The sequence below is a fragment of the Meridianimarinicoccus aquatilis genome, assembly GCF_004358675.1.
GTDB lineage: Bacteria > Pseudomonadota > Alphaproteobacteria > Rhodobacterales > Rhodobacteraceae > Meridianimarinicoccus > Meridianimarinicoccus aquatilis.
Map to the genome: position 1 here is coordinate 1 of NZ_SMZO01000031.1, position 42721 is coordinate 42721.

Below are 42721 nucleotides of genomic sequence, written 5' to 3' on the forward strand. Positions count from 1 at the left end.
AGATGTGTTGCTTGATCTGGACTTCGCGTCCGGTGACAAGCTGCGCGTCATGACGTCGGACGGGTCGGTCTGGCTGGCAAGCGATGAGGATATTCAAAGCGCAGTTGAAAGTGGAATGCTGCAAGCTGGGGTATCCGATTATGGCAACACGCTGCTGAGTGTCGTTGGCATTGAGGATCGCACGCTGGAACTTGTTTTCTACGAAGATCCTTTCGGGCTGGCATGACAATGAGGGGGGCGAACCGTGTTGTCAGCCGACAAGCGTTTTGCCCCCCATTGCTTTGTCCATGAGTTTATCCACCGTTCGCACAACGGCCCGTCGGCGCAATGCGCGGGCGGGATCGGCTATCTTGCCCATTCTGGCCGCCTTGATACGGCGCTGTGTGAATGGGAAAGCAATTATGGTCATGCTTATTGGACTCGGGCTTGGAATGCAGGTTCAGGTTGCGGATGCGGTCACATCGCCGACCGGAACCGAAGTCTCCACCGTGAACGACCTGGCCATAGCGAATGCGATTTTCGACAGCGGCGCAGCGCGCGGGGCCAATGCCGCGGATATTCCCCTGACCGGGACGACTGACGCAGCCGACGGTGCACAGATCGAAGCGCGGATCGTGCGCGCGGATACCGGCGCCGAAGTGCACCCTTGGGCTGTTATCGCCACAGCGGCGGGCGGCGCGTGGTCTGGCAGCTTTCCAGCGGTGCAGCGCAGCGCATATCGGCTCAAGGCCGAGGTGCGAGTGCAGGGCAGTGCGGCGGCAGCGGGCACGATGGCGTCCGATTTCATGGTCGGCCATGTGGTCGTGCTGATCGGCCAGTCGGAAGATGCGCGCATGTTCGCGGATAAATATGACGCCCGCACAGGCGGCGGCGCACCATTGAAGGGCGATTGGCAAAGCGTTCCTGCTTTTGCAGATGATACCGCGCGGGACAGTTTTTTCATCGCCACGTTCGGGGACGCTGGCGAGGGTGAGACGGGCAGCGGAACCTATGAGGGCAACGGCATCCGGGCTGTCAGCGACATGGCCCCCTTCACCGCCTCTGTCGCGCATATGGCAAATGTGGTGACGCGCAACGCGCCCGGTGAGAAAGTATTGCTTATCAATGCGACGCAATCCGGGTCGTCTTATGTTGATCTGGCCGATGACGATGATCTTGACCGGAACTGGAACACAAGCTTTGCCGATGGTGTGGCGCTGGTTCGGTCCTATGGTGCCGATGTCGGGGTCATGATGTCGTCATGGACTGCCGCGCCCAGTGCAAGCGGAGATGGTTATCGGCTGCGCCATTATCCGCTGTTCACAGGCATGTTCGCTGCTGACGATCCTTCCAACCCGGCCGGCGGAACCTATGTGCTTGATACGGACACTGCCACTGGCGAGAACTTCGACAACTTGTTCTGGGACTTGTCCGGTCAAAACCGCGCAGAGGCGATCTTTGATGCAGCGGTCACCCGGATGGCGTTCCACGGCCCGCACCGCTTTGAAGACAATTCAGGCGGCACTGGTGGGCTGATCCAGCAAAAGCAAGACACCCGTATTTCGATCCGCGACTGGACACGCGATGCAGCAGTTGCTTCCATCATGTTGCCGAAGGGGCCAGAGATCATCACTTACCAGAATGGCAGTGCCGCCAACGTAAACGGTGAAAAGGTCGGTGTCGGTGATGTTGCTGCTGTGGATTGGACGGATTGGTCACACCCATCGGATTACAGCGACGATGGGCTGACCGCACGCGCACGCCACACGGGCGTTGCAGCGCTTTACGCGCTGGGTATCGGGCCGTCTGCCGCCGTGAACCACGAAGTTCCCAAATTCAACCGCGCGGATTGGGACGCTTCCGGAGCCTATGTGGACCTGTGGTATGAGGCTTCGGATGGCAGCACACCTGCGATCACCACAACCCGGCTTGCCCGCAGTGAACCGCCGATCCCTGTTACGTACAATCACCGGACCGAAGTGGCTGGCTTTTATATCAATTCGGAACCGGCCCAGCGTGTGGAAATCGTGGCAGGGCGTGTGCGCGTCTACCCTGACGGAATTGCTGGGGCCTTCGACTGGTCGCATACGATCTTTTATGGGCTGGGCGGCGCATCTGGCATTGTGCAATGGCCGGACGACGAGTTGGATGAAATCTGGAAAAACCTTCCTATTGCGGATGTGGGTTTTGTTGGGGAGCGGCTGGACGGGGTTGCCGTTGAACCGATGCCCTTGGCCTCTGACATTGCCAATACCCTGCCTGCGCCGATTCAGTTCGTCACCGTTGCCGGATCAGGTCCAAGTTTTGCCGACCCTGCCGGTCTGGGCCCGAATGATGGCAAGCTGACATTCCGGGTGCAGGTGACCCCAGAGGCCTTCGGCGGCGGGGGGCAGGAAATACTTGGTCAGGCCGGGCGGGTCAGTTTGCAACGCCTGAACGATGGCACGATGCGTGTCACGCTCAAGGACAGTACAAACACCTCGCTTGTCGGTGGCACGTTGTCCCTTGCCGGGATCATGCCCGACAATGTTTTCGTGGATGTGGTTCTGGCTCTGGATCTGGCGGGGCGACGTCTGCGCCTTTTCATTGATGGGGTCATGACAGATGATATCCAGATCAGTGCATCGGCTTCGGGAACGCTTGCAAGCAACCGTTCACTCAATTTCTTTGGAAGCGACAGTTTCGGGGGTGCGGTTGGAATGCTTGAGGTCTGGAAGGGGTATGCCCCCGACGGGGACACGGCCGCCCTTGGAGCGCCTTACCGCAGGATCGCGCCAGACGGGGCGGGCGGCTTTGTTCAGACGCCCGGCACGTCGATCTGGAATTGATCCCCGGTGCCATTGCACGGTTGGCAGCGCGGCGCGCGATAATCCAGAATTGGGATCATCGCTCGGGCGCCCGCCTCAACGTTTTGCGAGCCTGCCCGATGAGCGGCTTAACAGGCGCGCTGGGGCGGGACCGATGCAGCGCGCTTCCGTCTCAGTCAGGCCCAGCTTTCCCAAGGCGTGTCGAACTCATAAGACAGCAACAAGATGTCGGTCGTTCCACCGGGCAAGCTAAGGCGCAGGGCGCCATCTTGCGCGGTGATATCCAGCGCCCCCTGTTCCAAAGCGGTCACTATGTCGGCTTCGTTGCGCAGCCATAGGGATTGGGCGGAGTCCAGGATCCGCAGGCTGTCGCCTTCGGCGAAACTCAGGTCCAGCACAACGTTGCCCCCTGCTGAGGTGCCATTGCGAAGGTCAAAGATGAACTGGTCCGCGCCGTCGCCGCCCTGCAGGACGTCATTGCCCGACCCGGCACGCAGGCGGTCATTCCCGGCATCGCCCAAAAGAAACGCGCCCGTATCTGCCGCGCGCAATACGGAGCCGCTTTCCTCACCCGTTGTCACGGTGCGCCCCGCGTCCAGATAGGCCGCCGCGAAAGCGTCGGTGGACGTGTCGTCATCGAGTAACGTATCCAGCGCCAGCATCGTTTTCAGAATTTGCGCGGCGCCCGGTGTGCTGTCGAGGGGCAGAACTTCGCCCTGATCGGTGTCCGGTAGCGTTGATGCCGGGTTCAGAACCTGAATTTCGGGCACAGAGGAAAAAGCATAACTGTCCTGGCTTGTGCGCAGATCGAACACCGACACCCAGGCATCGAACGCCTCACGGCCAAATGCCCCGCCCAAGGTCAGATCACGTGTGGTGACAGCCATGTTGCCAATATCGGTTGCAGAGGCTTGCAGCGTGCCGTCCACCCAAAGGCCCAGCGTTCCCGCATGTGCATCGTGGCGCAGGATCACGTCGTGCCACCAACCATCCCCAAGCAGGCCTCCCTGACTGGTCAGAACCGTGGTCTTGCCATCCGTATCGGTCAAAGAGAATTCCAAAGTTCCGTCCTGCATCCGCACGTTGAATGCGCCGTGCAACCGCATGATTTCGCCATCTGCGGCACGTCCCGGCTGGGCGGCAAAGCGCAAGGCGATTTCCATCTGGCCATTCTGATAGATCGGGTCCAGCAGATCGCCGGAAAGCGACAGAGCGCTGTCCAGCATGCTCAGATCAAGCAGGTTTTCTTGGGATGTGGCTTGGGATGTCGAAGGTGCGGCAGTTGTAGACTGAGGTGCCTGGGCCGATCCGAGCAGAGAGCCGGTAAGAGCCTCGTCCAGCCCATAGGCATGGGCAACGATCTGCCCGGTTTCGGGATCGAAGCCCAGAATATCCGGCCCGTTCACTTGAATCGCGGTCGTACTCACGGCGACCTGCCCGTTGGCGTGGGTCACGGTGAGCGTGGCGGTATAGATTCCCGGTTCTGTGAAGACGCGCAGAATTTTCTGGCCCTCCGCGCTCACACCGTCGCTGAACACCCATGAGAACTGCGCGCTATCAAGGCCCACCAGGCCGTCCGGCCCGGCCGTCATGCCCGCGTCCAGCACCCACGAAGCCCTGTTGCCGGGTTGGCTTTCCGTCTGGACAATGGGGGTCAGGGTGCCGGGCGTTTCCATATAGATCATGGACGCCGCGCCCGCGCCGCTCAGTGCGAGCGGGCTGTCTGGCAGCAACATCAGTTTGCTGGGATTGCCCCCCAGATGCCCGGTTGGGTCGATGAACAGATCCCCATAGTAGTTTTCCAGCGCGGGAGAGTCGTTCTGGACAATCACGTTACCGGTCACCATCCAGTCGGCCTGACCCTCAGGGCCGCGCAACCCGCCCGTCACGTTATCGGCAATGACCACGTTGGTTGAGTCTTCGCTGATCTTGATCACGGGGGCCGTGGTGGTGTCGCCGTCCAATGGGGAGGCGTGCAAGACGGTATTGTTGCGCACGATCAGGCCATCGGTCGCCCCGATCACAATGCCGTTCACCTGGCCATTGATGATGACATTATCCTCGATCAGGAAATCGCGGTAAAACATGTCTTCTCCCGCGCCGTTTTGCACCGCGCGGTTGTTCAGGAACAGGGACTGGGATTTCCCGCCATCCCCGATATCGAACAGGTTGCCGCGCACGACCAATCCAGAACTGGCAATGTCGGCATTCTTGCTCATGAGTTGAATGAAATCCGCATGATCTTCCGTATCCGGGGCGGGGTTGCGATCATGGAAGTAATTGTTTTCGATCAGGACATTGGTGATCGACCCCATGCTGAGGGCATCAGACCGCATGCTGTGAAATTCGTTGCCACTGAGCACGACATTGTTGCTGCTGCCAAGCTTGAGCCCCTTCATGAAGCCTGTGATCTCGCTGTCGATCACCGCGATATCGCTGCTGTTGAGGATGGCAAGACCGGTGCCGGTGCCGTACCCATCCGCGCTGGTTCCGGTTCCGAAGGCGTTGTCGCCATCGAACAGAGCGTTGCGGATGACGATGTTTTCGCTGGCGTCGATGGAAAATGGCTGCGCATGAGCCTTTAATCCTTCGGTCTGCACGAAGTCGAACACGATCCCGTCCAGTTCCAGCCCCGATACCCGTTTCAGATCAAGCCCGTTCAGCACTGCGGGCGCATCGGGATCTGCCACCAGTCGCAGGTCTGTAGACATGTTTTGCAACGACAGCGTGCCGTAATTGCCTGCCAAAAGATGGATGGTGCTGCCCGGTGAAGAGGTTTCGAGGGCGGCCTGAAGGTCTGTGCTGTTGGAAACAGTCAGTGTGGCGCCATGGGTTGCCCCCGGCGCATCTGCGGTCGAAATGGACACTGAAAAACATCCTTGGCTATCACGGCACTCGGTTTCCCAAGTGCGCTCAAGCCCCCACAGATGCGGGGTATAAGAGGCAGATGTATCCAAAACGTTAAAGCGCGCGTCGGCAGGTGCGGGCAAAAACCACAAGGGGGCGCACAGGGCGACCAACCCTGCGTGCAGCAGGCGGCGGTAGGGCGCGTTGCGGATGGCAGACAGCATGGCAACTCCTTGGGGCGCGTGCCCCGGCGGGCGGGCGGAAGCCGACCCGGCCCCAGTCTACTGCGGCATGGGCCGGGTGCAAAACCTTCTGCCGGGGACGCGGATCAGAAGTCGGCCAGAACCTCTGGATGGCGGGCGCGCAACAGGGCGATATCTTCGTCATACCGTGCGCGGAACCGGTCGATCTCGTCCTGCTCAAGTGGGGCGTATACGCCGTATTCCTCGCCTGCGGGATACCGCGCGTAAAGATCCAGAACCGTGGCGATCCGGTCTTTCATGGGCAGGGACCGATCCACCGCTTCGGCTTTTTCGATTGCCAGCGGTGAGGGCGAAACAGTCAGTTGCGGTGGCGGCAGTTCGGGGAATTCGCCGACATCGCGGCCAACATACAGCGCCAGAATCTCGCGCCAATGTGCCCGGTAATTTTCGTACCGCCAAACGGTCAGGGGCGAGTCCGGCAAGGCGGCGCGCAGCCGTTCGACCAGTTCCACCCAGCTTGGCGGATTGTCCGCCAACGCCTTGCGCGCGCGTCCCATCATGTCCGGCTCGGGCGCCAGCGCCTTGAGGGTCTGCGCATAGGCCGATGGCACCAGACCGTCCAGCGACCGAATTCCCAGGAACAGCCGCACCCGTCCGCCACGGGCCAGCGCCTGAACCAGATGCAGGCATTTGGGATTGGAATACAGCGGCGTGGTCAGCTGATCGAACGTGTATCCAAGCAGATCCTCATCCGAAAGAAGGACCGTGTCCGGCCCTGCGCGCAACTGCTGCAATTCGCGCCCGAACTGCCATTCCAGCGGGCGCGAGCGCAACATCTTTCGCCAGCCTTTGGGGCGCGAGTACTTGCGTCCAAGCGGGCCGAAATCCTCGCGCGGTATGTAGTCCACCCCATGCGGGAGCATGGAAGAACGATATTGGCGCAGAGTATCCTGCAGGTGGGTGGTTGCGGTCTTGTGGGCGCCGAGATGGATACGCCATTCACGCACGGGAGGGTGAGACATCGTCAGATCGGGCTCCGGTCAGGATGAAAGGGAAGCGGAGGGGCTGGGGGCGGCATATTCGGCCAGTTCAGGCAGCACTTCGGTGGCGCGTGCCAAATCGGGTGCGGGCCAGTTCCAGCGCAATTTCTGAAACGGGACGGCCCCACCTGTCAGCGCGGCGCGCACGCGGTCCGGGTCGCGGCCGTTTTGTACGTGATCATGCACCAAGTGCGGGCCGAAACAGCCAATCTGCGGCAGCGCCGCGGCCCCGCGCCGGAATTTCCAATTGGTCAGAGTCATGAAATCCCACATCAGGTGGGGCCAGTAATAGACATGTGGCACGCGCCGGCCCTTCCAATAGGCAAGACTGCGCGCCTCCCAGGCGGTGATGACCGCGCCACCCGGTTCGGATGCGAGAAACCAGTTGGTGATTTTCCGCGGTACGTTGGGCCAGATGAACCAGCGGTCCGCCGCTGTCCATGTGAAGGCAAAGAACCCACTCTGCGCCAGCATCGGCAACCAGTGATCAAGCGGACGCAGGCAGAAGGTCGTGGCATCGACCCAGACGCCGCCGAATCGCGTCAGAAGCCGCAGTCGCAGTAGGTCCGCATAGGATTGCACGGCGATGTCACCGGGGGCCATGGGCAGTTCGGACAGGCCCGGCGCGCTGTCGCGGTCAAGCACGGTAACCGTCCAGCCGGGGTTCTTTTCCCGCCATGAAGCAATGCAGGCCTGCACCAAAGGCGGGGCAGATGCCTCGCCGGTGTCCCAATAAATCCAGATTGTGTGCGGAATCGCGCGCGGAACCGACCCTTCGAACCCGTCAAGGCGGCGACCGGTCAGCTTTCGCCGCGCCCGCTGGACATAGCTCAGCGCCTGCCTGGTGCGTACGAAACCTGCAAAGGCACTGGTCCACAGGGAGAAAGACGGCACAATAACACTCCAGAAACAGGTAATGAACCTGCTCAAACTATCGCGCGTCAAAAGAATTGTCACCGGCTCATTGCCCCTTGCGCAAGCCCGTCCTGTCGCAGGCGACGCAAACTCCGGCCGGCGGGGCGTCATACCCTCTTAACAGTATGGGCCTAATGCAGTATTCCGCTATGCGTGCGTAAATGTTTGTTGAAAGGCTGTTTCGTGATCCATCCTGTTATCCTGTGCGGCGGATCTGGCACCCGCCTTTGGCCGCTCTCTCGTAAAGATTTCCCCAAGCAATTCACACGGTTGCTGGGCGAAGACAGCCTTTTTCAAGCCTGTGCCCAACGGTTCCGGGGGGCAGGTTTCGCGCCGCCGCTGGTATTGTCGAACGCCGATTTCCGGTTCATGGCTCTCGAACAGCTGGGAGATCTGGGTATCGAGCAGGCCACGGTGATGCTGGAACCCTCCGCACGCAACACGGCCCCTGCCGTCCTTGCTGCCGCGCTACAGCTTGAGGCGCAGGGAGCGGGCGATGAATTGATGCTGGTGGCCCCCTCCGATCACGTGATCCGCGATGTGCCTGCCTTTTTGGCCGCGATCGCAGCCGGGGAAGCCGCCGCACAAGGCGGGGCGCTTGTGACATTCGGGATTCGCCCGGACCGGGCCGAAACCGGCTATGGCTATCTGGAACTGGCCGATGCTGCTGCCTGTGCCGCCGCTGCCGCAGCCCCGGTCACACGCTTTGTCGAAAAGCCTGATGCCACCACGGCCGAGGCGATGCTGGCCGAGGGCCGATTCTTGTGGAATGCGGGTATTTTCCTGTTCCGCGTGGCCGATATCATCGCCGCCTTTGAAACCCATGCGCCCGATATGCTTGCGCCGTGCCGCGCGGCAGTGGCGGAAGCCAAGCCCGATCTTGGGTTCCTGCGTCTGGATGCGGATGCCTGGGACAGCGTGCCTGAAGACAGCCTTGATTACGCGATCATGGAAAAGGCGGCCGAGGTCGCGGCTGTGCCGCTTGAATGCGGCTGGTCCGATCTGGGGGCCTGGGACGCGGTCTGGCGCGAAATGACCCCGGACGAGGCGGGTGTGTCGACGTCGGGCAGTGTCACGCAGATTGATTGCACGGACACGCTGTTGCGGTCCGAAGAAGACGGGCCGCGCCTTGTGGGTGTGAACCTGAAGGGCATTGCTGCCATTGCCATGCGCGATGCGGTGCTGGTTGCGGACATGACCGACCTGCAAGCCGTGAAAGCTGCCGTGACACAGATGAAGGCTGAAGGCGTGCGCGAGGCGGAAACCCTGCCGCGCACCTACCGTCCTTGGGGCTGGTACGAAACGCTGGCTTTGGCCGACCGCTTTCAGGTCAAGCAGATCATGGTGCCGCCGGGCAAGAAGCTGTCGCTGCAATCCCATGTGCACCGGTCCGAGCATTGGATCGTGGTCAAGGGCACGGCCACGGTCACCGTGGATGAAGATGTGAAACTCGTGACGGAAAACCAGTCGGTCTATATCCCGCTGGGCGCTGTGCACCGGCTGGAAAACCCCGGCAAGGTGAACCTGCACCTGATCGAGGTACAGACCGGCGCGTATTTGGGCGAAGATGACATCATCCGCTACGAGGACATCTATAACCGTGCCTGAGGCGGCCGCCGATCCGCGGGATGCAATTTTCGATACTACGGAGATGGAACAGCAACTGGGCCGCCGGGCCGGACGCGCTTCGATCTTCGTGCTGGCGATTTCGATCCTCAAGATCGCCCAGCAGATCGGGTCCATTGCGATTATCGCCCGGCTGATCCCGCCCGAAGATTACGGGATCTTTGCCATGGCGCTGCCGGGCGTGATGATCGCGTTGGCGTTGTCGAATTTCGGGTTGCCGCAGGCCATCGTCCAGCGCCGGACGATCAACCACATGCATGTCAGCGCACTGTTCTGGCTGAACCTTGCCTTCGCGTCAGTGATGATGGTCGTGCTGGCCGCGCTGGCCTGGCCTGCCGCTGCCTATTATGGCGAGCCGCGGGTGGTGCCCGTGTTTCAGGTGATCAGCCTGAGCTTGCTGTTCTCGGCCATGTCGAGCCAGTACCTGTCCATCCTGCGCCGCACCTTGCGGATCCGTGCTGCGGAATTGTCGACATTGGTGGCCGAACTTCTGGGGCTGGCGGTTGCCGTGATTGCCGCGCTCTGGGGGCTGAGTTACTGGGCGCTGGTCTTGCAGCAGCTTGTCACGCCGATCCTGAAAACCGTGTTCATGGCGGTGCAATGCCGTTGGTGGCCGTCTGCGCCGCACAATGTCCGGTTCCGCGATGCAATGGGGTCGGTCAGTTTCGGCGGTTTCGTGGCCGGGTTCGCCATCCTGCACCGGCTGACGGAATATTCGGGCACCGTGGTGGCCGGCAGCTTCTTTACCCCGGCTGCGGCAGGCCTGTTTTACCGGGCCCGCAATCTGGCGGGCATTCCGCCGCTGCGCCTGATTATCCCTTTGTCCGGGGTCTTTGTGCCAACGCTGAGCCGCCTTCAGGACACGCCCGAAGAATTCCGCCGCATGTTTGTGCGCTTGATCAGCCGGGCCAATCTGGCCTTGTTGCCAATCGCCGTGTTCGTGGCGGCAGCGTCGGATCCGTTGGTTGCGCTGTTGATGGGCCCCGACTGGTCCGAGGCGGCGCCGCTGCTGTTCTGGATGAGCCTGTTTACCCTGCGCGAAGGGGGCACATCGGGGCTGCAATTCGCCTTCATAGCTTGCGGGAAAAGCCGCGCGCTGTTTGGCTTTGCCGCCCTGCGCCTTGTTTTGGTAGCAGGCGCGCTTGCGGCAGGGGCCCAGCATGGACTTCTGGCCATGGCCGTAGCCTATACACTGTGTGAATTGTTGATCACGCTGCCGCTGATGGTGGCTGTGGCGCACCGTGTCACGCCGATCTCGCCGCGCGTGTTTCTCGCAGGCAGCGGGCTCGACATGATCTTGGCGGCAGCTTTGGCGGCGGTGCTGGCTTGGGGCGTGGCCCCGTTGGTGACAGGGTTGCCTGTTCTGGCGCAGCTTGTGGTGCTGGGCGCGGCCGTCGCAGGGGTCTATGGCGTGCGGGTGGCCATTTCAAAGGATCTGCGGGGCGATGTTCGGCGGGTCTTGGAAAGTGTCCTGCGCCGGGCCAAGGCCTAAAGGCACCCTCTCGCAAAGGCCCTCCACAGGCGCGGCACTGCTGGCATCGGGAATGTGGGGGAAGGTGATGGATCTGAACCGGGGGGCACCCGCCCCCCGGTTCAGAAAAGATCAAAGCTCGGGCACGCCGACGTAGTACATCCCGAACAGCTTGGAGCGCACGGCATTGGCCTTCTGGGCATCGCTTGCAATGTCCAGATCGCGCAAGTCATGCAGGCTTTGATACCGCATCAACTCGCTACGGGTGGTCAGGTCGACTTCGACCCCGATCCCGGCTTCTGTAAAGCTGACAAGAGCGCGGTTGCGGTCTGGCGAGATATCCAGATGCCCGGCCCGGTCAGAAAACAGCATGGGCTGAGCTGGCTCATTCGGGTTGGGAAAGACCTGCCGTTCAGGGCCGCCAGCCAGATCGACTTCAAGCAGGCGTGATCCGTTGCCTGCGCCCGATCCGCCCCAGTTGTCGAACAGCAACGCCTTGCCGCCTTCCAGGTGATGCACCGAATGCTGCTGCTGGAACGTCCCCTTGATCACGCGGGTGATCCGGTCTTCTTCGGGGCTGTAAACGAAGATCGCGCTCAGGTTCCGGCTGGAGATAACCATGTTGCCGGGGGCAAGATCGCCGCCGGGGGCAGTGCTGTCCAGAACGTCCACATAGTTGATGTGCAGCGGGTCACAGGCGTTGAACGGGCGGACCATGATGGACACCCATGGCGATTTTTCAAGCGCGCCGACGATGTCGTATGTGGCAACCACATTGCCATCGAGATCCAGTTCCTGGATGCCGTCCACCATGGGGCGGCCTGTTTCGCAGAACGCGTCAATCACCCGGCCGCGCGGGCCAACGGGAACATCCCAGTCGCCCTCTGCAAGGGTCAGGTCAGGCACCAGAACGCGGCCATCCTCGGTAACGGTCACCCAGTGGTGGCTATAGTCGAAGCGGTACCAGATCGGGTTGCCGTCGCGGTCGATCCGCGCAATGCCGCCGGTATAGGGAAACATTGGCCCGGTGGTCTGGAAGCTGACGATCAGGTCGCCCCCAGGCAGTTGCTGCATGCCGATCGGGCGTTTGATCTGGCGGGGGTCCGCAGGCTGGCCTTCGCGGTAAAAGCTTCCGCCCGTTGAATCCGCGGCAAAGATTGCGTCTGGCCGGTAGGGATACCCGTGGACGATGTTGCCGTCGCGGTCGGTTTCCACTGCGATACAGCCGTCACCCGGACACACTTCAAGATATTCGTTGAGCCCGCCGATCATCAGGATGTTGCCAGGGAACCGGGCCGCTCGTTCGCCGGTGAAGCGGGCAGCAGCGGCTTCGTCCGGGCTGTGCGCCGGGTCAACCGCCAGGAATTGGCCGCGATAGGGCGGGGCATCGAAGCCCTTTATCGCATAACGCAGGGTTTTCGCCCCGGCTGCGATGTCGCGATAGGGCGGCAGCTTGAATTCAGTAATGAAGACCCCAAGGCCAAAAGCGACGATCACGCTGGCAAATACGAAGGAGACAAAGGGAATTATCTTGGACATGGGTTCAGGGTACTCCGAACGGGAAACAAACGATCAAGGAACTTCAGAAAGGCCGGGTCAGCGGCGCATCCGCGCAAGAAGCCAGACACCTGCGATAACGATCACTGTGCTTGCGAGGATCACGTCGATCCGCAGCATGAAGCCCAGCGTGGTGTCTTGCGGCACGATCCCCAGCGCATCGGCCAGAAAAATCGGCACATAAGCAGCACCCAGAATGCCGACGATGCGCAGGACAAGCCCACCAAAGCCGATCATCAGGGTTTTCGCGGCATTCTGTACGGCGGCTTCTTTTGCGTCGTCATCAAGTGTCGTATCGCCCATCACACGCGCGGTCTGGCGCGATGTTTCGATCGCCTCACGGGCTTTGGCAACGATGCCCAAAGCCTGAAATGCGACAAGAAAGGCGAGTACCGACAGGGCGGTCACAGCAAGTGTCATATAGGTTCAGTTCCCTGTTTAGCTTCGCATCTGGCACGTGGCCGGGGTGGTGGCGGCATGCGCACTGTTCTTGCCATAGCTTAGAAGCGGCATGTGGCCTAGCTGTTTTCGCTTGCAAACCCCCAAAAATGCCGCAGCGCAGCATGGTGCGCGAAGCCTGTAGCAGATCGTGTCGCTATATGATGACCCGGCTGCCGCGAGGGGCTCACAAATCGGCCTGCGCGACCAACCGGTCATAAAGTGCGCGCGCACGGGCCACAAGATCGGTATCGGCCTGCGGGTCTGACTCTGGCGGGGTGGCCGGGCGGAACCCGGGATCTGCGGACGGGTCGACGCCTGCGAAGGCGGCCACTTTTGGCCAGGCGGCAGGGTCGGACCCCAGCCGTTCATAGATCACCGGCAAAAGCGCCTCCAGCCCTTCGGCGCGGGCTGTATCGATCATGTCGGCAAGGTAGCCATAGCAGGCGATCCATTCCGTCAGCCAGTAATCCAGCCCGTCCAAGGGGCCTTCCGGCGCAGTTTGGCCTGGCAACAGGAACGGGCGCTGATCGGCCCCGAATTCATGGTGCACAAGCCAGGTCATGTAAGACCGGGTGAAAGCGTCGCTGTCCTGAAACCGGGCGTGTTGCGACCGCAGGCTTTGCGCTTGGGCCAGCGGGTCGCGTACGGGGATCAGGAAACGTGCTTCGGGCAGCGCGCGGGCCAAAGGCAGCAGGCGCAGCATCATGTTGTTGTTTTTCGCCAGATAGCGGGGGCGGCTGTATCTGTGGCAGATCCGGGCCTGATACGTGCGATAAGCCTCAAGTGTTTCGGCATCGGGCACATGGGGCACCAACCCGTCGGGGCGGATATAGTCGCGGCCGCAATGGGTGCGCCAGAAGACTTCTTCCAGAGCTTCGGGAGCGTCGAAATCCACCATGACACCGTCGCCATGGGCGCGTTCGCGGGCCTCACCTTCCTTGCGAGAGCTGCGGCTGAGCTTGGCCCATAAATTCGGCGCCATCACCATGGGCATGTCAGCATAGGTGAGCGAGGCGAATTGGTCGGACCCGTGCAGGGCGCGCATCAGCACCGTTGTGCCGGCCCGTGCCAGACCCGTGACATAGACCGGGGCGCGGGCCGGGGCGACGGACTTGCCCGCGGCGGCACCGTCCATGTCGCCAAGCATCTCGCTCAAGGCAGGACTTCCCAACACCACACGGTGCAAAAGCTTGTCCAAGGTAGAATAGTCACTCATCACAAAGTCTCCGCCAGGCCGGGCCATTTTCGCAGCCATGCTGACAAGCGCGTGCAGGCTTTGCAAGGTGTGGTGTACCTCCGGCGGGGCGGTAAAACGCGCATCACTGCCGCGCCGCAGCATATCGCAGTTGAATAAGCGCCTCTCGCCGCGTAGGTTTTGGTCTGAATGTAAGTCAGTAATCGGTGGAGACGGCGCTCATGTCGGAGAAAACTGCGCGTTGGGATCCGGCAGCGGGCCGCACGGAAGTGATGACCGAAGCGGGCTTTGGCCCGCCGGTGAATTGGTCCAAGTTTGATGTGTATCGCAAGCAGGTTCCTGTTTTTCTGAAGAAAAACAAGGGACTGGCGGCGGATCCGGCATTCTGGAACCTGTTGCCCCGCCTCGTGGCTGAACGCCGCCGCGCGGCGGCTGACAAAGACGGGCCCCGGCTTTTCGTGTCCACGCACCACAAGGCGATGACTACGTATTTCAATGCGGTCCTGCGATTTTTCGCCTTTGCGTCGGCGGCGCGATTCGAGAAGATCAATCTTGAACAGCCGCGCCCGGACAGCCAGATCTTCCTGTCCAATCACGGCAAGTTCGACCTTGACGCAGTGCGCCCCTATCGCGGGATTCACCTGATGCGCGACCCGCGCGACATGATCGTGTCCGGTTATCATTATCACAAATGGACCTATGAAACCTGGGTGCACCGGCCTGATGAAAACGGCCAGTCCTATCAGCAAAAACTCAATGCCGCAGACCGCAGGACCGGACTGTTCATGGAAATCGACCATTTCCTGTTCTTCTACCGTGAGTTGCTGGAAAACTGGAACATGGACGACCCTGACATCCTTGAAGTCAGCTATGAATCGCTGATGGGTGAAGGGCGCGATGACCTGTATACCGAGATCTTCGAATTCCTTGGCTGCGAAGGCGAGCGGTTGCAGATCGGCATCGACCTGATGCGTCTGTTCGAAGCCAAGCGCCGCACGGGGCGTGACAAGGATGCGGCCAAGGCCAAGCACCAGCACATCCGGTCGGGCCGCAGCGAACAGTGGCGCAAGGAACTGGAGCCTGAGCATCTGGCCTATATCGAGGCGCAGCTTGGCCCGGTTCTGCGCAAATTTGGCTATGGCCCATCGCTTTAGATAGCGACGGGCGCAGGCCTTATCCTTTGCGCGATGTCTTGCGGCCTTGATTGCGGGAACGAGGGGCCGCCGCGCCTCCTTTCGGAAAACGTGTATAGACCGGTTTCAGGCCATCGCGGCTGCGGCTTGGCCCGCGCCTCTGTCCCTGTGCAGGGTCTGTGGGGGCCGTGTTCCCATCCTGTGTTATCACACGCGGCTCGTTGAATATCCAAACGCTCCCGCCTAGCAGCATCAGCAGCAGCGAATAGGTCACGTGCCAGGCGACCACTGTGCCCAGCGACAGGAAGATACCGATGAACATGAAAATAAACGCATCACGGATGGCCGCGGTTTCAGGTTCGCGTTCTTTCAACTCCGTCTTGGCAAGTTTCCGCAATATAAAGAAATATGCCGTAAGGAGCATGAGGGCACCGGGCAGACCAAAGCGCATGGCCACGAGAAGCCAGTGATTGTCGATCGAAGGTGACATCCACGGCGCGCGGATCCAGTCCTCGAACATGCCCATCCCGAAAAGTGGGTGGCGCCCAACCTCGTCGGTGCCAAATTGCCAGATCAGATACCGGTTCCACGTGGTGCTGCCACTAAAGGCAATCCAACGGGCCATCACCAATAGCGGTGGCCGTTCAGCCGTAATCTGCAGAATGATGTAGAGCGTCCCGAACAAACCGGCAAGGATTTGCCAGTGCAGGACCACTTTCCCCATGACCCACTTCCAGCCGACAAGCATTCCTTGAACCATCAAGCTGACCAGTGCCCCGGCAGAGAAAGACAACACGGTGCCGCCCACGCTGCCGATGACCCAGATCGCGCGTTTGACGAGGCCGGTCCCGCCATTGGCGCCGCGCAACCCCACAAACCCCAGTGAAAAGCCGATCGAACAGAATACCCCGTAAACGATCGGGTGGTTGATCGTGGTCTGCGCCCGCATGAAGCCCATCCGTTCCGGGTAATTCAGCGTCACCGGGTTGAACAGTTTGATGCTGGGCAAGCCCTTGAACAGGTTCTGCAAAATCATCTTGCCCTGCGTCGCTTCCAGAAAGGCGAAGGGCACGAGAAACAGCAGAAGACCGAGAAACGCCTTTGTGAAGAAATAGAAGTCCTCGCGACTGCGGATCGCGGCGCGGCCAAGCAGATAGGCCGTAAAGATGTCGAATATCTGCGCAATCCCGTATTCCGCGATACGATCCTGTTGACCATTGGCGGCCAGCGCGACCGAAATCCACAATGTGTGACCAAGCATCAAGTAGTCAGGCAGGATACGTCCGCCATATTTGCCCCGCACCCAGCCCAGGATCAAAGGCACCGACAAGATCATCAGCACCAACCGGTACGGCCCGATCAGGATCGGACCAAGCAACACCGAATAGGGCTGTGTCGCTGACAGCAAGAACAGGATCAGCATGACCCGGTGCAGCGTGCTGGTCGTGCGCGCAGAACCGGCCGTTCCAAGCCCCTGAGTTGAAAGCGAATGATCTGCCAGACTGGCCATGGGCGGCGCACCTACTGCGTTGCGGGCTATTCAAGATGGCATGATAGCCTGTATCGCCCTGTGATCCAAACCGGGCGCTGCATTTTGGCGCCCGGTTCGTCAGCTTTGGTTACCGGATCTAGTTGCGCGCCGGGTTAACGTAGTAGAGTCCATAAAGGTTGGCCCGTCCTGCGCTGCTTTCCCGGCCATCCGGGGCCCCGGTCACGCCGCGCAAGTCGTGCAGGCTGTCATAGGTCATGATGACCCGGCCTGTGTCGATCTCGAGTTCGAAGCCTTTGCCCTCGCCCGAGAAGCTGACCAGCATACGCTGCCGGTCTTGGGACAGGTCAAGATGGCTGCCGCGATAGGAATAGGGCTGATCGCTGAATTCGGCGTTGGACGGGCGCGGGAATACCCGGCGCTCCGCACCGGTCGCAAGGTCGACTTCCAGCACACGCGATCCGCCCGCCATGGCGTCGCCGCCCCAGTTGTCGAACATGATAATGCGGCTGCCTTCCAGGTGATGCACCGCATGCTGCTGGCTGAACGTGCCCCGGCGCAGGGCGGTCACTTCGTCAGTTTCAGGGTCGATCACGATGACGGCTGACAAATTGCGCAGCGACAAAACCAGATTGCCCGGCGCAAGTGCCCCGCCCGGCGCGGTGTCGTCCAGAACATCCACATAGTTGATGTGCAGCGGGTCGCAGGGATCAGTGGTTTCAACCAGAAGCGCAGCCCAGTTGCTGGCGCGGAGCGCTGCGTCCACATCGATGCGGCGTTCTACGCTGCCATCGGGGGCGATGATGTGCACCCCGTCGATCTGGGGGCGCCCCGTGGTACAGATTTGCCGTTCCAGCGGGCCGTTCGGGCCAACCATGACTTCCCAGTCGCCCTCTCCGATGGACAAGTCGGGCACCAGCGCGCGGCCATCAGGCAGCAAGGTTGGCCAATGGTGCGAATAGTCGAACCGGAACCAGACCGGGCTGCCATCGGGCGCAAGCCGGGCCACGCCGCCCGCGAAGGGGAACATCGCACCCGTGGACTGGAAAGACACCAGGATGTCACCATTGTCATAGGGCTGCACGCCCAGCGGGCGCACCACCCGGTTTGGCTCGGCTGGGACCCCTTCGCGCAAGAGACTGCCGCCCGTGATGTCGGCGGCCAGGATATCGGCAGGGCGGAACGGCCAAGAACGGAGCACGGCGCCGCTGCGGTCGAATTCCACGGCGATACAGCCAAACTCGGGGCACAATTCACGATATTCGTTCAAACCGCCGACGGCGATGACTGTTTCATCATAGCGGTCGGCATCGGCGCCAAGTGTCAGGCGGGCCTGAGCGGCCTCTTCTGCGGGAACGCCCCCGTCACGGTTGCCGAACTGGCCGAAATAGGCCGGGGCACGCAATTCCGACACGATATGTTCGATCGTTTTCGCGCCTGACGCGATCGAACGATAGGGCGGTATCTTGTATTCGGCAATGAACACCCCGGCACCAAACACGATGATCAGAAGTGATAGAACGGGCATCAGGATCGGCAGGATGCGCGACAGCATTATACGGCCTCCATCAAGGTAATGGGGTGGGTTTGAACAGATCGGGTCATCGGGAATACACTCCTTGTGGGCGAGGTCTGAAGAGCAGTGGCATTTGGCGGTGCGTACAATTCTTGCGTGCCATATGGCATGGAAAAAACATGCGGGCCAGCGTCTGGCGCGCAGGGCCAGATGGCCCGGGCGCTGCCATGCCGTTCGTCATCATCCGCTGTTACGGCCAGTCAAAGGCGCCCCGGTCAAAGCTTGGCGCAACATCCAACCCGCACGGCAAAAGCGCAGCCGCAGCAGCGTGGTTGATCCGCGCCACCGTTCTGTCGTGTCGCTCAACGCCGGCGCAGTCCAGATACGCGGCAGATGGGCAACACCTGACAAGGCCACAGCGCCGGCGCGCAGCACCCATGTCAGCCGATCAGCGGGATCCGTGCCGTGCAGCAAGAATGTTTCATCGGTGGTCCGGCGCCACTTGCGCACCAGCGCGGGCCAATCCTGCCGGGTCGGGTGCGACACTGGCAGATCGTCGTCATAAACCAGCACAAACCCCTGTGCGGTGGCGCGCCGGCACCAATCCATGTCTTCGGACAGGCCAGGCACCATATCGCCAGTGGCCAGGAAGACATCGCGCCGGGTGACCAGATTGGCGGTGACGGAAAATCCTTTACGCGCCACGTAATCGCGCTGGTGGAAGGCGAACACGGCTTCAAAAGCTTCGGCGCCGGATCGGGGCGGCGGCGTTTCCTCGAACGTGTCGACGCGCCCGCCGACCAGATCGCCGCGTGTGGCGGCATCAAAGCAACGTTCAAGCCAGTCTGGCGCAGGCACGCAATCGCAATCCAGGAATGCCAGAAGCGGGGCGGTGCTGGCATGAACCCCGCAATTGCGCGCGGCGGCGGCCCCGCGGGCAGTTTCGGTCAGACAGCGCATGCCAACCGCGCCGCCAATCCGAGCCACCATTGCGGCAGGCGATTCCGGCGAGGCATTGTCCACGACCAACGTCTCCACACCGGGCACGGCACTGAGTTGCGGTGCCAGCGCCTGCAGGCACCGTTCCAGGCGGTCCGCGTCATTATAATGCGGGATGATCACGGCCAAGCGGAAGGTTTCATCTGTCGGGGGTACGGGCGGCACTGGGCATGACTCTCTGAGGATCGCGTGGCGAAGTTGACAGATTTTTACGGGTTTGCAAAGACCGCGAATGCTGCGCCGCAGCGTGATTGCCTGTCTGCGGGCTATCTGCCGCTGTATTTGCCGCAGCGCAGCGTGTATGTTGTGCACAACGGCCAAGGTCAGCCCTAGTTACGAGGATAAAATTTACCCATGTCGCAGACGCCTACGCAAAGCCCACAGTCCCCGGCATCACAAGATAACACGGGGGCTGGGCTTGGGGTCGTCATCGTCACGTTCAATTCCGGCAGCGAAGCTGTGGACTGCGCCGAAACCCTTTTGGCGGGCGCGCGCGCGGCGGGTCTGCCTTTGCGGGTCGTTCTGGTGGACAACGCATCACAGGATGACACCGTAGATCGCCTGCGCGGCTGGGCGTCGGGCCTCAAGCCATTTGCCGCACCCGAGGATTTGCCCTTTGACTGCCCGCCCCTGCCAAAGCCACTGGATTTGATCGAGGGCGGCACCGACATGGCCGCTGATCCCGAAACCCGGCTTGCCTTGCTGCATAGCGGTGTGAATTGCGGCTTTGCCGGGGGGGTCAACCGCGGCCTTGCCTATCTGGCGCGCTTTCCCGATCTGGGGCATTTCTGGGTATTGAACCCGGACAGCGTGGTGCCGCCCGAAGCGATGACTGCGCTGGCGGCGCACTGTGCCGATGCATCGCCCTATGCGCTGCTGGGAGGGCGGGTGACGTATCTGGACAGGCCCGACGTGATTCAGATCGATGGCGGGTTGGTGAACCGGCGCACAGGAGTGACCGGCAACCTGGCGCTTGGGGCGTCGCATGCGGCAACCCCACCCCCCGATCCCGCGCAGCTTGATTTCATCATGGGGGCCAGCATGATCGCCAGCCGTGCCTTTTACGAGGCGGTTGGACCCATGCGGGAAGACTATTTTCTTTATTACGAAGAAGTTGACTGGGCCATGCGCCGGGGTGACCTGCCGCTGGCCTATTGCGCGGGTCTGCGGATCTATCACCGCGCGGGCAGTTCCATTGGCTCGCCAACCCTAAGCCGGATTGCATCGCCCTTTTCGCTGTATTTCAAGCATCGTGGCCGGATCCGGTTTCAACGCCGGTTTTTCCCGCGAAACCTGCCTTTCGCCTATGCGTACACGTTGGCCTATGCGGCCCGGTTGTTGGTCCAGCACCGGGCGCCCGCCCATGCGGCCGCCGTGTTGCGCGGGGGATTTGGGCTGTCCGCCCCGGCCAGCGTGCGCGACAGACTGAGCCCCGATGCGGCGAAATTGGCATTCTAGTCACCCTCTCCGCGCCGACCCTGCCTGCCCCATCCTATCCTGACGTGCCCCGATTTCCGGGCCAACTGTCCGCGCGTTTGCCTGCCAAATAGCAGGGGGCAGACAGACAATCCGAACGACGCAAGTTGGCGCGAACTACCGACTAAAGTCAAAGGGCTGATACCTACGGATGCCCTTATTTCGCCACCCCCCCGAAACTGATAAAATTGTATCGCACGCGCAGATGCCGTCAGCGACCAGAAACGCGCATTTCTGACAAAGGTTTTGAAGCATGGATTATTCTCTCGTAACTGGTGAAAAACACGCCATCGAGCAAGCCCCTGATGGCAGCCCGGTGATCACTGTGACCAGCCAAGAAGAATACGCCGCAGCCATGGACAGCCTGCAAAGCACAGGTGGCACGGTGCTTGTGGACACATCGGGGGGCGCCTTCCGCCTTGATACGCACAATGTGAACGCTGAAAGCCGTATCCTGGTCACGTCTGCCGACCCCGATGTCCCTGCCGAAATCCTGGGCATGAAAGTATCGCGTACGTCGAACATCACGTTTACCGGCCTTGATTTCCCCCCCGTGGAAGAACGCGACGGCCCGGTGCAAGCCGCCTATTTTCAAAACAGCATCAACATCCAGTTCGCGGATAACACAATTCGCGGCGATGCGGATGGCAAGCTTGGCATCGACACGATGGAAGAAGCCTTTGGCGGCGGCGTATTCATGCGCGGCTGTACCGACATGGTCATCACGAACAACGTGATCGACAGTGTAAAGACCGGCATTGGCACATCCAACGGGACGAACACGCTGCTGCAGGGGAACATCCTGACCGGCATGCAGGGGGATGTGTTTCGGGTCGTGTCGTCGGTGGATACCACGGTCGACAGCAACGTCGTTGACGGGCTCAACGGCTCTTCGGGGGATTTCAACCACCCCGACATGCTTCAATATTACGATAACGACCCCGATGAACCTGTGATCCGCCTCACGATCACCAACAACTATTTCAACTCGGGCGACACCAGTTATCAGGGCATCTACGGGGGGATGAACCACGACAGTGGCCCCTATGAAGACATTCGCATCGAAAACAACATGATCATCACCGGGTCCAGCAATGGGGTGAAGATCGGGTGGTTCGAAGGCGTCGTGATCAAGGACAACACGGTGCTGTATAATGCCGACGCGGTGTCGCACAAAACGATGGATGAGGAATTTCCGGATAGCTCCCCTCCCCTCATTTCCGTTTATGCCGGGGCCGATGTCGAAGTGACCGGCAATATCGGCAACGTCATGATCCGTGACGAGGAGAAAGACGGGCTCACCGGGTCCGTGGTGTTCGAAAACAACTTCGAAGTCGATTATGTGAATGCCGATGCCGAGAACCATATCGACCAGATCATGGTCAATGTTGGCATGGGCGGCGACAAGGACATCCGGGATTTCCAACTCCTTGAAAACTCCATCGCCGAAGGCTTCGGATCAAGTCTGAGTGCGCAGGGCGACCTCGGCCTGCTCAGCCTGCGGGCTGTCACCACAGCCAACATGCCCCAATGCATGACCTTTATGGTTCACGATGCCGCAGACGGGGCCGTCTATACGTGGACAACGGCGGATGGGCGCGTTTTCCAGGGTGCGCAGGTGGACATCGCCTTTACCGATCTTGGCAATCAGGAGGTCACTCTTGAAGCCGTGACAGCGGATGGTGAAAGCACATCCATCACCCGCCGCGTTCTGATCGAAGATGCATCGCTGTTCGAATTCGATGCCGAAACGGGGTTCCCGGCGAAGGGCGACAACAAGGCCGAAGATGTCTATGTGCTGAATGGCGATGCCCAGATCGAAGCATCTGACGATGGCTCGGGGCGCATGGTTCTGGATCTTGACCCAGACGATTCCTTCAGCATTGCCCGGGGCATGGATCAGTTTGTCGACCTGAGCAAATTTTCCATCATGCTTGAGTTTCGCCAGCAAGCGCCGGATGTGGGCGGGTATATCCAGTCGGCCGGGAATATCCTCACCAAGCGTGGCGGTTTTGTGCTGGACGTGGATGCAGAAGGCACGTTGACCCTTGTTGCCTGGGATTCAGACGGCGTGCGCCACGAAGTATCGACCGATCCCGGCGTGCTGCTGGATACGGATTGGCACTGCCTGACCCTGTCCTATGACGGGGCTGCTGGAGACGAAAGCGGCCTGAGCCTGCGCTTGGATGACGCCGAAGTTGCCCGCGTGGAGATGAGCGGCTCGTTTGATCTGTCGGACCGGCCAATTCAGGTTGGGGCCCTGGGCAACAACCCCGGCATTGACGCGGAAGTGGCCGGGTTGCGCGTGGTCGATATCGTCACGAGTTGCGATGCAGAAGTCATGGACCCGTTGTCGCTTTTGTCCGAGGCCGCCCTGACAGGCATCGTGATCGAGGAGGTCTCTGCACCCGCGAGCGAAATTGCGGGCATACCGCTTGACGATGCCTCCGGCCTGGAAGGGACGCTGGTGGACCAGGTCGATTTCGATGCGCTGGACAGCGAAGATGGCGCCGCTGAAGGGGTGACACTGGTGCAGGGCCGCAATGGTCTTGCCATCGATTTTGACGGCAGCGAGGGCCAGTCCTTCGCGCTTGGCGACCTCTCTGATCTGGAAGGGGCCGAGTCCTTCACCGTCGCCACGTCGCTGCGCATCGATGACATGAACGACACCGGGCGCATCCTTTTCCTGCGCGGCCTGCTTGATATGTCCGTGGGAAAGAACGGCACGCTTGATCTGCGTACGACCCTGACCAATGACGCAGGCGAACGTGTGACGGATCGCGGGCTTATCAGCGGGGATGCCGCCGCCGATCTGGGCGACGGCGCTTTCCACCGGGTGGTGGCCAGCTATTCCGGCACTGATGGCGTGATGTCGGTCTGGATCGACGGAGAGTTGACCTATGAAAGCGCGCTGGAAGGTCATGTGGGGGAAATTGCCCAAACCATGATCGGCAATTCCTGGGGGGACACGTTCGATGGCGCCGTGGAAGGCGTGTCGATCTTTGCCGAGGCGGTGGATGCAGAAACCGTCACGCTGGATCACGCGGCCTTTTCCGGGATCGCCGAGCTGGTTTCCGAAAGTGCCGCGCCGCAATACGCATCGCTTTCCGACTCTGAACTGGGCGAAAGCCTGATCGCGTCCGAAGATTTCGAGGGACTGATTGACCCTGAGGCAGATCTGGTTGCCGCCGATCTGATCGAAACCGAGACTGGGCAGGCCATTGATTTTGACGGCGGGGAAGGCCAGTCCTTCCGCCTGGAAGGGATCGATGCCCTGGAAGGGGCGCAGTCCTTCACCGTCGCGACCACCTTGCAGGTGGATGACATGAGCAATGCCGGGCAGATCCTGAAGATCCGGGGCCTGTTTGACATGGCGGTCAACGAGGATGGCACGCTGGACTGGTCCACGACGCTCAAGAATGAAGACGGTCAGAGCGTCAAGGTTCGCAGCCTGATCGCAGGGGATCACGCCGCCAATCTGGGCGATGGTCAGCAGCACCGCGTGGTCGCGAGCTATGACCAGGACGCCTCTGAAATCCAACTGTGGATAGACGGGGATCTGGCAGATAGCGCATCAATTGATGGCGAAGTCGGAGAAATCCGTCAGGCCCTTCTGGGCAATGCCTGGGGGGATGTGTTCGACGGCGCTATCGAGGATATTGCGATCTTCGATCAGGCCGCCGATGCGGACCTGATCGAAAGCGATTATTTGCAATTCGACAATACCGAGGTCGGCTGACCCGGCACAGGCGTTACAGGCCGCCCAGCAACTCGTCCATTGGCTGAAACGCCAATTCGATCTGGTAGCTGGGCAGGTCCGTAAGGGCCATCACAGTGCCGCCGGATGACGTTGCCTCCGTGGTCAGGGTTCCGTCAGTCACCAGTTCTGCCAGCCTGTCGGCACTGGTCACGACATATCCGCCATCAGGGCCAAGGATCTGCAAGAAGTCGCCTTCGTCAAAATCCAGATCATAGACGACATGCAGGGCACCGTCATCGTCCGGGCTGCGGAAGTTGAACACAAACTTGTCCGCCCCTTCTGCGCCCATCATGACCGTGTTGTCGTTACTGCCGCGCAGGATGTCGTCATAGGCACTGCCAAGCAGCACCGAATCCGCGCTGCCCGCCTTGACAACACCGCCTGCCGACGGCGCGTCTTCTTGCACCATGCCCAGATCCAGCGCGGCCTTGATCAGCGCGTCGGCATCCGTGCCCGTGGGCATGGCCGCACCCTCCAGTGTCATGCCCATCAATTCGATCTGGTGGCTTGGCAGGTCTGAGAAGGACACGATGGTGCTGCTGAACGCCGTGGCACTCGCGGTCAGGGTGCCGTCCTCCACCAACTCGACAAGCCTGTCGGCACTGGTCACGATATACCCGCCATCAGGGCCGATGATCTGCAGGAAATCGCCTTTGTCAAAATCCAGATCCACCACCACATGCAGCGCGCCTTCGTCCGGGTTGCGGAAGTTGAAGACGAATTTGTCGCTACCATTGTTGCCCTGCATCACGCTGTCGGCGTTGCTGCTGCGCAAAACGTCATCATAGGCACTGCCCAGCAGCACCGAATTTTCGAACCCGCCTGAAACAAACCCGCCGTCGGACGGGGCGTCTTTCTGGATCATGCCCAGGTCCAGCGCCGCGCCCACGACCGACTGCGCATCGATATCGGTCGGAAGGGCATCGGCCCCGCCATAGGTCCAGGTGCCCGCAGCCACCTGTTCGGCAACCGTGCGCCAGAACAACGGGCTATCGGGATCGGTAGAGAGTATCGTATTCGTACCGATCGTGATGCTGCCATCTGTCAACTGGTCGACAGGCGCCTTCACGTCCTTGCCGTTGGAATAGGCCAGAAACGTATTGCCCTCTACCCGCGCATCGGTGCTGCCCACCAATACAATCCCGGGCGTATAAATCTGAAGCGGATCGTCATCGAGATTGTCCTTGGGCAGGATGACATTGTCCTCGATCACGACCCCGTCCACGTCATAAATGGAAATGGCGTTCAGGTGTCCGTTGACGATGGTATTGCCCGTGATGGTGAAATTGCTGTGGGTGAACCCGCTTTCCCCGCTGAGGCTGCCATAGATGGTCTGGGTGTGCAGATCGTCCGGGTCTTGCCAGAACTGGTTGTTGCTGATCGTGACATCATGCACGCCAAAAACCGAATTCGCCCCGTAAAACTGGATCATATCAGGGTGATCATCCGAATTGGACTTGTCATGTTTCCACGGTTTGAAATTGTGAAATGCGCTGTCTTCTATCAGGACGCCGCGCACGTCGTGCATGTTGATGCCTTCGCGCACATCGTGAATATCGACGCCGGTAATGACGGTATCATAGGCATCTTGCAGCCCAACCGCGCTACGCAGATCGAACAATTCCAGCCCGCTCAGGGTGACAGATGAACTGTCATGGACCTGAACACCAATATCGTATCCATAGTCGCTGATGGCCTCTTTGCGATTGGTGAACTTGGAATCCGGGTTCTGCCCCTCGGTGCGGGTGGGAATATACCCTTCGATCACCATGTCCTTAAGCACCACGCGATCGCTGTTTTCGACCATTACGCGGGTGCGATCATCCTCGGGGGCGATCTGTGCTGCATCAATATCTATGTCCTGAATCGTGACCCCGGCCACATCGATCAGGTGCAAAGAGTCGGTCAGGATGGGGGGAATGTCAGGATCTACGGCGGCAATGGTGATGCCGGTCGCAAAGTCACGCCCCGCCAGGGTCACAGTTTCATACGCCCCGGATACCAGTTCGATCCGATCGCCATCCTGGGCCATCGCAAAGGCGTCCATCAGTTCTGCCGAGGTACTTACTGTAAGGGTCGTCATGGCTGTATCGTCTCCTGCCGACTCGTTTCGGAATAGCTCCGACAGCAAGGCAGACGACGCGGCAACAGCCGGGACAGGAACACACCACACAACCGAAACAAAAACGAGGTTCAAAAAAATAACGGTGGCCCACCGGGCAGCATTTAATGCTCGCGTAAGTTGCATCGCCGCGCTCCGTACAAGCAACCCACTTTTTCCAGCATGGTCAGCTTAGGTGGATTAGCGCCTGAGATAAGCCGTTTTCCGCACAAAAATACGGCGGAAATACGCAAATCTATCCAGATTGCCTCAGCCGAGACCCTCTTCGGCAAGGCGGCTTTCGGTGGCGTCCGCATCCGCAAAACGCCCATACGGGCCGACTTTGATTCCCTCGCGCAGGATCTTCGCGGGATTGCCAGCCACCACACAGCCGGCAGGAACGGATTTGGTGACCACCGATCCCGCGCCCACGACGCAGTTATCGCCGATCTCAACACCGGGCAGGATCAGGCTGCGCCCGCCGATGAAGCAATTCTCGCCCACCCGTGTATGAAGATACAGCCCGCGGGTGCGGTCATGGCACAACAGGCGGGATTCAAACGCGACATAGGACTGTTTGCCCACATGCACGCCTTTGGGAAAGGTTCTGTCGAATTTTGCCGAAAGCGAAAATTGCGCCGTCGGATGCAAGTCCATCCCCCAGACGCGCGTGTAATAGGCGCGCAGCAGGTCAATGATGATGTTGCGCAAGCCCGAAAGGCGGTTCAGCCCGGTGCGGCGCACCTTGCGATAGGGCTGGGTCTGCGGGGCGCCCTCGGTCATGCGTCTTTCTCCGGGCCAAGCGGCTGCACATATTCCACGATCACACCGCGGGTCGATACCGGGTGCAGGAAGTTGCACAGGAAGTTGCCCGCGCCCTGCACGGGTTCCGGCTCCAGCATGCGCACATCGCGGGTTGCGAATTCGGCCTGCAATCCGGCCAGATCGGGGGTTTCGAATGCATAGTGATGCAAGCCCCCTGCCCCGCGGTTGAATTTCATCAGCGGCCCGCCCGTGGGCACCACCAGTTCAACGGCGGCCTGTCCGGCAGGCGCCTTGAGAAAGATGCACCAGCATTCAAAGGCAGGGACATAGCCGCGATAATCTTCGGCATGGTTGAACAGCGCCATATAAGCTTCGGCGGCCTCCATGTCGGGCTGGATCACGCCGACATGGTGCAATTTCGGAGTGTCGGTCAAAAGGGTCATCGGGCAGGCTCCAGAGTGTCGGCAATGCGGCGCGCGAACCAGGGCGCCAAAAGGTCAATACCATGCTGCGAGGCGTGGGCCGCATCAAAATAATTCATCGGGGTTTCCCGCATGAAAGCCGCCGACCAGATCGGCGCGACGCTGCGCAGATAATCGGCATCAAGCGGTTCGTCATACCCATCATAAAAAGGCAGGAACACGAAGGCCATCTCGACCCCTTCGTCTTCCAGCAAACGGGCCATGTCCTGCAGATAGCTGCGTGACACACCAAATTCCGCCCAGGCCAGCGCGTCGGGCAGGACCGGCGGCGTGATTTCGCGGCGGCGCATGACGCTTTCTGCGGCCAGTTCGGCGGCGTGGCGCGGCGCGCTGCTCAGTTTGGCGGCTTCGATCTCTCTCCAGTTGGCATCGTTGAAATCGCGGTGATCCGGCGTCGGGCCGGGATAGGCATCTGGATCGAAGGCCGCGCGATAGCCGAACGCATCGGGCAACCGGCTGGCCAGAGCCAGTTCGATCTGCCGGAAGGGCAGCGCGGCAAGGTTCTCGGGCAAGGTGCGGTTGATGACCCAAGGCGCTGTCAGAACCTGACCGGCCGTGGCCAGATCGCCAAAGGCCTGATGTCCGTCGCGGGGCAAGGCTTCGACCATGCCCAGAACCACCAGCCTGATCTCGGGATGGGCGCGCAGGGCGTCGCGCAGCTTGGTCAGGCGAATATCCATCCCCGAAGCCGGTTCGGAAATATTGGCAACACGCAATTCAGGGCGGCCGATCTCGGCCAGCTCTGCTTCGATCGCGGCGGCATTGGCCCCCCGCGCCGTGCGCGATGATCCGATGAACAGCACATCAATCGGCGTATTGTCATGATACAAGCGATCATACACCCAGCTAAGGCGGTCGAAGATCGTGCCTTTGAAGGATTGATAGCGGATATACGGATCATGCGGCAGCGCCACGGACAGCACCATGCAGGCCGCAAAGGTCGCCGCGACCACGCCAAGGAACCGACCACGCCGCCGGGGCAGCGTGCCTGAGTGGGAAAGAGCGTCGGCGTGTGCGCCGGAATCGGATGCCATGCGACCTGCCTAGAAGTTGAAATAGATGAATTCAGTCTGCCCGCGGCTGATGAACGCAACGCCAAGGAACAAGACCACCCCTGTGATCACCGCCCAAGGCAGGCTCGGCCGCCAGCGGAACGCGATTGTCGGCAACGCCACTGCCCGCCACTTTGCCCAGCCCAGGATCGGATGATACCGCCCCATGATCTGCTGTGTGTTGGGAAAGAAGGCGATCAGCGACACGGCCACCAGAATGAAGAGCATCGGTTCGGTCAGCGCCTCGGCGGCGTTGGCAGGCAGCACCGAAGGCAGCGCGGCCAGATCGGAAAACCGCATCATCCCGGCCCAGATCCGGATCGCATCGTCCACACCCTCGGCGCGGAACACCACATTGGCCGCGGCCACGCAGACCAGCGTCAGCAGATGGTAGAACACCATGTCGCGCGGTCCGGGCTTGTTCTTCTTGCGCCGCTTGCGCCGGTAGGTGCGCCAGAATTCGTTCACGGACAAATAGATGCCATGCATCCCGCCGAACACCACAAAGGTCCACGCCGCGCCGTGCCAGAAACCGATCACGAGGAACAGCATGATTGTCGGCGCGGCCGTGGTCAGGGCGAACATCTGCCATTTGCCATAGCCACGTTCCGCCCCGAACCGGGTCAGCGGCACCACAAGCGGCTGGTGCATATAGGCGACGATGAACTGCTGCAGCGTGATATGCCAGCGCCGCCAGTATTCGATGATCGACGCGGCCCGCAGCGGGGAATGAAAGTTCGGCGGCAGCTTGATCCCGAACATCCGTGCCAGCCCAAGCGCCATATCCGAATAGCCTGAAAAGTCGAAATACAGCTGGATCGTATAACAGATCGCTGCCCGCCACGCCGCCAGCAGGCCGATCGTCTCGCCCCCTGCCGCCATGTCATAGACCGGCGTTGCAAAGGCCGCCGCGCTATCGGCAATCACGGTTTTCTTGAACAGCCCGATGGCAAAGATCGCCAACCCCACGGTCAGGTTCGCTGTCGCAAAGCGCCCCAGCCGCCGGCCAAAGAACTGCGGCATCATTTCCTTGTAATGGACGATTGGCCCGGCGATCAGTTGGGGGAAGAAGATCACGAACGTGGCATAGCGCCAGACGCCGGTGGGCCGCACTTCGCCGCGCGCCACATCGACCAGAAAGGCGATTTGCTGAAGCGTATAGAACGAAATCGCCAACGGCAGCAGAATCCGTTCCAGCGTATAGTTGGCCCCGGACACCGCATTCAGGTTGTCGACAAAGAAGTTGGCGTACTTGAAATAGAACAGCACCGCCACGTTGAGCACGATCCCCAACGCCATCAGGCTGGCTTGCCCGCGCCCGCGCAACCGTTCCAACCCCAGCCCGACCGCATAGTTGGCCAGCATGGACGCAATCAGCAGCAGCACATAGGGCGGGTTCCAAACCGCGTAGAACACCAAAGATGCACTGACGAGGAACAGAAAGATCCAGTCGCGCAACCCGGCCCGGATCAGCAGATAATAGCCTGCCAGAGTGAAGGGCAGGAACAGAAAAACAAACTCAAGTGAATTGAACAGCACCGCCCGCCCTCGCTCAACGCGTCATGCGGGCACGGTGTCGTGCACGGTCACGGACATCGGCAAATCCGGCGCGTCAATATCTGACAGTTCCAGCGCCCACCGGGTGCCGCCTTCCCCAATGGATCCAACCTCTGTGAAACCCAGTTTGGCAAAATGTTCGGACACCATCGCGTTTTTCGGGCTGGGCAGGTAGTCGCCCACAAGGCGTTTGGCCCCTGCGGCGCGGGCCGCTTCCGCCACAACCGCCAGCGCGGCTTCTTCCACGCGGCGCTTCAGCACCCGGCAAGACATCAGCCACGTATCACAGACCCATTCTTCGGGGCCCTTGCGGAAGATCACCACGGAAATCATCCCGTTATCGCCGAACTTGTCCGTCAGCCGGACCTGCAGCGTGAAAATGTCCGGGTCGGTTTCCATCGCGGCCACATCCGCTTCGGTATAGCGCCGGGTGGTCAGGTTGAACTGGTTGGACTTGTTGATCAACTGCGCGATGCGGGTGCGCCCGGTACGATCGAACGGCGCCAGCGTGCAGACCATATCCAACGAGGCGAGATAGGAATCGTAATCGCCAATCGTTTCCATGGCCACGGCGCGTTGCGCGTTGGCGCGGTACTGTTCGGCGCGCTGTGCGTCATCCGCCGACAGGCCCACGGTTTCGAAATATCCGCCCTGCGCGATGGCCGCCGGATACCCGGCCGGATCGGCGCTCACCTCGGGGACATTCACCTGCGGCAGCATCTGCCGGACGCGTTCGCGTTCCGCCGGGTTGTCATCCAGGAAAACCAGGGCGTCGATGCCGATATTGAGCACCTTCGCGATATGGGCAAGGTTGGAAGCCTTGTCAGTCCAGTTGGCCACGAAAACGGCGATATCGTCGAGCCGCAGCGCCATATCCGGGTGCTTTTCGAAGGGCAGCTTTGCGGCCGCTTCTTCGTTCTTGGAACACACCGCAAGCACAACACCGCGTGCCTTCAGGCTCAGGGCGTACTGTTGCAGCGCAAGATACGCCTCTCCCGTGGCAGACCCCTGCCCGATGGCGATGCCTTCAACCCCATCATCGCCAATGATCCCGCCCCAGCAGGTATTGTCGAGATCAAGCACAAGGCACTTCGCCGACCGTCCCCGGATCGCGCGCAGCACTTGGGCCAGCTTGTCGCCGTAAAGCGGCACGAATTCCAATGCGAAAGGTTGCTTGGCGCGCTGCCACAGGGCCGCGTCGAACCAGCCCGACCGACCAGCCAGGGCCGCCAATGCATCGGCATCGAACAGCACTGCGGCATGCGTGTCGCACAGATCGGCCATGGCGGCATTGACCGCAGCCACTTGCGCGGCCAAGGCCCCTGGTGCGCGGCGGTCCATCTGCCCCGCCCATGGATCGGCAGGCAGGGGAATGGTCTGCAAGATCACGGTTGCCCCGCGCGGGGCCCCTTCGACCAGGGCGCGCACGGTTGCCATCGCCCGGTCCACCGCGGCGCGGCCATCGTCCGGCGCGATGAACGATTGCGTCAGTCCCAGACTTTGCGCAGTTTCGGCCACCAGAACAATGTCGGCCGCAAAGGCATGCAGATCGCTGCTTGGGTCCATAACTTCGGCCATGGCTTGCCCGTAGGGCGGCACATAAGTGTCCACCAGAACACCGTGGCGCAGGGCGCTGGCCCGGATGGCCGGAGCAATATAATCGGTCGTGGCTTGCGACAAAAGCGCCATCCGCACCCGGCTCAGCCCAGAGGCGGCGGTGGCTTGCGGGGCCGCTGCCGTCAGAACGCGGTCGGCCGCCGTCAGCTTGTCGATGTCGAGATCGTAAAGCAACAGGGCTGCCAGATCGGCCAAGGTGGCATCAGCACCAACCTCGGAGGCAGATGCCCTGATCGCCTTAAGACGGGCGCGAAAATCGGATGGCACAGGCCGCAGCCAAGGCAGCTTGCCCAAAGACAGGTCAGACATAACGGGAACCTCTTGCGAACGGAAAGCGGCCGCTCAGGCCGCCTTTGTCAGAACCAACGCGACAATATCCCCAAACTGCTTGAGGCTTTCGATCTCGGCGTTGGAAAACTTGATGCCATAATGCCGCTCAATGGCGATAATAAGGCGCACATGGCTCAGGCTGTCCCATTCTTCGATGTCGTTGGCTGTGGTGCCATCTTCGAGTGTGACCTCATCGAGGTCCATTACGTCCTCGAAAATTTCAGTCAATTCCTGCGTGACGCTTGCTTTATCCATGGTACGAAGGTTCGCTCGTAAAAAAAGTGGAGACGGGCACATTGCCCGCCTTTAAGCTGTTGTGGCGGCAAATATTGCACACGGCAAGGGCTGCTGTTGTCGCGCAAGGGGGCCTGACGGCACCCTGCAACGGCAAAGGCATCACTCGCCGGGCTTGGTTTCACCGGGTGCGGGCGTGTTTGCAGCCTTGCGTTTACGCAGCAGGCGCTTGACCGGGTACCAAACAAATCCAACGATTGCGAAGAACACGGCAGCCAACAAGGCCAAGGCGGCACCGATGGCAGATATCCCTGCGCCGGGGCCGATATAGGCCTGCGCCAAGCTTGGGGCGAGAATCGCCAAGGCAACGACCGGAAGGGCGTGGCGAGTTTTCATGAACAGACCTCTCATGCTCTATACTTAGGACAGGCGCCCCGCGGGCGGGACGATCAATTTATAGGCTCATGTGCCCAGAATTGCACCCGGTTATTCCGGCCCTTCTCGACATCCATGATACAATCGCGGCATGTAGGGCACAGGCCAGCCCTTTCGGGTACGGCGCAGACCTGCGTCAGAACGCTTTCGCTGGCAAGGGTCTATGAGTATTTATAGTTGCGCGGGTCCACCTGATACGGTGGCGAAGCAGAAGTAACGCGGAGGTTTCACGCCATGCCCATTTTCCGGGCGAACGACAAACTTGCCCTTTATGCCCATGTGCCAAAATGTGGCGGGTCAGCGGTGTCTTGGTATCTGACGGAACGCTTCGGGCTGCTTGCTTTTCATGACAACCAGTTCACACGGCATGATCCCCGCGGCGTCTGGTCACGCACATCGCCCCAGCATATCGACCGCGTCAGCCTTGGCCGATTGTTTCCAGAAGGTTTTTTCGATGCCTGCTTCACCATTGTGCGCCACCCTGTGGATCGCATCGTGAGCGCGTATCACTTCCAGTTGGAAGTCGAAAACTGCATCCCCGGAAACCTGCCCTTCACCGAATGGCTGGAAGACCTTCCTGAACGGTCCGCGGAAAACCTGTTCGCCTTCGATAACCATGTTCGCCCCATGGATGACATCGTACCCGAAGGCGCCGCCGTCTTTCACATGGAACACGGGCTTGATCCGTTGGTGCCCTGGTTCGATGCACTGACCGGCGACTGTTCCGGGCCGCGCGCCTTCCCGCGAATCAACGAGCGCGGGAATTATGCCAAGGTCAGCGGTGAACGCACCCGGCCAAGCGAATGGGACATCGCGCGGATCGCAGAAATCTATGCCCGCGATTTTGACAGGTTCGGGTATGCGCCAGATCGCAAGGCGCCGATCGCGCCTGCGCCCACGCTGACGGCAACGCAAATATCGGAACGGGACGCAGAATTGCAGAAATTCAACAGTCCCATGGCCCGGCTGAGTCGCAAGCTGCGCCGCAAACTGGGCGCCTGAGGCCGTAGCAACGCCTCCTTCCGACACCAGCGCATTCGGTTGACGCCACTAGCGAGAGTTGATGATTACATGCAGTATCGCCCCGAGATTGACGGCCTTCGAACGGTGGCTGTTGTTCCCGTCATACTTTTTCACGCCGGTTTGTCCGTCTTTTCGGGCGGCTATGTCGGTGTCGATATTTTCTTTGTCATCAGTGGCTATCTGATCACCGGCATCCTGATCCGGGAACTGGAGCAGGGACGATTCAGCATCTTGCGTTTTTACGAGCGCCGGGCGCGGCGGATCTTGCCCGCACTTTTCACGGTCATGCTGGCCTGCCTGCCCTTCGCCTGGATCTGGATGCTGCCCGAACAGCTTGCCTTGTTCGGCCGCAGCGTGGTTTCGGTCATGTTTTTCGTGTCGAACATGTTGTTCTGGCGGGAAAGCGACTATTTCGCAGCCGATTCGGAACTGAACCCGCTGCTGCATACCTGGAGCCTGGCCGTGGAAGAGCAGTATTACATGCTCTTTCCATTGATGCTGGCGGTGATGTGGCGCTTTGGCCGGAACAAGACGTTCTGGTTGATCTGCGCGCTGTCCCTGCTCAGCCTTGCGCTGAGCGAATATGGCTGGCGCAACCACGCCAACCTGAACTTCTATTTCGCCGCAACGCGGGCGTGGGAGCTGTTTGCAGGCTCGATCTGCGCCTTCCTGCTCTCCCGGCGTGGCGGGCCGTGGCGCCATGACCTGCTGTCCGGGGCCGGGCTGGCAATGATCGTGGTGGCAATCTTCGCCTATGATGACAGCGTGCCGTTCCCCAGCGTCTGGGCGCTGCTGCCGGTTGTGGGCACGGCGCTGATCGTGACCTGCGCGGCCCCCGGCACATGGGTTGCACGCCTGTTGTCCCTGCGCGGGGTCGTGGCCATCGGGCTGGTCAGCTACAGCGCCTATCTGTGGCACCAGCCACTGTTCGCCTTTGCCCGGCTGCGCAGTATCGGCGAGCCATCAATGGCCCTGATGATGGTGCTTGCCGTGGTCACCTTCGGGCTTGCATGGCTGTCCTGGCGGTTCATCGAGCAGCCTTTTCGGGTGCGCGGGGGTGACGGCGCGCCGCTGGTCTCGCAGCGCAGTATCTTCACCTATTCGGCCGTGGGCATGGTCGCCTTCATCGCGATTGGGCTGATCGGTGCCTTGAACCAGGGTTTCCCCAACCGCTTTGCGCCCGGCATCCATGCCGTTCTGGCCGCAACTCAAGACACCAACCCGTACCGCGACACCTGTCAGTTCCGCGCCCAGACACGGGGCAGCCTGCCCGCCCTGCCCAACCCTGACTGCGTGTTCCCGCCCGATCCGTCGATACCGTCGCGCGGCACCGTCACCATCATCGGCGACAGCCATGCCGGGGCCATGGCCTATGCCATGATCAAAGCGCTTAACGAAGCGGGCTACACGGCCGAGCAGGTCACCCTTACCGGCTGTCAGCCCCTGCCCGGTTACACCAAGACGGTCCGGCTGTGCCGCGAAGCGGTGGAACGGGTGATGCACTATCTGGAAACGACCGATGCAGACCGGGATCATCTGGTTGTCGCCATGCGCCCACAACGGCTGTTCCTGCCTGGTTTCGACAATGGCGAAGGCGGCCATGAACACGGCCACGAACCAATCGTGTTCGACCGCGCCGGTCTTGGCCTGCCCGGAACCGCCAGCGATTTCGAAGCCTTCAAGGCCGCCTTTGAACAAGGCGTCGCCCGCTGGAGCAGCTTCGACAGTGACCTGACGGTGATCTACCCCGTGCCCGAAGCGGGATGGAGCGTGCCGCAGACCATGGCCAAGCGCATGGCGTTCGAAGGGGCGGAGGCGACACTTGATACGGCCCTGTCCGCCTATGAGCAGCGCAACAGCGCGATCATCGATCTTTATGATGCAACCCTGCCCCCCGGCACGCGGGCCGTGCGCCCCGACAAGCTGCTGTGTGATGCTGGAACAAAGCGTTGCCTGAACGCCCTGGACGGCAAGCCCCTGTATTACGACGACGATCACCTGACCAACTTCGGGGCGTCGATCATCGCCAGGGAACTGGTCACCGCATTGAACCGTAATGACCGGTCATAAACCGCCCGAAACAACATCCATATGCCGTGGCTCAACGGTCACTGTTAACGTACCAACCCATTTGTCGCTTTGCCAGTGCCTGCCCGCTTTGGTAGAGCGCACTTGAAGCCTATCAGTTGAAAGTTATCCCATGACAAAGTTGCCTCACACCCCCATTCCCGAACTCTACATCTCACCGGAGAGCGCGCAAAAGCTGAAGCTTGACGCAGGCAATATGCCTTCCTGGGATCTGACCGCGCGCCAAATGTGCGATCTGGAATTGTTGATGAACGGCGGCTTCAACCCACTGACCGGTTTCCTGAGCAAGGCCGATTATGACGGTGTTGTCGACAACATGCGCCTGGCTGACGGCACGCTCTGGCCAATGCCCATCACGCTCGACGTGTCCGAGAAATTCGCCGAATCCATCGAACCCGGTCAGGACATCGCCCTGCGCGACCCCGAAGGTGTGATCCTTGCCGTGATGAACGTCACGGATAACTGGGCTCCCGACAAAGCGCTCGAAGCCGAAAAGGTCTTTGGCGCCGATGACAAGGCCCACCCTGCCGTGGCCTATCTGCACGACACAGCCGGCAAGATCTATCTGGGCGGCCCGGTGACCGGCCTGCAATCGCCGATGCACTATGACTTCCGCGCCCGCCGCGACACGCCCAACGAATTGCGCGCCTATTTCCGCAAACTCGGCTGGCGCAAGGTCGTGGCCTTCCAGACCCGCAACCCGCTGCACCGTGCGCACCAGGAACTGACTTTCCGCGCCGCCAAGGAATGCCAGGCCAACCTGTTGATCCACCCGATCGTGGGCCTGACCAAGCCGGGCGATGTGGACCACTTCACCCGCGTGCGTTGCTATGAAGCGGTGCTGGACCAGTACCCCGCCGCCACCACCACCATGTCGCTGCTGAACCTTGCCATGCGCATGGCCGGCCCGCGCGAAGCCGTCTGGCACGGCCTGATCCGCCGCAACCACGGTGTGACGCACTTCATCGTTGGCCGCGACCACGCCGGCCCCGGCAAGAACTCTGCCGGTGAAGATTTCTACGGCCCCTATGACGCGCAAGAACTGTTCCGCGAACACGAAGCAGAGATCGGCGTCGAAATGGTTCCGTTCAAGCACATGGTCTATGTGCAGGAACGCGCCCAGTACGAACCGGCAGACGAGATCGAAGAAGGCGTGACCGTTCTGAACATTTCGGGCACCGAACTGCGCCGCCGTCTGCGCGAAGGTCTGGAAATCCCTGAATGGTTCTCGTTCCCCGATGTGGTCAAGGAACTGCGCCGCACATCGCCGCCCCGTGACAAGCAGGGCTTTACCGTCTTCTTCACCGGCTTCTCCGGCTCGGGCAAATCCACCATCGCCAACGCGATGATGGTCAAGTTGATGGAAATGGGCGGTCGCCCCGTGACGCTTCTGGATGGCGATCTGGTCCGCAAGCACCTGTCGTCGGAACTTGGCTTCTCCAAGGAACACCGGGACATCAACATCCGCCGGATCGGCTATGTCGCCTCCGAGATCACCAAGAACGGTGGCATCGCGATCTGTGCGCCAATCGCCCCCTATGCCTCCACTCGCCGCGCCGTGCGCGAAGACATCGAAGCGTTCGGCGCCTTTGTCGAAGTCCATGTCGCCACCACGATCGAGGAATGCGAACGGCGCGACCGCAAGGGCCTCTACAAACTGGCCCGCGAAGGCAAGATCAAGGAATTCACAGGAATCTCCGATCCCTATGACGTCCCTGAAAACCCTGAGCTGCGCCTGGAAACCGAAGGCACCGATGTCGATTACTGCGCGCAGCAGGTGCTTTTGAAACTTGAAAGCATGGGCCTGATCGGGTCCGGGTCGTAAGATCAAAAGCTGGGGCGCTCTTGCGCCCCGGCTCCCTTTTTACGGGACTGTTGCTGTAACCGCTCTGGCCGCAACCGTCATCTACCGGCTATGAAACGAGAACGAGGCCTGACCCTGGCTCGCCGCTCCAGTCAACAACTTGGGTATCCTGCCGGGCAGCCTCAGCGCCTGTAATAGTCGCGAAACCAGTCTACGAAGCGCGCCACACCCGTCGCTATATCCGTCTGCGGGCGATATCCAGTCAGGGCTTCCAGCAGCGCGGCATCGGCCCAGGTCGCTGGTACGTCACCTTGCTGCATGGGCATGAAGTTGCGCTGCGCGGTCTTTCCAGTCGCGGCCTCAATTTCTGTGATAAAATCGTCCAGCAATACCCGGCTTGAATTTCCGATATTCACAATTCTGTACGGCGCAACCGGCGACAGGCTGTCACCGGGGATGGCAATGTACTTCGCCCCAGCACCTGCCCGGGCATCGGGTGTTGGCGGGGGCACGTTGATCAACCCGCGAATGCCGCGCACCAAATCATCCACATAGGTGAAGTCGCGATACATCCGGCCATGATTGTAAACATCGATGGGCCGTTCCGCCAGTATCGCGTCGGTAAACTTGAACAATGCCATGTCGGGCCGCCCCCACGGACCATAAACGGTAAAGAACCGGAACATGGTGATCGGCATGCCGTGGATATGCGCCCAGGAATGACACATCGCCTCGGCGGCCTTCTTGGTAGCAGCGTAGAAGGACATCTGGGTGTCTGCCTTCTGGGTTTCGCGATAGGGCATCTCGTCATTTGCACCATAGACCGAACTCGTCGATGCCATCAGCAGATGCCCTGCACGCTGGTCTAGTGCAGCCTGCAGGACGTTGAAGCTGCCGACGATATTGGCATCCAAATAGGCGCGGGGGTTCTCGATACTATACCGCACCCCAGCCTGCGCGGCCAAGTGCACCACCACGTCGGGCGCAGAGGAGGCCATAGCCGTCTCCAGGGTGACGGCATCTTCGAGGAGGCCCTCGGTCGCGGTGAACCCAGGGTGCCGGGCCAGCTTGTCATGGCGCGCGCGTTTCAGCGCAACGTCGTAATAATCAGTCATGCCGTCATAGCCATGGACCACAGCACCCGAGCGCAGCAAACTGTCAGCCAAATGGTAGCCGATGAACCCGGCTGTGCCCGTGATGAAGACCCGCATCAGTGTTCCTCCCCCTCGCACCTGGAGAAGCCAACCGCCAGAACGTCGGCGGGGTGATAAACATTGCGCAAATCGGCCGTGTGGCAGTCCATCACGTTCTTGAGGCCGAATTCATAGACTGGCTCCATATCCATCTGCATTCGGGCCCACCTTTCTGGTATGACTGCCTTCCTACGGTTCCATGGACTAACATGAAAGTGCCAAGTCCTGATCCCGGTCACAAGTCCACCTGAACGAGTGAAGCGTAGGAAAAAAGCTGGGCCAAACCGGCCATCAAAATCACAAACAGCTTTCGGGGCACCTCGATTTTTGACCGTTTTCGCGGGCCCGCACCATGCCAGTCGTGCGCACCAGCGTGCCGCCCATGTCGGGTCCATCGCAACACGGTACGAGAAAGCGTCACGCACGTTCTTGTCGATGATCAAACTGGCGTCCATCAAGCTGTGGATCGAGTTTCATGAGCCCGGTGCCTAAGTTCGAATACAAATTGCCACTCACCGCAATAGCGTCATATTCTGCTGTTTCCCACGGGCGCCAAGTACCAAAGCAAAAGGAACAAACATGAAAATTGCAATGATCGGCGCGGGATATGTGGGGCTTGTCTCTGGGGCCTGCCTGTCAGATTTTGGCCATGACATTGTCTGTGTCGACACGTCAGCCGAAAAGATTGCCGGTCTGAATGTCGGCCGTTTGCCAATTTATGAACCTGGTCTCGAGGCGCTCATCACCCAGAACGTCGCCGCGGGGCATCTGTCTTTCACCACCGATCTGGCCGCGGCAATGGATGGCGCGGATGCCATTTTTATCGCTGTCGGCACGCCCAGCCGCCGCGGCGACGGTCATGCGGACCTGACATATGTCTATGCGGCCGCGCGCGACATCGCCCGCGCGCTGACCGGCCCGGCCGTCATCTGTACCAAGTCCACCGTTCCTGTGGGCACCAATCGCGAGGTGGGCCGGATCATCGCAGAGACCAACCCGCAGGCTGATTTCGACATCGCCTCCAACCCTGAATTCCTGCGCGAAGGCGCGGCAATCGGTGACTTCATGCGCCCGGACCGGGTCGTGGTCGGTGCAGAAAGCGACCGGGCCCGCCGCGTGATGGCAGACATCTACCGCCCGCTTTCGCTGCGCGACACACCGATCCTGTATACCGGGCTCGAATCCGCCGAGATGATCAAATACGCCGCCAATGCGTTTCTCGCCACGAAGATCACTTTCATCAACGAAATCGCCGCCCTGTGTGAAAAGGTCGGCGCAGATGTGAAAGAGGTGGCCAATGGCATGGGCCGCGATGGCCGGATCGGGTCGAAATTCCTGCATGCGGGGCCGGGCTATGGCGGATCGTGCTTTCCCAAAGATACCCGCGCGCTGGCACGGATCGGGCAGGAACACAGCAGCCCCATGGCGATCACCGAAACCGTCATCGCAGTGAACGAGGCCGTGAAACGGCGCATGGTGGAAAAAATCCGCGACCTGCTGGGCGGCTCGTTCAACGGGCGCCGGGTGGCGGTGCTGGGCGTGACCTTCAAGCCCGAAACCGACGATATGCGCGAAGCGCCAAGCCTGACCGTGGTGCCTGCCCTTGTGGGCGGCGGGGCCGAAGTGCGGGTGGCCGATCCGTTGGGTCGCCGCGAGGGTGCAGAGCTTCTGCCCGGCGTAAGCTGGCACGACGATGCCTATGACGCAGCACAGGGCGCCGATGCCGTGGTCGTCCTGACCGAATGGAACGCCTTCCGCGCGCTGGACCTGACCCAGCTTGCGTCGGTCATGCGGACCCCGGCAATGGCGGATCTGCGCAATGTCTATTCTCCGGACTCGCTGAAAGCGGCCGGGTTCCGCTCCGTTGGGGTGGGCCGCTTTCACCCAGATTTGAAAAGCTGAAACAAGAGCTTAGACCGGCGGCCCGCAGCTTTGCCCCATGGCCTGGCCAATCAGGCCGGTCAGGGCCGGTGTCACCACGACCTGCGTGGCGGCGCCTGTCGGATGCAGCCCGTCGGGCGCATGGCGCAGGTCCTGCGGCGCCACGTTCCAGCGCGGCGTCAGATCGGCAAGACCCACATCCGCGTCGCGGGCCAGCTTGCGATACATGGCGTGATAGGCGCCAAGGCGCAGGCGCTTGACCCGCTGCCACCCCGAGACCGGATTCATTGTCATCAGGACCAGCCGGGCTTCGGGCAGATCCCGGCGCAACTCGGCGAGGATCTGGGCATGCTGTGCGCGGCTGCGCGCCACGCTCACACCATCCAGCAGATCCGCATCATTGGCGGTAAACTCGATCAGAACAATATCGGGCCGCAGCGCCACCACTTGCGACACCTGCGCCAGACCCCATTGCGACCCCTGCCCCACACCGGCCACCCGGTCCACCTGAACCTGCTGCATCAGGCAGGCGCGCAACGCGGCCTGTAGCCCATCGGGCCAGGCGTTGCGCGCGGTCAGGCTGGTGCCAAAAGCTGCGATCTGCAACGTGGCGGGCGGGCTGGCCAGGGGGGGAATGGCCCTGTCTCCCGGTGCCGGTCCGGTGCCGCGCAGCACCAGACCCGCCCCAAGAACAAGCACCAGACCCGCGGCCAGACCTTGTGCGCGCGGGCCCCATGCCATGTGTCAGCCCCGCGACGGGACGATCAGCGCCTCAAGCTGTGCGACCTGCCGGGCCAGAAGATCCCGGTCGCCGCGCGTTTCAACATTAAGCCGCAGTACAGGTTCGGTGTTCGACGAACGCAGGTTGAACCGCCAATCGCCAAAATCGCAGCTCAGCCCGTCAAGCCGGTCCACGCCCTGCGCCTTGTCCAGAAACACCGCCTCGACCCGCGCAACAGCCGCCGCCGGATCATCGGGGCGGAAATTGATCTCGCCCGAGGATGGGAACGCGCTGCGCATGTCCGCCACAAGATCCGACAGCGCCCGGCCCGTATCGGACATATGCGCGACGATCAGCAGCCAGGGGATCATACCCGTGTCGCAATACATGAATTCGCGAAAATAGTGATGCGCCGACATCTCGCCGCCATAGGCCGCGTCGGCCTCGCGCATCTTCGCCTTGATCAGCGCATGACCGGTGCGTGACATGACAGCCTCGCCGCCACCCTTGGCGACCACATCCAGCGTGTTCCACATCACCCGCGGGTCATGGACAATCTTCGCGCCCGGCTCACGCACAAGGAAGGCGGCGGCCAGAAGCCCGACGATGTATTCGCCATCGATAAACGCACCGGTTTCGTCAAACAGGAAACAACGGTCGAAATCCCCATCCCAGGCGATACCGATATCGGCCCCATGGCGGCGCACCGCATCCCCGGTGACAGGCTGGTTTTCGGCCAGCAGCGGGTTGGGAATGCCGTTGGGAAAGCTGGAGTCCGGGTCATGATGCATCCGGACAAAGCGCAGCGGGCTGCCCTCCAGCCGTGCAGCGATGGCATCAAAGGTCGGCCCTGCCACGCCATTGCCCGCATTGACCAGAACCGTCAGGGGGCGGAACGTGGCCGGATCGACCAGCGACAGCACCCGGTCCACATAGGCCGGGCGCGGGTCCTCGCGGCGCTGCGTGCCGGGCGCAGCGACCGGT

General features: G+C 61.0%; 34 protein-coding genes. 13 read left to right on the forward strand and 21 right to left on the reverse strand.

The annotated features are described in order from the left end of the window. Positions 1-226 (forward strand): hypothetical protein (locus E2L05_RS20790; protein ID WP_165971758.1); only part of this gene is annotated, 226 nt, incomplete at its 5' end. A 181-nt stretch (positions 227-407) separates the two neighbouring features. Beyond that, positions 408-2807, forward strand: coding sequence for a hypothetical protein (locus E2L05_RS13235; protein ID WP_165971759.1), 2400 nt, complete (start codon positions 408-410; stop codon positions 2805-2807). Positions 2808-2962: 155 nt separating this feature from the next. On the opposite strand, the gene E2L05_RS13240 is transcribed toward E2L05_RS13235, so the two are convergent. The 3 genes from E2L05_RS13240 to E2L05_RS13250 all read right to left on the reverse strand — a co-directional run bounded on the left by E2L05_RS13240 (position 2963) and on the right by E2L05_RS13250 (position 7770). Continuing rightward, positions 2963-5857 (reverse strand): right-handed parallel beta-helix repeat-containing protein, encoded by a 2895-nt coding sequence (locus tag E2L05_RS13240; protein WP_133343381.1) that lies wholly within the window; start codon positions 5855-5857, stop codon positions 2963-2965. Positions 5858-5961: 104 nt separating this feature from the next. Continuing rightward, a complete protein-coding gene (locus E2L05_RS13245) occupies positions 5962-6858 on the reverse strand; it encodes a hypothetical protein (RefSeq protein ID WP_133343382.1) in 897 nt (298 codons plus the stop codon). An 18-nt stretch (positions 6859-6876) separates the two neighbouring features. Continuing rightward, positions 6877-7770 (reverse strand): capsular polysaccharide synthesis protein, encoded by an 894-nt coding sequence (locus tag E2L05_RS13250; protein ID WP_165971760.1) that lies wholly within the window; start codon positions 7768-7770, stop codon positions 6877-6879. 204 nt (positions 7771-7974) lie between these two features. Between E2L05_RS13250 and E2L05_RS13255 the strand changes: the two genes are divergently transcribed. Further along, positions 7975-9399, forward strand: a complete 1425-nt coding sequence (locus E2L05_RS13255; RefSeq protein WP_133343384.1) for a mannose-1-phosphate guanylyltransferase/mannose-6-phosphate isomerase — start codon at positions 7975-7977, stop codon at positions 9397-9399. After that, positions 9392-10909, forward strand: coding sequence for a lipopolysaccharide biosynthesis protein (locus tag E2L05_RS13260; RefSeq protein WP_165971761.1), 1518 nt, complete (start codon positions 9392-9394; stop codon positions 10907-10909). The genes E2L05_RS13255 and E2L05_RS13260 overlap by 8 nt, the downstream gene beginning before the upstream one ends. 111 nt (positions 10910-11020) lie before the next feature. On the opposite strand, the gene E2L05_RS13265 is transcribed toward E2L05_RS13260, so the two are convergent. The 3 genes from E2L05_RS13265 to E2L05_RS13275 all read right to left on the reverse strand — a co-directional run bounded on the left by E2L05_RS13265 (position 11021) and on the right by E2L05_RS13275 (position 14102). Beyond that, positions 11021-12427, reverse strand: coding sequence for an arylsulfotransferase family protein (locus E2L05_RS13265; protein WP_133343386.1), 1407 nt, complete (start codon positions 12425-12427; stop codon positions 11021-11023). 57 nt (positions 12428-12484) lie between these two features. Next, positions 12485-12865 (reverse strand): hypothetical protein, encoded by a 381-nt coding sequence (locus E2L05_RS13270; protein WP_133343387.1) that lies wholly within the window; start codon positions 12863-12865, stop codon positions 12485-12487. 205 nt (positions 12866-13070) lie between these two features. Continuing rightward, on the reverse strand, positions 13071-14102 hold the full coding sequence (locus E2L05_RS13275) for a sulfotransferase (protein WP_165971762.1): 1032 nt from the start codon (positions 14100-14102) through the stop codon (positions 13071-13073). A 200-nt stretch (positions 14103-14302) separates the two neighbouring features. Between E2L05_RS13275 and E2L05_RS13280 the strand changes: the two genes are divergently transcribed. Further along, positions 14303-15235, forward strand: coding sequence for a sulfotransferase domain-containing protein (locus tag E2L05_RS13280; protein WP_133343389.1), 933 nt, complete (start codon positions 14303-14305; stop codon positions 15233-15235). A 19-nt stretch (positions 15236-15254) separates the two neighbouring features. Here E2L05_RS13280 and E2L05_RS13285 read toward each other — a convergent pair whose 3' ends face one another. The 3 genes from E2L05_RS13285 to E2L05_RS13295 all read right to left on the reverse strand — a co-directional run bounded on the left by E2L05_RS13285 (position 15255) and on the right by E2L05_RS13295 (position 19383). Beyond that, positions 15255-16724, reverse strand: coding sequence for an O-antigen ligase family protein (locus E2L05_RS13285; RefSeq protein WP_133343390.1), 1470 nt, complete (start codon positions 16722-16724; stop codon positions 15255-15257). Between the two features lie 118 nt (positions 16725-16842). Then, complete coding sequence (locus E2L05_RS13290; RefSeq protein WP_133343391.1) at positions 16843-18258, reverse strand: arylsulfotransferase family protein; 1416 nt, start codon at positions 18256-18258, stop codon at positions 16843-16845. A gap of 201 nt (positions 18259-18459) precedes the next feature. Beyond that, complete coding sequence (locus E2L05_RS13295) at positions 18460-19383, reverse strand: glycosyltransferase family 2 protein (RefSeq protein ID WP_133343392.1); 924 nt, start codon at positions 19381-19383, stop codon at positions 18460-18462. Positions 19384-19407: 24 nt separating this feature from the next. Here E2L05_RS13295 and E2L05_RS20795 point away from each other — a divergent pair, with 24 nt between their 5' ends. The 3 genes from E2L05_RS20795 (at position 19408) to E2L05_RS13305 (ending at position 24433) form a co-directional block, all read left to right on the forward strand. Continuing rightward, the gene (locus tag E2L05_RS20795) at positions 19408-19551 is read left to right on the forward strand and encodes a hypothetical protein (protein WP_164687472.1); all 144 of its coding nucleotides are present in this window, start codon (positions 19408-19410) and stop codon (positions 19549-19551) included. A 21-nt stretch (positions 19552-19572) separates the two neighbouring features. After that, a complete protein-coding gene (locus E2L05_RS13300; protein WP_133343393.1) occupies positions 19573-20676 on the forward strand; it encodes a glycosyltransferase family 2 protein in 1104 nt (367 codons plus the stop codon). A gap of 271 nt (positions 20677-20947) precedes the next feature. Continuing rightward, complete coding sequence (locus E2L05_RS13305; protein ID WP_133343394.1) at positions 20948-24433, forward strand: LamG-like jellyroll fold domain-containing protein; 3486 nt, start codon at positions 20948-20950, stop codon at positions 24431-24433. 13 nt (positions 24434-24446) lie between these two features. Here E2L05_RS13305 and E2L05_RS13310 read toward each other — a convergent pair whose 3' ends face one another. The 8 genes from E2L05_RS13310 to E2L05_RS13345 form a co-directional block, all read right to left on the reverse strand. Continuing rightward, on the reverse strand, positions 24447-26537 hold the full coding sequence (locus tag E2L05_RS13310) for a right-handed parallel beta-helix repeat-containing protein (RefSeq protein WP_165971763.1): 2091 nt from the start codon (positions 26535-26537) through the stop codon (positions 24447-24449). Between the two features lie 288 nt (positions 26538-26825). Continuing rightward, positions 26826-27338, reverse strand: coding sequence for an acyltransferase (locus tag E2L05_RS13315; RefSeq protein ID WP_133343396.1), 513 nt, complete (start codon positions 27336-27338; stop codon positions 26826-26828). Further along, positions 27335-27763, reverse strand: coding sequence for a VOC family protein (locus tag E2L05_RS13320; protein WP_133343397.1), 429 nt, complete (start codon positions 27761-27763; stop codon positions 27335-27337). Before E2L05_RS13320 ends, E2L05_RS13315 begins: the two co-directional genes overlap by 4 nt. Further along, positions 27760-28836, reverse strand: coding sequence for a hypothetical protein (locus tag E2L05_RS13325; protein ID WP_133343398.1), 1077 nt, complete (start codon positions 28834-28836; stop codon positions 27760-27762). Before E2L05_RS13325 ends, E2L05_RS13320 begins: the two co-directional genes overlap by 4 nt. Positions 28837-28845: 9 nt before the next feature. Continuing rightward, the gene (locus tag E2L05_RS13330) at positions 28846-30393 is read right to left on the reverse strand and encodes an MBOAT family O-acyltransferase (RefSeq protein ID WP_133343399.1); all 1548 of its coding nucleotides are present in this window, start codon (positions 30391-30393) and stop codon (positions 28846-28848) included. 21 nt (positions 30394-30414) lie between these two features. Beyond that, positions 30415-32337 (reverse strand): HAD-IIIC family phosphatase, encoded by a 1923-nt coding sequence (locus E2L05_RS13335; RefSeq protein ID WP_133343400.1) that lies wholly within the window; start codon positions 32335-32337, stop codon positions 30415-30417. Between the two features lie 33 nt (positions 32338-32370). Beyond that, on the reverse strand, positions 32371-32613 hold the full coding sequence (locus E2L05_RS13340) for an acyl carrier protein (protein ID WP_133343401.1): 243 nt from the start codon (positions 32611-32613) through the stop codon (positions 32371-32373). A 141-nt stretch (positions 32614-32754) separates the two neighbouring features. Next, on the reverse strand, positions 32755-32988 hold the full coding sequence (locus E2L05_RS13345) for a hypothetical protein (RefSeq protein ID WP_133343402.1): 234 nt from the start codon (positions 32986-32988) through the stop codon (positions 32755-32757). A gap of 273 nt (positions 32989-33261) precedes the next feature. Between E2L05_RS13345 and E2L05_RS13350 the strand changes: the two genes are divergently transcribed. The 3 genes from E2L05_RS13350 (at position 33262) to E2L05_RS13360 (ending at position 37963) form a co-directional block, all read left to right on the forward strand. Further along, positions 33262-34029, forward strand: a complete 768-nt coding sequence (locus E2L05_RS13350) for a sulfotransferase family 2 domain-containing protein (RefSeq protein ID WP_133343403.1) — start codon at positions 33262-33264, stop codon at positions 34027-34029. A 69-nt stretch (positions 34030-34098) separates the two neighbouring features. Continuing rightward, a complete protein-coding gene (locus tag E2L05_RS13355; protein WP_133343404.1) occupies positions 34099-36120 on the forward strand; it encodes an acyltransferase family protein in 2022 nt (673 codons plus the stop codon). A 130-nt stretch (positions 36121-36250) separates the two neighbouring features. Continuing rightward, positions 36251-37963: a bifunctional sulfate adenylyltransferase/adenylylsulfate kinase gene (locus tag E2L05_RS13360; RefSeq protein ID WP_133343405.1), complete on the forward strand. Its 1713-nt coding sequence runs from the start codon at positions 36251-36253 to the stop codon at positions 37961-37963. 161 nt (positions 37964-38124) lie between these two features. Here the strand turns inward: E2L05_RS13360 and E2L05_RS13365 are convergent, their stop codons facing one another. After that, entirely contained in the window at positions 38125-39156 is a 1032-nt protein-coding gene (locus E2L05_RS13365; RefSeq protein WP_133343409.1) for an NAD-dependent epimerase/dehydratase family protein, read from the reverse strand. Continuing rightward, positions 39153-39293: a hypothetical protein gene (locus E2L05_RS20800; protein ID WP_165971764.1), complete on the reverse strand. Its 141-nt coding sequence runs from the start codon at positions 39291-39293 to the stop codon at positions 39153-39155. The genes E2L05_RS13365 and E2L05_RS20800 overlap by 4 nt, the downstream gene beginning before the upstream one ends. A gap of 169 nt (positions 39294-39462) precedes the next feature. Here E2L05_RS20800 and E2L05_RS20805 point away from each other — a divergent pair, with 169 nt between their 5' ends. Then, positions 39463-39627, forward strand: coding sequence for a hypothetical protein (locus E2L05_RS20805; RefSeq protein ID WP_165971765.1), 165 nt, complete (start codon positions 39463-39465; stop codon positions 39625-39627). An 87-nt stretch (positions 39628-39714) separates the two neighbouring features. Continuing rightward, positions 39715-41037, forward strand: a complete 1323-nt coding sequence (locus E2L05_RS13370; protein ID WP_133343406.1) for a UDP-glucose dehydrogenase family protein — start codon at positions 39715-39717, stop codon at positions 41035-41037. A gap of 9 nt (positions 41038-41046) precedes the next feature. On the opposite strand, the gene E2L05_RS13375 is transcribed toward E2L05_RS13370, so the two are convergent. Together E2L05_RS13375 and E2L05_RS13380 are read right to left on the reverse strand one after the other, a co-directional pair. After that, positions 41047-41757 carry an SGNH/GDSL hydrolase family protein gene (locus tag E2L05_RS13375; protein WP_133343407.1) on the reverse strand — a complete coding sequence of 237 codons (711 nt, stop codon included), beginning with the start codon at positions 41755-41757 and terminating at the stop codon, positions 41047-41049. 3 nt (positions 41758-41760) lie between these two features. After that, positions 41761-42721: phosphomannomutase (locus tag E2L05_RS13380; protein WP_133343408.1), on the reverse strand; the 961-nt coding region annotated here is incomplete at its 5' end.

Coding starts and splice junctions, on each gene's coding strand:
- E2L05_RS13235 (WP_165971759.1), top strand. CDS start 408: ATGCTTATTGGACTCGGGCTTGGAATGCAGGTTCAGGTTGCGGATGCG.
- E2L05_RS13240 (WP_133343381.1), bottom strand. CDS start 5,857: ATGCTGTCTGCCATCCGCAACGCGCCCTACCGCCGCCTGCTGCACGCA.
- E2L05_RS13245 (WP_133343382.1), bottom strand. CDS start 6,858: ATGTCTCACCCTCCCGTGCGTGAATGGCGTATCCATCTCGGCGCCCAC.
- E2L05_RS13265 (WP_133343386.1), bottom strand. CDS start 12,427: ATGTCCAAGATAATTCCCTTTGTCTCCTTCGTATTTGCCAGCGTGATC.
- E2L05_RS13270 (WP_133343387.1), bottom strand. CDS start 12,865: ATGACACTTGCTGTGACCGCCCTGTCGGTACTCGCCTTTCTTGTCGCA.
- E2L05_RS13275 (WP_165971762.1), bottom strand. CDS start 14,102: ATGAGTGACTATTCTACCTTGGACAAGCTTTTGCACCGTGTGGTGTTG.
- E2L05_RS13280 (WP_133343389.1), top strand. CDS start 14,303: ATGTCGGAGAAAACTGCGCGTTGGGATCCGGCAGCGGGCCGCACGGAA.
- E2L05_RS13285 (WP_133343390.1), bottom strand. CDS start 16,724: ATGGCCAGTCTGGCAGATCATTCGCTTTCAACTCAGGGGCTTGGAACG.
- E2L05_RS13290 (WP_133343391.1), bottom strand. CDS start 18,258: ATGCTGTCGCGCATCCTGCCGATCCTGATGCCCGTTCTATCACTTCTG.
- E2L05_RS13300 (WP_133343393.1), top strand. CDS start 19,573: ATGTCGCAGACGCCTACGCAAAGCCCACAGTCCCCGGCATCACAAGAT.
- E2L05_RS13305 (WP_133343394.1), top strand. CDS start 20,948: ATGGATTATTCTCTCGTAACTGGTGAAAAACACGCCATCGAGCAAGCC.
- E2L05_RS13310 (WP_165971763.1), bottom strand. CDS start 26,537: ATGACGACCCTTACAGTAAGTACCTCGGCAGAACTGATGGACGCCTTT.
- E2L05_RS13315 (WP_133343396.1), bottom strand. CDS start 27,338: ATGACCGAGGGCGCCCCGCAGACCCAGCCCTATCGCAAGGTGCGCCGC.
- E2L05_RS13320 (WP_133343397.1), bottom strand. CDS start 27,763: ATGACCCTTTTGACCGACACTCCGAAATTGCACCATGTCGGCGTGATC.
- E2L05_RS13325 (WP_133343398.1), bottom strand. CDS start 28,836: ATGGCATCCGATTCCGGCGCACACGCCGACGCTCTTTCCCACTCAGGC.
- E2L05_RS13335 (WP_133343400.1), bottom strand. CDS start 32,337: ATGTCTGACCTGTCTTTGGGCAAGCTGCCTTGGCTGCGGCCTGTGCCA.
- E2L05_RS13340 (WP_133343401.1), bottom strand. CDS start 32,613: ATGGATAAAGCAAGCGTCACGCAGGAATTGACTGAAATTTTCGAGGAC.
- E2L05_RS13345 (WP_133343402.1), bottom strand. CDS start 32,988: ATGAAAACTCGCCACGCCCTTCCGGTCGTTGCCTTGGCGATTCTCGCC.
- E2L05_RS13350 (WP_133343403.1), top strand. CDS start 33,262: ATGCCCATTTTCCGGGCGAACGACAAACTTGCCCTTTATGCCCATGTG.
- E2L05_RS13355 (WP_133343404.1), top strand. CDS start 34,099: ATGCAGTATCGCCCCGAGATTGACGGCCTTCGAACGGTGGCTGTTGTT.
- E2L05_RS13360 (WP_133343405.1), top strand. CDS start 36,251: ATGACAAAGTTGCCTCACACCCCCATTCCCGAACTCTACATCTCACCG.
- E2L05_RS20800 (WP_165971764.1), bottom strand. CDS start 39,293: ATGCAGATGGATATGGAGCCAGTCTATGAATTCGGCCTCAAGAACGTG.
- E2L05_RS13370 (WP_133343406.1), top strand. CDS start 39,715: ATGAAAATTGCAATGATCGGCGCGGGATATGTGGGGCTTGTCTCTGGG.
- E2L05_RS13375 (WP_133343407.1), bottom strand. CDS start 41,757: ATGGCATGGGGCCCGCGCGCACAAGGTCTGGCCGCGGGTCTGGTGCTT.